General features: G+C 71.3%; 53 protein-coding genes (1 of these 53 only partly in view). 39 read left to right on the top strand and 14 right to left on the bottom strand.

The window, feature by feature from the left end:
• Window positions 1–184 precede the first annotated feature (184 nt).
• The 7 genes from OVA30_RS05230 to OVA30_RS05200 form a co-directional block, all read right to left on the bottom strand.
• Window positions 185–1,177: a DUF808 domain-containing protein gene (locus OVA30_RS05230; protein WP_056506747.1), complete on the bottom strand. Its 993-nt coding sequence runs from the start codon at window positions 1,175–1,177 to the stop codon at window positions 185–187.
• Window positions 1,178–1,657: 480 nt separating this feature from the next.
• The gene (locus OVA30_RS05225; protein WP_147016838.1) at window positions 1,658–2,494 is read right to left on the bottom strand and encodes an aromatic ring-hydroxylating oxygenase subunit alpha; all 837 of its coding nucleotides are present in this window, start codon (window positions 2,492–2,494) and stop codon (window positions 1,658–1,660) included.
• Between the two features lie 44 nt (window positions 2,495–2,538).
• Window positions 2,539–3,933: an 8-oxoguanine deaminase gene (locus OVA30_RS05220; RefSeq protein ID WP_268174816.1), complete on the bottom strand. Its 1,395-nt coding sequence runs from the start codon at window positions 3,931–3,933 to the stop codon at window positions 2,539–2,541.
• A gap of 14 nt (window positions 3,934–3,947) precedes the next feature.
• Window positions 3,948–4,883, bottom strand: coding sequence for an ABC transporter permease (locus OVA30_RS05215; RefSeq protein ID WP_182569142.1), 936 nt, complete (start codon window positions 4,881–4,883; stop codon window positions 3,948–3,950).
• A gap of 26 nt (window positions 4,884–4,909) precedes the next feature.
• The gene (locus OVA30_RS05210) at window positions 4,910–5,962 is read right to left on the bottom strand and encodes an ABC transporter permease (protein ID WP_268174815.1); all 1,053 of its coding nucleotides are present in this window, start codon (window positions 5,960–5,962) and stop codon (window positions 4,910–4,912) included.
• Complete coding sequence (locus tag OVA30_RS05205; RefSeq protein ID WP_268174814.1) at window positions 5,959–7,548, bottom strand: ABC transporter ATP-binding protein; 1,590 nt, start codon at window positions 7,546–7,548, stop codon at window positions 5,959–5,961. The genes OVA30_RS05210 and OVA30_RS05205 overlap by 4 nt, the downstream gene beginning before the upstream one ends.
• Window positions 7,548–8,663: a BMP family ABC transporter substrate-binding protein gene (locus OVA30_RS05200; protein ID WP_268177457.1), complete on the bottom strand. Its 1,116-nt coding sequence runs from the start codon at window positions 8,661–8,663 to the stop codon at window positions 7,548–7,550. The genes OVA30_RS05205 and OVA30_RS05200 overlap by 1 nt, the downstream gene beginning before the upstream one ends.
• 378 nt (window positions 8,664–9,041) lie before the next feature.
• Between OVA30_RS05200 and OVA30_RS05195 the strand changes: the two genes are divergently transcribed.
• The 11 genes from OVA30_RS05195 (at window position 9,042) to OVA30_RS05145 (ending at window position 20,386) form a co-directional block, all read left to right on the top strand.
• On the top strand, window positions 9,042–9,323 hold the full coding sequence (locus OVA30_RS05195; RefSeq protein ID WP_268174813.1) for a hypothetical protein: 282 nt from the start codon (window positions 9,042–9,044) through the stop codon (window positions 9,321–9,323).
• Window positions 9,316–9,969, top strand: a complete 654-nt coding sequence (locus OVA30_RS05190) for a Rieske (2Fe-2S) protein (RefSeq protein WP_268174812.1) — start codon at window positions 9,316–9,318, stop codon at window positions 9,967–9,969. The genes OVA30_RS05195 and OVA30_RS05190 overlap by 8 nt, the downstream gene beginning before the upstream one ends.
• Window positions 9,970–9,977: 8 nt before the next feature.
• On the top strand, window positions 9,978–10,619 hold the full coding sequence (locus tag OVA30_RS05185; protein WP_268177456.1) for a glutathione S-transferase family protein: 642 nt from the start codon (window positions 9,978–9,980) through the stop codon (window positions 10,617–10,619).
• An 18-nt stretch (window positions 10,620–10,637) separates the two neighbouring features.
• Window positions 10,638–11,561 carry a LysR family transcriptional regulator gene (locus tag OVA30_RS05180; RefSeq protein WP_268174811.1) on the top strand — a complete coding sequence of 308 codons (924 nt, stop codon included), beginning with the start codon at window positions 10,638–10,640 and terminating at the stop codon, window positions 11,559–11,561.
• Window positions 11,562–11,675: 114 nt separating this feature from the next.
• Window positions 11,676–12,176, top strand: a complete 501-nt coding sequence (locus OVA30_RS05175; protein WP_017484969.1) for a thiamine pyrophosphate-binding protein — start codon at window positions 11,676–11,678, stop codon at window positions 12,174–12,176.
• The gene (locus OVA30_RS05170) at window positions 12,173–12,814 is read left to right on the top strand and encodes a thiamine pyrophosphate-dependent enzyme (RefSeq protein ID WP_268174810.1); all 642 of its coding nucleotides are present in this window, start codon (window positions 12,173–12,175) and stop codon (window positions 12,812–12,814) included. The genes OVA30_RS05175 and OVA30_RS05170 overlap by 4 nt, the downstream gene beginning before the upstream one ends.
• A 1-nt stretch (window position 12,815) precedes the next feature.
• Window positions 12,816–14,372 carry a GMC family oxidoreductase gene (locus tag OVA30_RS05165; RefSeq protein ID WP_268174809.1) on the top strand — a complete coding sequence of 519 codons (1,557 nt, stop codon included), beginning with the start codon at window positions 12,816–12,818 and terminating at the stop codon, window positions 14,370–14,372.
• Window positions 14,373–14,379: 7 nt separating this feature from the next.
• Window positions 14,380–15,762, top strand: a complete 1,383-nt coding sequence (locus OVA30_RS05160) for an amidohydrolase family protein (RefSeq protein WP_268174808.1) — start codon at window positions 14,380–14,382, stop codon at window positions 15,760–15,762.
• Between the two features lie 13 nt (window positions 15,763–15,775).
• Entirely contained in the window at window positions 15,776–16,636 is an 861-nt protein-coding gene (locus OVA30_RS05155) for an aromatic ring-hydroxylating dioxygenase subunit alpha (RefSeq protein WP_268174807.1), read from the top strand.
• 52 nt (window positions 16,637–16,688) lie between these two features.
• Complete coding sequence (locus tag OVA30_RS05150; RefSeq protein WP_268174806.1) at window positions 16,689–19,877, top strand: molybdopterin cofactor-binding domain-containing protein; 3,189 nt, start codon at window positions 16,689–16,691, stop codon at window positions 19,875–19,877.
• Window positions 19,874–20,386 (top strand): (2Fe-2S)-binding protein, encoded by a 513-nt coding sequence (locus tag OVA30_RS05145; protein ID WP_268174805.1) that lies wholly within the window; start codon window positions 19,874–19,876, stop codon window positions 20,384–20,386. Before OVA30_RS05150 ends, OVA30_RS05145 begins: the two co-directional genes overlap by 4 nt.
• On the opposite strand, the gene uraH is transcribed toward OVA30_RS05145, so the two are convergent.
• Complete coding sequence (gene uraH, locus OVA30_RS05140; protein WP_268174804.1) at window positions 20,371–20,766, bottom strand: hydroxyisourate hydrolase; 396 nt, start codon at window positions 20,764–20,766, stop codon at window positions 20,371–20,373. The two genes, OVA30_RS05145 and uraH, sit on opposite strands and share 16 nt — an antisense overlap.
• Window positions 20,767–21,002: 236 nt before the next feature.
• Between uraH and puuE the strand changes: the two genes are divergently transcribed.
• Entirely contained in the window at window positions 21,003–22,415 is a 1,413-nt protein-coding gene (puuE, locus tag OVA30_RS05135) for an allantoinase PuuE (protein ID WP_015950630.1), read from the top strand.
• Window positions 22,416–22,447: 32 nt separating this feature from the next.
• On the opposite strand, the gene OVA30_RS05130 is transcribed toward puuE, so the two are convergent.
• Window positions 22,448–23,380, bottom strand: coding sequence for a LysR family transcriptional regulator (locus tag OVA30_RS05130; protein ID WP_268174803.1), 933 nt, complete (start codon window positions 23,378–23,380; stop codon window positions 22,448–22,450).
• 134 nt (window positions 23,381–23,514) lie between these two features.
• On the opposite strand from OVA30_RS05130, the gene OVA30_RS05125 reads away from it, so the two are divergent.
• The 16 genes from OVA30_RS05125 to guaD all read left to right on the top strand — a co-directional run bounded on the left by OVA30_RS05125 (window position 23,515) and on the right by guaD (window position 40,117).
• Window positions 23,515–24,765, top strand: coding sequence for a urate hydroxylase PuuD (locus tag OVA30_RS05125; protein WP_268174802.1), 1,251 nt, complete (start codon window positions 23,515–23,517; stop codon window positions 24,763–24,765).
• Between the two features lie 40 nt (window positions 24,766–24,805).
• On the top strand, window positions 24,806–25,645 hold the full coding sequence (locus tag OVA30_RS05120) for a bifunctional allantoicase/(S)-ureidoglycine aminohydrolase (protein WP_268174801.1): 840 nt from the start codon (window positions 24,806–24,808) through the stop codon (window positions 25,643–25,645).
• A complete protein-coding gene (locus tag OVA30_RS05115) occupies window positions 25,642–26,139 on the top strand; it encodes an ureidoglycolate lyase (protein WP_268174800.1) in 498 nt (165 codons plus the stop codon). Before OVA30_RS05120 ends, OVA30_RS05115 begins: the two co-directional genes overlap by 4 nt.
• Before the next feature lie 133 nt (window positions 26,140–26,272).
• Complete coding sequence (gene rutR / locus OVA30_RS05110) at window positions 26,273–26,914, top strand: HTH-type transcriptional regulator RutR (protein WP_268174799.1); 642 nt, start codon at window positions 26,273–26,275, stop codon at window positions 26,912–26,914.
• 250 nt (window positions 26,915–27,164) lie between these two features.
• Window positions 27,165–28,259, top strand: a complete 1,095-nt coding sequence (gene rutA, locus OVA30_RS05105) for a pyrimidine utilization protein A (RefSeq protein ID WP_056464939.1) — start codon at window positions 27,165–27,167, stop codon at window positions 28,257–28,259.
• Window positions 28,259–29,005: a pyrimidine utilization protein B gene (gene rutB / locus OVA30_RS05100; RefSeq protein WP_268174798.1), complete on the top strand. Its 747-nt coding sequence runs from the start codon at window positions 28,259–28,261 to the stop codon at window positions 29,003–29,005. The genes rutA and rutB overlap by 1 nt, the downstream gene beginning before the upstream one ends.
• Before the next feature lie 12 nt (window positions 29,006–29,017).
• Entirely contained in the window at window positions 29,018–29,410 is a 393-nt protein-coding gene (gene rutC, locus OVA30_RS05095; protein WP_265222501.1) for a pyrimidine utilization protein C, read from the top strand.
• Window positions 29,411–29,414: 4 nt separating this feature from the next.
• Window positions 29,415–30,197, top strand: coding sequence for a pyrimidine utilization protein D (gene rutD / locus OVA30_RS05090; protein WP_268174797.1), 783 nt, complete (start codon window positions 29,415–29,417; stop codon window positions 30,195–30,197).
• Window positions 30,198–30,227: 30 nt separating this feature from the next.
• Complete coding sequence (rutF, locus tag OVA30_RS05085) at window positions 30,228–30,833, top strand: NADH-dependent FMN reductase RutF (RefSeq protein WP_268174796.1); 606 nt, start codon at window positions 30,228–30,230, stop codon at window positions 30,831–30,833.
• 198 nt (window positions 30,834–31,031) lie between these two features.
• Complete coding sequence (locus tag OVA30_RS05080; protein ID WP_268174795.1) at window positions 31,032–31,886, top strand: ABC transporter ATP-binding protein; 855 nt, start codon at window positions 31,032–31,034, stop codon at window positions 31,884–31,886.
• Window positions 31,876–32,781 carry an ABC transporter permease gene (locus OVA30_RS05075; protein ID WP_268174794.1) on the top strand — a complete coding sequence of 302 codons (906 nt, stop codon included), beginning with the start codon at window positions 31,876–31,878 and terminating at the stop codon, window positions 32,779–32,781. Before OVA30_RS05080 ends, OVA30_RS05075 begins: the two co-directional genes overlap by 11 nt.
• The gene (locus OVA30_RS05070; protein ID WP_268174793.1) at window positions 32,778–33,743 is read left to right on the top strand and encodes an ABC transporter permease; all 966 of its coding nucleotides are present in this window, start codon (window positions 32,778–32,780) and stop codon (window positions 33,741–33,743) included. The genes OVA30_RS05075 and OVA30_RS05070 overlap by 4 nt, the downstream gene beginning before the upstream one ends.
• Before the next feature lie 116 nt (window positions 33,744–33,859).
• Entirely contained in the window at window positions 33,860–34,849 is a 990-nt protein-coding gene (locus tag OVA30_RS05065; protein ID WP_253395277.1) for an ABC transporter substrate-binding protein, read from the top strand.
• 311 nt (window positions 34,850–35,160) lie between these two features.
• Complete coding sequence (locus tag OVA30_RS05060) at window positions 35,161–35,976, top strand: FAD binding domain-containing protein (RefSeq protein WP_268174792.1); 816 nt, start codon at window positions 35,161–35,163, stop codon at window positions 35,974–35,976.
• Window positions 35,973–38,747 (top strand): molybdopterin-dependent oxidoreductase, encoded by a 2,775-nt coding sequence (locus OVA30_RS05055; protein WP_268174791.1) that lies wholly within the window; start codon window positions 35,973–35,975, stop codon window positions 38,745–38,747. The genes OVA30_RS05060 and OVA30_RS05055 overlap by 4 nt, the downstream gene beginning before the upstream one ends.
• The gene (gene guaD, locus OVA30_RS05050; RefSeq protein WP_268174790.1) at window positions 38,744–40,117 is read left to right on the top strand and encodes a guanine deaminase; all 1,374 of its coding nucleotides are present in this window, start codon (window positions 38,744–38,746) and stop codon (window positions 40,115–40,117) included. Before OVA30_RS05055 ends, guaD begins: the two co-directional genes overlap by 4 nt.
• 13 nt (window positions 40,118–40,130) lie before the next feature.
• Here guaD and OVA30_RS05045 read toward each other — a convergent pair whose 3' ends face one another.
• The 5 genes from OVA30_RS05045 to OVA30_RS05025 all read right to left on the bottom strand — a co-directional run bounded on the left by OVA30_RS05045 (window position 40,131) and on the right by OVA30_RS05025 (window position 44,634).
• Window positions 40,131–41,054 (bottom strand): LysR family transcriptional regulator, encoded by a 924-nt coding sequence (locus OVA30_RS05045; protein WP_268174789.1) that lies wholly within the window; start codon window positions 41,052–41,054, stop codon window positions 40,131–40,133.
• Between the two features lie 180 nt (window positions 41,055–41,234).
• Window positions 41,235–41,465 (bottom strand): hypothetical protein, encoded by a 231-nt coding sequence (locus OVA30_RS05040; RefSeq protein ID WP_268174788.1) that lies wholly within the window; start codon window positions 41,463–41,465, stop codon window positions 41,235–41,237.
• Between the two features lie 262 nt (window positions 41,466–41,727).
• Complete coding sequence (locus OVA30_RS05035) at window positions 41,728–41,976, bottom strand: hypothetical protein (protein ID WP_003603474.1); 249 nt, start codon at window positions 41,974–41,976, stop codon at window positions 41,728–41,730.
• 294 nt (window positions 41,977–42,270) lie between these two features.
• The gene (locus tag OVA30_RS05030) at window positions 42,271–43,650 is read right to left on the bottom strand and encodes a cytosine deaminase (protein ID WP_268174787.1); all 1,380 of its coding nucleotides are present in this window, start codon (window positions 43,648–43,650) and stop codon (window positions 42,271–42,273) included.
• Window positions 43,651–43,728: 78 nt separating this feature from the next.
• Entirely contained in the window at window positions 43,729–44,634 is a 906-nt protein-coding gene (locus OVA30_RS05025) for a LysR family transcriptional regulator (RefSeq protein ID WP_003603478.1), read from the bottom strand.
• Between the two features lie 326 nt (window positions 44,635–44,960).
• On the opposite strand from OVA30_RS05025, the gene OVA30_RS05020 reads away from it, so the two are divergent.
• The 11 genes from OVA30_RS05020 to OVA30_RS04970 form a co-directional block, all read left to right on the top strand.
• Window positions 44,961–45,947 carry an ABC transporter substrate-binding protein gene (locus OVA30_RS05020; RefSeq protein WP_268174786.1) on the top strand — a complete coding sequence of 329 codons (987 nt, stop codon included), beginning with the start codon at window positions 44,961–44,963 and terminating at the stop codon, window positions 45,945–45,947.
• An 8-nt stretch (window positions 45,948–45,955) separates the two neighbouring features.
• Window positions 45,956–46,876: an ABC transporter ATP-binding protein gene (locus OVA30_RS05015; RefSeq protein ID WP_268174785.1), complete on the top strand. Its 921-nt coding sequence runs from the start codon at window positions 45,956–45,958 to the stop codon at window positions 46,874–46,876.
• The gene (locus tag OVA30_RS05010) at window positions 46,873–47,667 is read left to right on the top strand and encodes an ABC transporter permease (RefSeq protein ID WP_268174784.1); all 795 of its coding nucleotides are present in this window, start codon (window positions 46,873–46,875) and stop codon (window positions 47,665–47,667) included. The genes OVA30_RS05015 and OVA30_RS05010 overlap by 4 nt, the downstream gene beginning before the upstream one ends.
• A 66-nt stretch (window positions 47,668–47,733) precedes the next feature.
• Entirely contained in the window at window positions 47,734–48,807 is a 1,074-nt protein-coding gene (locus OVA30_RS05005) for an aromatic ring-hydroxylating dioxygenase subunit alpha (protein WP_268174783.1), read from the top strand.
• A complete protein-coding gene (locus OVA30_RS05000) occupies window positions 48,807–49,775 on the top strand; it encodes an ABC transporter substrate-binding protein (RefSeq protein ID WP_268174782.1) in 969 nt (322 codons plus the stop codon). Before OVA30_RS05005 ends, OVA30_RS05000 begins: the two co-directional genes overlap by 1 nt.
• 12 nt (window positions 49,776–49,787) lie before the next feature.
• Window positions 49,788–50,759: an isopenicillin N synthase family dioxygenase gene (locus tag OVA30_RS04995; RefSeq protein ID WP_268174781.1), complete on the top strand. Its 972-nt coding sequence runs from the start codon at window positions 49,788–49,790 to the stop codon at window positions 50,757–50,759.
• 1 nt (window position 50,760) lies between these two features.
• A complete protein-coding gene (locus tag OVA30_RS04990) occupies window positions 50,761–52,149 on the top strand; it encodes an FAD-binding oxidoreductase (protein WP_268174780.1) in 1,389 nt (462 codons plus the stop codon).
• Window positions 52,146–52,733, top strand: a complete 588-nt coding sequence (locus OVA30_RS04985) for an NAD(P)H-dependent oxidoreductase (RefSeq protein ID WP_268174779.1) — start codon at window positions 52,146–52,148, stop codon at window positions 52,731–52,733. Before OVA30_RS04990 ends, OVA30_RS04985 begins: the two co-directional genes overlap by 4 nt.
• Before the next feature lie 51 nt (window positions 52,734–52,784).
• Window positions 52,785–54,332, top strand: a complete 1,548-nt coding sequence (locus tag OVA30_RS04980) for a class I adenylate-forming enzyme family protein (RefSeq protein WP_268174778.1) — start codon at window positions 52,785–52,787, stop codon at window positions 54,330–54,332.
• Window positions 54,332–55,150, top strand: a complete 819-nt coding sequence (locus OVA30_RS04975) for a creatininase family protein (protein ID WP_268174777.1) — start codon at window positions 54,332–54,334, stop codon at window positions 55,148–55,150. The genes OVA30_RS04980 and OVA30_RS04975 overlap by 1 nt, the downstream gene beginning before the upstream one ends.
• Window positions 55,140–56,100 carry the 5' portion of a CocE/NonD family hydrolase gene (locus OVA30_RS04970; protein WP_268174776.1) on the top strand. The gene runs 686 nt beyond the window's last position, so the window shows 961 of its 1,647 coding nt (coding positions 1–961); its start codon is at window positions 55,140–55,142; the stop codon falls past the right edge of the window. The genes OVA30_RS04975 and OVA30_RS04970 overlap by 11 nt, the downstream gene beginning before the upstream one ends.

Raw genomic sequence — 56,100 nt, 5'->3', positions numbered from 1 at the left:
ATCATCGGCTATCGGACGTTCAAGCCAACAAAAGATAAGACGCAGAGCCTAAGGAAAAGTTATCGTATGTTTATGGAATTTTCCTCCCGAGTGACCCCTAACAAATCCTAAAGCACCGCAAGGTGCTGGAGATGTTTGTTCCGACGTTATGTAGGCACGGCGCTGGATTCTCCTCTCAGTTTCATCAGGCTTCTTTTCTCCTCGTCGGGAAGAGTTGTTTGACCGCTGTCCAGGCCGGCGCCAGGATTTTGCCGGCTATCGGGATCAGCGCGAAGCCTGCGAGCAGTCCGATCACGCCCGCGCCGGCCGCCGTCACCAGCCACGCGATGACGCCGCCGAGTGCCGGCACGGCCCCGCTTGCGGCGACAGCCGCCTCGTGAATCACGTGCTCAGGGCCGGCGAAGCCGTAGCCCGCGAGGCTGTGGACGATGATGCCGCCGCCGACCCAGACCATGGCCGCCGTGCCGACGAGGGCCAGCACCTTCAGGAAGACGGGCATGCCGCGCACCAGCCCGCGGCCGATCGCGGCCAGCACGCCGCTGCCCCGGCGGGCGAGCGCCAGACCGATGTCGTCGGCCTTCACGATCAAGGCGACAGCGCCGTAGACCGCGAGCGTGATGCCGATCGCGACGACCGCCATCACCACGGCGCGCGACCAGACCGTGCCATCGCCCAAGCCCGCCAGGGTGATGGCCATGATCTCGGCCGAGAGGATGAAATCCGTCTTGATCGCGCCGGAGACCCGCTGGTCTTCCAGAACCTGCGCATCCGGTGCGGCCGCCCTCGCCTTCGCTTCGGCCGTGCGATCGTGGGCCGCGTGCGGCACGATCATCTCGTAGATTTTCTCGGCACCCTCATAGGCGAGGTACAGGCCGCCGAGCAGCAGGAGCGGCGTGATCGCCCAGGGCGCAAAGGCGCTGAGCAACAGTGCGGCCGGCAGCAGGAACACCAGCTTGTTGATGAGCGAGCCGCGGGCGATGCGCCAGACGATCGGCAATTCGCGGTCCGGCGAGAAGCCGACCACGTAGCGCGGCGTGACCGCGGCATCATCGATCACGACGCCGGCCGCCTTGGTCCCGGCCTTGGCGGCCTGGGCCGCCACGTCGTCCAGCGAGGCGGCCGCGACCTTCGTCAGGGCAACCACGTCATCCAAGAGGGCTAACAGTCCAACGCTCACAGTCGCTTCATCCCGTTCTCTACTCGGCGAGCATATGGCGCAGCGTAGCGGTTAAGCGAGGAGGCGGCCCGCGCGGCAGGGCGTGGGGCGCGGGTGTGGGGCCATCGGACCGACCGGAAACCCGCCGGGCCGGGCACGATCCTCGCGGCCCGACAAAGGGAACTTGCGAGAGGCAGGCGGTGGCCGGCAGGATCGCCCCCGCAAAAGAGTCGCCAGCGCGCAACACTTCGACTTTTCCTGCAAAACAGGGCGCCGGCCTCTCCAAATCCGTCAAGGTTTGGCTATCAGCCTGATCCGGTCACCTCGTGATTGATCGCCGCCATGCTGTCCGTCTCCCGCGCCGTCGTTTCGAAGCACCGTGAGATTTCCGCGCTGCTCGCAACCTATGCCATGTTCCTCAGCGGCGTATTGATTTTAGCCTGGGCGGCATAAGCCCCCGATCGAGCGCAGGCGCCGGTCTTTGCGGTCTGACAGCCTTCGTCACGCGATCGACGTGCCGTAGCGGACGCCTTTCTCCTTGAGCCAGCGCCGGTAGGCCACCGAGGACGAGTCGGCGCGAGTCGGGATCTCGGCGCGAGGTTCGAGAGGCAACAGAACCGGCCGCTGGTTCTCCAGGATGATGCGGTCCTGCAGGAAGATCACCTGCTGAAACGCCACGAGATCGGTGAGGCGGGAGGCGTCGTCGATCAGGAACATCACCGGATGGGCCCGGCAGCGGTCGGGATCGAGGGGCTGAACGAACAGGCAGATCACGTCCCACCGGTTCGCCGCATTGGGGCAGGTCTTGTAAAGCATGGTCACGTGGGGCGTGGCGACGCGGTACTGGTATTGCGTCTCGATCCCGCCCTTGGCCGAGAGCGCCGCCTGAGGCTGGAAGAAGCGGCAATTGGTGGCCCAGACCTCATCGACGTCGCGGCGGATCTCGGTGGTGTAATGCAGCACCTCGGTGTGCGGCTCGGCGCCGAGGATGTCGGTGTGGACGAAGGGGAAGTGGGCCATGTCGAGAAAGTTCTCGACGATCCGCAGCCCGGAGGCGCGCAGGCCGACGACGCCGCAGAGCACGTGGCGCCGGTCGTCCTCGTCGGCCTCGGGGATCGCGGGCGGCTCGGTCTCCGGCGCGCCCAGGCTGACCCAGACGCAGCCGTAGCGCGTGCGCACGGGCAGGTCCCGCCCGCACGCCGTCCGCGCCGAGACCGGATCGCTCCCGGAGACGACGATGTCGGTCCCGAGGAGGCGTGTCCGCACGGGGGCCTCGCGGCAGGCCGCCATCGCTCCGACGACGTACCATTCGTCCCGGATCGCAGGTTCGAGATCCATCGCAAGGCTCCTCTCACGGCCGCGCCGCGCGGGGCGCGGCCGGCTCATTGCCAGATCCGCGCCATCGTGGCGGCGTGCTCGGCGAGCAGCGCATCGAGGTCGAGATCGCAGAAGGCGCCGTCCGCGATGATCGGCCGTCCGTGGATGAAGCTGTGCGAGACCCGGAACGGCCCGCACATCACCATCGCGGCGAGAGGATCGCGCTGCGTGCCGGAGAGGCCGAGCTGATCGAGTTTCACCGCGATGACGTCCGCGCTCATGCCGGGAGCGAGATGGCCGATGTCGTCCCGGCCCAGCAGCTTCGCGCCGCCGCGGGTGGCCATGACGAGGGCCTCCCGCGCCGACAGGGCGCCCGGTGTACCGCCGAAGCCGCCGCGGCCGCCCGGGGCTTCGGAGCCGTAGCGCGCCGGCGCCACGCGCTGGAGGAGCTGCGCCAGCCGCGCTTCGAGGAAGAGGTTCGAGGTGTCGTTCGAGGCGGAGCCGTCGACCCCGAGCCCACAGGTCATGCCGGCATCGAGCATCTCGCGGATCTTGGCGATGCCCTGGCCGCAGCGCATGTTGGCGGAGGGGCAATGCGTCATCCCGGTCCCGGTCTCGGCGAACCGGCGAATTTCGCCGGAATCGAGGAAGATCGCGTGGGCGAACCACACGTCCGGGCCGGTCCAGCCCACCGACTCGGCGAAGGCGGCCGGCCGCATTCCATAGGCCTCGCGGCACCAGACCTCCTCGTCGAGATCCTCGGCGAGATGGGTGTGGAGATGGACGCCGTGGGCGCGGGCGAGCGCCGCCGCCTCGCGCATCAAGCCGGGGGTCACCGAGAAGGGCGAGCAGGGGGCGAGCACGATGCGGGTCATCGCGTGCCGGGCCGGATCGTGATGGGCGTGGATCAGCCGCTCGGCGTCCTTGAGGATATCCGCCTCGCGCTCGACGCAGGAATCGGGGGGCAGGCCGCCCTGGCTCTGCCCGCGCGACATCGCCCCGCGCGCCGCGTGGAAGCGTAGGCCGATCCCGCGCGCCGCCGCGATCGTGGAATCGAGCGTGACGTCGTTGGGCCGGATGTAGAGGTGGTCCGAACTCGTGGTGCAGCCAGAGGCGATCAACTCGGCCATCGCCACCCGGGCGGAGACGCTGATCGCCGCGTCGTCGAGGCGCGCCCAGATCGGATAGAGCGTGGACAGCCACGTGAAGAGCGGCTCGTCCTGGACCATCACCCGAGTCAGGTTCTGGTACATGTGATGGTGCGTGTTGACCATGCCGGGCATCACGAGATGGCCGGACAGGTCGATCACCCGGTCGGCCGGAAGCGTGCCGAGTTCGGCATCGGTGCCGACGGCCTCAATCACGTGGTCGCGCAGGTAGAGGGCGCTGTCGGTGATCTCGCGCCCGCTGTCGTCGAAGGTGGCGAGGTGGGCGATATGGCGCAGGAGCAGCGTCGGCATGGTCTTCACGCTCCTCAGCGCACGTCGCGATGGTAGGGCAGGCCGAGCGCGGCGGGTGCCGCAAACCAGCCACGCAGGCGCCGCCACGCCACCACCGGCAGGATGATGAACGCGACGGTGCCGAGATAAGGCAGCATCGAGAGGATCGCGGGCGCCACCGGCCAGCCGCGGGCCTGGCCGACGAAGCCGAGCGCCGTAATGACGCCGAAGAGCAGCGCGGCGGCCACCGCCGTCAGCGGTCTGAAGCCGGCGAAGATGACGAGGGCCACGGCGATCCAGCCGCGGCCGGCGACCACGCCCTCCGACCAGGACGGCACGAAGGCCAGCGTCAGGTAGGCCCCGGCGCCGCCGGCGAGGCTCGACCCGAGGGCGACGTACCAGAACCGGATCGCCGCGACCGGGATGCCCGCGGCATCCGCCGCGGCCGGGTTCTCGCCGACCGCGCGCAGGTTCAACCCGTGCCGCGTCCGGAACAGCAGGAGATGCAGCCCGACCGGCAGGACGATGTAGATCGCGTAGATCAGCACGTTCTGCGAGAACAGGGCCGGCCCGAGCACCGGGATCTCGCTGAGTACCGGCACGCTCACCCGCGGGAACGCCGCGGCGGCCGGGGCGCCGGCATAGGAGCGGCCGAGCGTCGCCGCGAGCCCGGAGCCGAGCAGCGTGAGGGCGAGTCCGCACAGCACTTGGTTGGCCCGCAGCAGAACGGTGGCGGCGGCAAAGACGCAGCCGAAGGCGAACCCGACGCCCAGCGCCGCGGCGAAACCGAGGGCCGGGCTCGGCACCGCCGCCACGGTGGCGATCCCCGTGAGCGCGCCCAGGGACATCAGCCCCTCGACCCCGAGATTGACCACGCCGACACGCTCGGCGAGCACCTCGCCCAGCGCCGCGAGGGCGAGGACCCCGCCCGCCAGGAGCGCCGTGGACAGGATGCCGGTGATCAGCTCCAAGTGACGCACTCCACGCGGTCTGTCCCTCAGCCCAGGATGGGGGTCCGGCGCACGGGCCGGTAATGCACGATCTCGTCGCCGATCGCGGTGAACAGCAGGATCAGGCCGGTGATGGCGAGCACCGTGTTGGTGTTCACGCCCTGGGTCTGCAGCACGATGCCGGCGTTGAGCAGGGCCGCCATCAGCACCGCGCCCGCAATCACGCCGAGGCAGGAGCCCCGGGCGAGCACCGCGACCATGATGCCGAGATAGCCGTAATTGTTCGAGATGCCGCCCTGCAGCCGATGCACGGTCCCGGCGAGTTCGATGGTCCCGGCGAGGCCTGCGACGGCGCCCGAGAGCAGCATCACGGCGACGATGCGGGCCCGGACCGGGATGCCGGCATAGAGCGCCGCCCCAGGGTTGGCGCCGGCAATCCGCACCTCGTAGCCGAAGCGCGTAAAGGCCAGCAGTCCGGCCGCGAGGATTGCCACCGCGACCGCGGCGGGAAAGCCCCAGTGCAGGGTATCGCCGAGGGGCGGCAGTTCGGCAGGGATGCGTGCCGTGGTCGCCAGCGCGCGGCCCGACGGATCGCGCCAGGGGCCGGTGCAGAGCCACGCGACGAGAAGGGCCGCGACGAAGTTCAGCAGGAGCGTGGTGATGAGTTCGCTCACCCCCGCGAAGGCCCGGGCGAGCGTCGGCACCAGGATCCAGGCCGCGCCCCCGGCCGCTCCGGCGAGCGCCATCAGCGGCAGAACCCAGGCGTCGTCGCCGCCGACATGGAGGCCGATGGCGGTCGCGGCCAGCGCGCCAGCGTTGAACTGGCCCTCGCCGCCGATGTTCCAAAGGCCGATGCGCTGGGTCAGCGCCACCGCGATCCCCGTGAGGATCAGCGGCGTGACAAGGAGCCCGAGATCCTCCAGTCCCTCGACGGAGCCGAAGGCGGAGCCGATCACCTCGGCGCCGAGGCGTCCCGGCGCGAGGCCGGCGAGCGTCAGGACCACCCAAACGCAGGCGAGCGCCGCCACGATTGCCCCGACACGTCCGGCCAGGGCGGCGCCGGCCGGGACGCTCGGAACCCTCTGGAACCGCCAGCTCATGCGCGCGCCCCCCGACCGCCCATCATCAGTCCCAGCGTCTCCACATCCGCCTCGGCAGCGGGCATCACCCCCATGATCCGCCCCTCAAACAGCACCGCCACCCGGTCGGCGAGTTCGAGGATCTCCTCCAGCTCCTCGGAAAAGAGCAGCACCGCCCTGCCCCGGTCGCGCAGTTCCGCGAGGTAGGAGAGCAGGGTGTCGATCGCTCCGACATCGAGCCCGCGGCTGGGATAGGCGGCGACCAGGACCCGCCCGGCGACGCGGATTTCACGGCGGGCAACGAGGCGCTGCTGGTTCCCGCCCGACAGGTTGCGGACCGGCATGCCGAAATCCGGCACCGCGACGGCGGCGTCGGCGGCGATGGTCCGGGCAAGGCGCGAAGCCGCCCAGGGTCGGAACAGGCCGCCGCCGCCGACGGGCGGGCCCGCATATTCCCGCAGCACCGCGTTGTCGGCCACGCTGAGGTCGGGGGCGAGGCCGCTGCGCAGGCGATCCTCGGGGATATGGCCGATGCCGGCTGCCGCGAAAGCGGCCGCATCCGTCCGGGCCACGGGCCGGCCGTCGATCCGGACCGTGCCACCCGCGACCCGGCGCATGCCGGTGACGACCTGGCTCAACTCGCGCTGGCCGTTGCCGGCCACCCCCGCGATGCCCAGGATCTCGCCGCCGTGCAGGGCGAGGGTGACGTCGCGCAGGGCCATGAGGCCGCGCTCGTCGCGCGCGCAGACGCGGTCGAGTTCGAGCACCGGGGCCGCCGAGACCGGCGTGCCGACCGCCCGCGGCCGCGCCTTACGCAGGGTGATGTCGTGGCCGACCATCAGGGCCGCGAGGCCGCGCTCGTCCGAGCCCGCGGCGGGGCGCGTCGCGACCTTCCGCCCCCCGCGCAGCACGCTGATCCGGTCGGCGATGGCGACGACCTCGTCGAGCTTGTGGCTGATGAAGATCACGGCGTTGCCGGAGGCGCGGAACGCCCGCAGGGCTGTAAACAGCTCCCGCGCCTCCGCCGGCGTCAGCACGGCGGTCGGCTCGTCGAGGATCAGGAGGCGGGCGTCGCGCGCCAGAACCCGGAGGATCTCGACCCTCTGCTGCTCACCGGCCGAGAGGTCGCCGACGACCGCGTCCGGCCGGACCGCGAGGTTGAAGCGCTCGGCGAGCGCCCGCGTGCGCGCTTCGAGCGCCCCCGCCGAGGCGCGCCAGGGCGTCCGCGACCAGCCGAGATGGATGTTCTCGGCCACCGTGAAGGCCGGCACCAGCTTGAAGTGCTGGTGCACCATGCCGATCCCGGCGCGGATCGCCGCCTGCGGCGAGGGCAGCGCGCGGGCGTAGCCATCGAGGATGATCGTGCCGGCATCGGGCTGGTAGATGCCGGTGAGGATGTTCATCAGGGTCGACTTGCCGGCCCCGTTCTCACCGAGCAGCGCGTGGATCTCCCCCGGCATCACCGCGAGATCGACCGCGTCGTTGGCGAGCACGCCCGGAAACGTCTTGGTGATCCCCTGCAATTCGACGAGGGCGGGGGTGCCGGGCGGAATGCTAGGCGTGATGTCCGCGGCCGTGCCGGGCGGGAACGCGAGCGGCACCCCCATCAGGCACCGAGGCCCGTCACGCCCTCGATCGACCAGTCCCAGTTGTAGAGGTCGAGGTCGCTCATGGTCTTGCCGGCCGCGACCCGGACCTTGCCCTTGCTGTCCCTGATCTCGCCGACGAAGGGCGAGGTGCCGCCGAGGATCTTTTCGCGCACGGCGTCGGCCTGTTTTGCGACGGCCTCCGGCACGGTCCGGCCCCAGGCGTCGCGATCGACGCCGCCGCCCATCGGCAGGAGCGTGGTGCCCGGCGTCCACGTGCCGGCGATGCGCTTGCCGACCTGATCGACGTAGTACTTGCGCGAATCGACCACGATCGAGCTGACATAGGCGTCGGGGCCGAAGCGGCGCATGTCGGTGTTCCACATCGCGGCCTTGAGGCCGCGCTGCTGCGCCACCTGAAGGTAGCCGGCCTCGTCCATGATGCCGAAGAGGAAGTCGCAGCCGTTGTTGGCCAGCGCCACGCCGGCCTGCGTCGCGGCCTGCGGATCGAACCAGGAATTGATCGAGATGACCTGCACGGTCGCCTCGGGCTTCACCGTGCGGGCGCCCATCAGGAAGGCGTTGGTCGAGGAGAAGCACGAGGGCACCGGGAAGGAGGCGACGTAGCCGAGCTTGCCCGTCTTGCTCATCAGGCCGGCGGCGACGCCGAGCACGTAGGTCGGGTACCAATGCGCGAAGTAGTACCAGCCGAGATTGTCGCCCGTGGTCCGGCCGTCGCATTCGAGGAAGCCGACCTTCTTCGCGCGCTTGGCGACGTCGGAGAAGAAGTCGCCGTAATTCGAGGTGGCGAAGACGAGGCTCGCGCCGTTCGAGACGAAGTTCCGGAAGGTGCGCGCGGCGTCGGCGGAATAGGGGATCGATTCGACGAACAGGGTCTTGGCCTGCGGGAAGGCGGCCTGCACGGCCTTCATTCCCTGGTCGTGGCTCCAGGTCCAGCCTTCGTCGGTCACCGGGCCGACATGCCCGAAGGCGATCACCGCATCCTTCTCGGGAACCGCGGACAGCGGCGCCTGGGCGCGGGCCGGGCTCAGTCCGGGTGGCAGGATGAGGCCGGCACCGAGGCCGGCGCCGAGGCTGAGCAGATGGCGGCGGCTCGGCAGGGCGGCGTCGCTCATGGGATCGCTCACGGCACTGGCTCCCTCTCGGATCGCCGCCCGAGGCCGGGGCGGCAGGGGTGATCGACGTTCCTCGGCGAGGACGGCCTGCGGAGCGTATCGGCAAGGACGCGAGCAGAACGCGGCAAGAGTCCGGAAAGAGTCCGGCAAGAACCGTGCCTTGACCGTGCCTGGGTCGGGCCGCCGCATCGAGCCAGCGTGTCCGGATCGAATTGTCCCGGATAGCCGGCAAATCTCGACCACCCCGATGCGCTCCACGCAACAACGCCGGGACGCGCGACCATCGGTTTGCGCGGACTTGCGCGGAGGAATGATGAAGCCTTAAGCAGGGGTTCGGGATGGCGCGAAACGAGGCATCGCGCGCCGGAGGGCACGGCCATGGGTGGTGCGACTGTCATGACCTTTACCGGCCGGTTCCGGGCCGCGAGCTTCCGGGCCTTCGCGGAGGACCGCGCCCGCCTCCTCGCCCTGGACTCGGCCTGGGCCGAGGCGACACCCGACCGAATGATCGTCGCCATCGCGGGCCAGCGCGATTTCATCGATGCCTTCGAGATGGCCTGCAGCCTCGGGCCCATGGATTGCCTCGTCCACGAGATCGAGCGGCGCGACACGGATTGGGCCGGGATCGCCACCTTCGAGCGGGAGCATGACGATGGATGAACCGGACGGTTGGTACGCGGTCGCGCTGGGCGCCGACATCGAGCCCTCGACCTCGGCGGGCACGCGCCTGTTCGGCCACGAACTCGTGGTCTGGCGCGACGCCGCGGGCGCCGTGCATGTCTGGGAGGATCGCTGCCCGCATCGCGGCATGCGCCTGAGCTTCGGCTTCGTGCGCGGCGATCACATCGCCTGTCTCTATCACGGCTGGCGCTACGACGCGGCTGGCCAGTGCCGCTACATCCCAGCCCATCCGGATCTCGAGGTGAGCCCGATGATCCGGACGCGGACCTATCCGTGCCGCGAGCGGGCCGGGCTGATCTGGGTCCGCTGGGGAAGGCCGGCCGACGCCCCGGAGACCGCGCCCGACGAGGCCGAGGCCGTCCCCGTCTCGCCCCTGCGCAGCCTCTACCTCGACGCGCCGGCCGCGCGCCTCGCGGCGGCGCTCGGCGGTGCCGGGTCCGACGGGCTCGCCCGCATCGATCTCGGCGGGTCGCCCGTCCTCGTCGCGGTGCAGCCGCTCGCCGCGGAGGCGAGCGCGGCCCACATCGTGGTGCCGGCCGCGCCCGATGCGCCGACGGCCGATCTCGCCCGCCTCGCCGCCGCCTGCGTCGCCCTGCGCCGGACCATCGAGGGAGCCGCGCCGTGAGCCTTGCCGTGAGCCCTGCCGTGAGCCTTCGCCTCTACGACTACGAACTCGACGAGAACGGCTACAAGGTCCGGCTCGCGCTCGGGGCGCTCGGGCTCGGCTGCGAGACCGTGGCGGTCGACATGGTCCCCGGCGCCGAGCAGACGCGCGCCCCCTTGATCGACCTGAACCCCCTCGGCACGCTCCCGATCCTCGTCGATGGCAGCACGGTGCTGCGGGAGGCCGAGGCGATCCTCGCCTATCTCGCGCGGCGCTACGATCCCGCCGGCACATGGCTGCCGCAGGAGCCGGCGGCCTTCGGCGAGACCCTGATGTGGCTCGCCTTCGCCACGCGCGAGCTGCACGCGGCCAGCCTCGCGCGGCGCGCGGCCCTGTTCGACCATCCGGGCGACGGGCCGGACCTTGAGAACCGGGCGCGGGCGGCCTTCCGGGTGATGGAGGACCATATCGTCCTGCGCGGGTTCTCGGGCGCGAGCTGGTTCGCAGGCACGGGCCCGACGATCGCCGATCTCGCCCTGTTCCCCGCCTTCGCCCTCAGCCGGGATTTCGGGATCGACCACGAGGCCTATCCCGGCCTGCGCCGCTGGAGCCGCCGCGTCCGCGGCCTACCCGGTTTCCGCACCATGCCGGGCATTCCCGACTATCATTGACCGCTGGACAGGGCGCCCGTGGACCCGCACCGCCTCGGCCTCGTCTCGACGCGGCTGCACTACTTCCAGCTCGTCGCCCGCGCGGGCTCGATCCGGCAAGTCGCCCGCGCGCTCAACGTGGCGCCCTCCTCGATCAGCCGCGTGATCGTCCAGCTCGAGGAGGATATCGGCACCAAGCTGTTCGAGCGCGCCAAGCAGCGCCTGCGCCTCACCAGCGCGGGCGAACTCCTGCTCTACCGGGCGCGGCTGAGCCTGGGCGAACTGAGCCGGGCCTGCACCGAGGTCGGCGAATTACAGGGCCTGCACCGCGGCACTGTCACCGTCGCCCTCGTTGAGAGCGTTGCCCGCGGCCTGTTCCCGGCGGTGATGGGCGCGTTCTGGGAGCGGCATCCGGGGGTCGCGGTCGATGTCCAGGTGGTGCGCTCGACGGAGGCCGCCGCGGCGATCGCGGATGGCGAGTGCGAGATCGCCCTCGGCTTCGACCTGCGCGCGCCGCGGGGGGCCCAGCGCCTCGCGGCCGCCTTGGTCCCGGTCGGGGCGCTGATGCGTCCGGAGCACCCGCTCGCGGGCCGCGAGTCCCTGCGGATGTTCGATCTGGCGCAGGAGGCGGTCATCCTCTCGGACACCAGTCTGACCCTCGGCGCGGCGATCGAGGAGGCTTTGGCCGACGCCTCCGCCCATGTCGGGCGGCGCGTCACCACCAACTCCATCGGGACGATGGCGGCGCTGGCGAGCGCGGGTGCCGGGATCTCGCTCCAGGCCCGGCTCGGCGTCGAGGCCGAGATCGCCGAAGGGCGCCTCGTCTTCGTGCCCCTGCGCGATCCGAAGCTGCGCCCGCGCCGGCTCGTGCTCGTGGCGCGCAATCGCGACCGGCTCTCGGAGGCGGGCGCGGCGCTCGCGGCGATGCTGGCCCGTGCCGTCGAGGCCCAGAGCCAAGCCTGAGTTATGCCTGAGCCGAGCTGTTGCGCCCTGCGCACCAGAGTGGACGAAAAACGGCGGCTATTCAGGACAGCGTCGGGCGTCGATCCTGCGGCCCATGATGGAGCCCGAGACCCCATGACGCCTGGAGCCGTCGACGCCGTAATCCGCGGCCTGAAGCGGGCGGGCGTCTCGATCGTCTGCTACCTGCCGGATTCCCTGTTCAAGGAACTCTACCCGGCCCTCGACGCGGATCCGGACCTGCGCACCATCCCGGTCACCAACGAGGGCGAGGGCGCGGCGATCTGCGGCGGCGTCTTCCTCTCCGGCAAGCGCGCCGTGCTGGTGATGGAGAATTCGGGCCTGCGCGCCTCGGTCGAGCCGCTCGCCCGCATGGGCCTCGGCGCAGGCATCCCGGTGGTGATGCTGATGAGCTACCGGGGCGATCTGGGCGAGAACAACTGGTGGGCGATCCCGCACGGCATCACCATGGAGCCGGTGCTGCAGGCCCTGCGCATCCCCTACCGGGTGGTGCGCGAGGAAGCCGCCATCGAGACGGCCATCGCGGACGCCTACGCCTCGGCCTACGCCTCCTACTACCACGCGGCGGTGGCGCTGGGCGGGAGCATCGTGCGATGAGCGTCGAACCCGAAGCATCCGGCCGGCCGATGAAGCGCTACGCCTGTATGCAGCGCCTCGCGGCGCGCCTGCGGGACGAACTCGTGATCCTGTCCCTCGGGGGCAGCGTGGACGAGTGGTACAATGCGGCGCCGCATATGCGCGCCGCCAGCCTGTTCCAGCAGCAGCTCGGCTGCGTCACGCCCCAGGCCTTCGGCCTCGCCGCCGGGCTGCCGCACCGGCGCATCGTCTCGCTCGACACCGACGGGGGGCTGCTGTTCAACCTCGGCATTCTCGCCACTTTGGGCAACGAGCGGCCGAAGAACCTGTTTGTCGTCGTCTGGGACAACCAGTGCTACCAGTCGATCGGCGGGCCGCCGACCCACACCGCCAAGGGCCGCGTCGATCTCGCGGCGATCGCCCGCGGCGCCGGCGTCGAGCACGCCTACACAGTGCACGACCTCGATGGTTTCGAGCGGCACTGCGCCGAGGGGCTCGCGGCCGAGGTTCCTTATCTCGTCGTCGCGAAGGTGGCCGGCACCGTCCAGCCCGGCATCCGGCGGAAGCACAGCGACGGGCGCGAGGACAAGTACATCTTCGTGCGCCACGTCGAGGCGAGCGAGGGCGTCACCATCATGGGCCCGAGCGAGCACAACTAAGATGCTGCGCGACGCTGCCGACGCGCTGGAGGCCGCCTACGACGTGATCGTGGCCGGGGCGGGCACCGGCGGATGCGTCGTCGCGGGTCGGCTTGCGGCGGCGGGATTCTCCGTGCTGCTGGTGGAAGCCGGTCCGCCGGACAGCGCCGAGCCCGCCATCGCCGATGCCGGGGCCTGGGTCGGGCTCCTCGGCGGTCCCTGCGACTGGGGCTACGCCTACGCGCCCACCCCCGAGGTGGCCGGCCGCGCCATCGCGATCCCGCGCGGGCGGGTGCTCGGCGGATCGAGCAGCATCAACGCCATGCTGTGGAACCGGGGCCACCCCTCCGATTACGACGGCTGGGCCGCCGCCGGGGCGACGGGCTGGGACTTCGCCACGGTGCTCCCGTATTTCAAGCGGGCGGAGGACTGGGAGGGCGGGGAGACACCCCTGCGCGGGGCGGGCGGGCCGCTGCGCATCGAGACGTCGCGCGATCCTCACCCCGTTGCCAGCGCCCTGATCGCGGCCGCGGCCGAACGCGGCATGCCGGTGCTGGCCGACGCCAACGGGCCGGACAATGCCGGGACGGCGCTCGCCAACCTGAACCAGCGCGGGGCCCGCCGCTGGAGCGTGGTCGACGGCTACATCCGGCCGCTCGCGGACCATCCGAACCTCCGGGTTCTCACCGGGGCGACGGTCATCGACCTCCTGGTCTCGGGCGCTGTCTGCTCCGGCCTGCGCCTCGGCCTCGAGAGCGGGATCGTCGCGGTGCGCGCCCGCCACGAGGTGGTGCTGACCCTCGGCGCGATCGGCACGCCCGCGCTGCTGATGCGCTCCGGCATCGGCGATCCGGCCGACCTTGCCCGGCTCGGGATCGCCGCGCGCCACGCCCTGCCGGGCGTCGGGCAGAACCTTCAGGACCATCCCCTGCTGATGGGGATCAATTTCTCCGCCCGCGCCCCCCTCGGGCCGGTGCGCGACAACGGCGGCGGGGCGCAGCTCAACTGGCGCAGCCGGCCGGGCCTGCGCGCGCCCGACCTCCACGCCTTCGTGGTCCAGGGCCCTCATGCCGGTCCCGAGATCGCCGCCACCGCCGACCTCTCCGGCCCGGTCTTCGCCGTCTCGCCGGGGCTGATGGGTTCGACCAGCGTCGGCAGCCTGCGCCTGCAGAGCGCCGAACCGGACGGCCCGATCACGCTGCGGCCGAATTTTCTGGCCGAGCCCGCCGACCGCGCGGCTCTGGCGGGCGCCATCGACACGATTCTCGACCTCGCGGACACGGCCGCGTTCCGCGATCTCGGCGCCGTGCCGCTGACCCCGGCCCGAAGGCTCAACCGATCCGAGGCCGACGCCTTCGTGGCGCGGGCCTGCTCCACCTTCTTCCACAGCTGCGGCACCTGCGCGATGGGCACCGGCCCGGCCGCCGTGGTCGATCCGGCCCTGAACCTGCATGGCGTGGCCGGCCTGCGCCTCGCCGACGCCTCGGTGATCCCGACGATCCCGACCGGCAACACGCAGGCCGCCGTGGTGATGATCGCCGAGCGCGCCGCCGACCTGATCCGGAATGCCGCAGGATGAGCCCGACATGAGCGCCGACCGTATCCTTGCCGCCGACCTCGTCCTGACGATGGACCCGGACAATCGCGTCCTCACAGACGGCGCCGTCCTGATCCAAGGAAGCCGGATCGGTGCGGTCGGCCCCCGCGAGGCGATCATCGCCGCGAACCCAGGCGCAGCGGTCGTGCGCCTGCCCGACCGGCTGCTCATGCCGGGCCTCGTCAATGCGCACATGCATTCCGGCTTCTTGCGCGGCACCGCTGAGCATCTCCCGGTCTGGGACTGGCTGCGGCTGCACATCAACCCGATGCACCGGCTGCTGCGCCCCGAGGAGGCGGAGGCCGCCTCCTGGCTCTGCTACGCTGAGGGCCTCCTGTCCGGCAGCACGACGATGCTCGACATGTGGCGCTTCATGGAGGGCAGCGCGCGGGCCGCCGAGACCCTGGGCAACCGCCTCGTCTGCGTGCCCTATGTCGGCGCGCATCCCGACTACGACTATTTCGACCACCTCGACGACAACGAAAGGCTGATCGAGAGCCGGCACGGCAGCGCGAACGGGCGCATCAACGTTTGGGTCGGGCTGGAGCACCTGTTCTACGCCGACGAGGCCGGGCAGCGGCGCGCCATCGAGATGGCCCAGCGCCACCGCACCGGGTTTCACACCCATTGCAGCGAGGCCGAGGTCGAAATCGCCGAGTTCGAGCAGCGCTACGGCTGCCGGGCGATGGTCGCCCTCGACCGGCTCGGCTTCTTCGAGACGCCGCACGCGCTCATCGCCCACGCGGTCTGGCTCGACGCCGCTGAGATCGAGCTGATCGCCGCGCGCGGCGTGGCGGTGGCGCACAACCCTGTCAGCAACATGAAACTCGCGAGCGGCATCGCGCCGGTCGACGCGATGCTGCGGGCTGGCGTCGCGGTCGGCCTCGGCACCGACGGCGAGAAGGAGAACAACAACCTCGACATGTTCGAGGAGATGAAGACCGCCTCGCTGCTCGGAAAGCTCAAGAACCTCGACGCGGCGGCCCTCGATTCCTGGGAGGCCCTGCGCATGGGAACGATTCTGGGCGCGAAGGCGCTCGGGCTCGACCGTGAGATCGGCTCCCTCGAACCCGGCAAGCGCGCCGACCTGATCGCCATCCGCACCGACACGCCGCGGATGACGCCGCTCTTCGGCGATGGCCCCTGGTTCAACCTCCAGCACAACCTCGTCCACGCGGTGCGGGGCTCGGACGTCGATCTGACCATGGTCGACGGCGTGGTCGTGGTCGAGGACGGCCGCCTCAAGACCGCAGACCTGCGCGCGCTGATCGACCATGTCCGCGGCCTCGCGCCGGGCCTGTTCGCGCGCCGCGCGGCCTGGCTCGCCGAGAACGAGACCGGCAGCGTCCAGTGGACGGAGGCCGGCCGATGACGGGGGCCTCCCGATGAAGACCGACGACCGGGTGGCCCTCGATGAATGGTACGCCGTCGAGACCGCGGCGGCCGTGACCGCGGCGCCCGTCGTGACCCACCTCCTCGGCCAGGACATCGTCTGCGACCGGTTGCCGGACGGCGCGCCGCGGGTGCGCGAATGCTTGGCCGACGGGTTCGGCCCGGCTCTGCCGGTGCGCGAGCGCTACGGCTGCCTCTGGACCACCCTCGGGCACCCGAACCGCGACGTGATCGCGATCACGGAAGCCGACGAGCCGGACCGCCGCCACGTCCCCTGCGGCTGGGTGAAGATGCGCACCTCCGGCCCGCGCGTGGTCGAGAACTTCCTCGACATGGCCCATTTCCCCTTCGTCCATACCGACATCCTCGGCGCCGAGCCGAACACCGAGGTGCCGGCCTACGCCTCCGAGATCCGCCGCGACGTCGATGAGGTCTGGGCGACGAATTGCAGCTTCTTCCAGCCCCGCATCGCCGCGACCGAGACGCAGGGCGATTTCGTCCGCCTCACCTACCGGGTGCCCTCGCCCTTCGTGGTGATGCTCTACCGGGTCTGCCCGAGCGCCCCGGACCGCCTCGACGCCATCGCCCTGTTCATCCAGCCGATGGAGGAGGAGCTGTGCCGGGCCCAGCCCGTGATGTACCTCGTGGATTCCTGCTCGACGCACACGGCGCTGCTGAATTTCGAGCAGGTGATCTTCCTGCAGGACCGCATCATCGTCGAGAACCAGCGCCCCCTGAGGCTGCCGCTAGAGCCCCGCCACGAGATCCCGACGCGGGCCGACAAGTCCTCCGTGGTCTACCGGCGCTGGCTCAAGGAGAAGGGACTTCGCTTCGGTACGGTGGGGCACGGATGACGGGCGCGCCCGAAGCCCGGCCCCAGCGCGCAGGGCATGCCGGGAAATGTGGATGCCGGTTGGCCGGGACGGCTCGGGCATGAGCGGGCAGGCCCTGCGCGTCCTGAGACCGCGCGATGCCGGCGAGGCGCTCGCCGCCCTGTCGCGGCACGGCGGGGAGGCCCGGCTCGCCGCCGGCGCCACCGCGCTCCAGCTCGACTGGGCGGCGGGCGCGGAGCGGCCCGGCCTCCTCGTGGACCTCTCCGGCTTGCCGGAGCTGCGCGGCATCGAGGCATGGGGCGGCGGTCTCCGGATCGGCGCCGCGACGCCACTCGCTGAGATCGAGGCCGACGCAGACGTCGCGCGGCGCGCTCCCCTTCTGAGCCGGGCGGTGCGGACCGTCGCCGCCCCGGCCGTGCGCAGCCTGGCGAGCCTCGGCGGCAACGTGGCGGGGCGGACCGGCTGCTGCCTGCCCGCTCTGGTCGCCCTCGACGCGGCCCTCGACATCCTGACAGCGGCGGGCCGGGAGCGCGTGGCGCTCGCCGACTGGCTCGGGCAGGCAGCCCGCCCCGCGAGCCTCATCCTCGCCGTCACGGTCCCCGAGCAGCCGGAGGGATCGCCCGCGACATTGCGCAAGGTGGGCCTGCGGGCCGCCTTCAGCCCGAGCGTCATCGGCGTGGCGGGCCTGCTCCCCCTCGACGGAGGCGTCATCGGCGCGGCCCGCCTCGCGGCCGGGGGCGGCCCGGTGCGCCCGCAGCGTCTTCCCCGTTCCGAGGCCCTTCTCGCGGGCCGGTCCCTGGCCGCCATCGACTGGGCGGGCCTCCACGCCGAACTCCTGGCCGAGATCGACGCGCCGGGCGATGACCTGCGCAGCGCCCGCTACCGGCGCTGGGCGGCGGCCAACGCCCTCGTCGCCAGCCTCGGCGGGGCCGACAGGCTTTCGGGCGCGCGAGCCACCCCACGGCACCGGCCCGTCGGCGCAGGCGCGCCCGCGGGCGAGCGCGTGGTCTCGCGCGCGGCCGGTCCGGCGGGATGGCACCAGCGCCCGGACATCGCCGACAAGGTTCACGGCCGGCTCGCCTATCACACCGACGCGCGGGTGCCGGGCATGCTCGTCGGCCGCATCCTGCGGGCCGGCCGGCCTCACGCCCGCATCCTGGCGATCGACACCGCGGAGGCGGAAGCCTTGCCGGGGGTGGCCGCCGTGTTGACCCACCGCGACGTGCCGGGGCTCAACGCCTACGGGATCGTGGTGCAGGACCAGCCCGCCCTCTGCGGCGAGCGCGTGCGCTATGTCGGCGACGCGGTGGCGGCGGTGGCCGCCGTGGACGAGGCCACGGCCGAGGCCGCCCTCGCCCTGATCCGCGTCGCCTACGCGCCGCTGCCCGTCCTCGACACCCCGGAGGCGGCGCTGGCCCCCGGCGCACCCCCGCTCCATCCGGAGGGCAACCTGCGCCGCGAGGTCCGCGTCGCCCGCGGCGACACCGAGGCGGCCTTCGCGGCCTGTGCCCACGTGGTCGAGGGCACCTACGTGACGCCGCGGCAGATGCACGGCTTCCTCGAGACCGAGGGCGGCTGGGCGATGGTCGAGGCCGACGGCAGCCTCACGATCCGCGTCGGCGGGCAGCACGGGGCCCGCGACCGGCTCCAGATCGCCCGCATCCTTGGCTGGCCGGAAGCGCGGGTACGGGTCGTCACCAGCCCGACGGGCGGCGCCTTCGGCGGCAAGGACGAGCTGACCGTGCAGCCGGCCCTGGCGCTGCTCGCGGTGAAGACCGGGCGGCCGGTGCGCCTTCATCTCGGCCGGGCGGAATCGGTGGCGGCGGGCGTGAAGCGCAACCCGATGCGAATCCGCATGCGCACCGGCTGCGACGCGCAGGGCCGCCTGCTCGCCGTCGCCGTCGAGCTGATTGCGGATGGCGGCGCCTACGCATCCTTGAGCCCAGCAGTGATCGAGACCGCGCTGGAGCATTGCTGCGGCCCCTACCTCGTCCCGAACGTCGCGGGGGTCGCGCGGCTCGTGGCGACCAACAACGGCACCTGCGGCGCCTTCCGGGGCTTTGGCGCCAACGAGATGACCTTCGCGATCGAGTGCCAGATCGGGCGCCTCGCGGAGGCCGTCGGCTGCGATCCCATCGCTTTGCGCCGCCGCAACCTGCGGGCGCCGGGCAGCCCCGGCTTCTTCGGCCAGACGGTGGGGCCGAGCGAGCGCCTCGCCGAGATGCTCGACGCCGCCGCAGCGAGCCCGCTCTGGTCCGCCGGTCCGGAAGGCGCGGGAGCGGCGATCGGCGTCGGCCTCGCGCTCAACTATCAGGGCAACGGCCTCGGCTCGCTGCCGGAGGATCGCGCTGCCGTGGAACTGCGGCTCGCGGCCGACGGCGCGATCGAGGCGCTCTACGGCCTCGACGAGATCGGCCAGGGTCTCCAGGCGGCGATCTGCAGCGCTGTGGCTGCGCGCCTCGGGGTGGACCGCGCCGAGATCCGTCCCGTGATCGGCGATACCGGGCACACCCCAGATTCTGGCTCCACCACAGCGTCGCGCGGCACCTTCGTGGTCTGGGAGGGGGCCCGGAGCGCCGCGCCCGCCTTCGCCCATGCCCTCCTCGACGCGGCGGCGCGCCGCCTCGGCCTTTCGGCGGCGGATCTGGCGCTCGGTCCCGGCGGCATCCGCGAGGCGCGCTCGAACAGCGGGCGCCCCCTCCTCGGCTTCGCCGAACTCGCCGCCGGGCTTCCGCCCGAGGCCCTACCCCAATCCCGCGCCGCCTTCGAGTTTCCCAAGGCCGACTACGTGGCGGGCAATGCTCGCTACCTCTTCGCCTTCGGCGCGACTCTGGCCCGCGTTGCCGTGGACCGTGTCACCGGCGAGGTCCGCGTGCTCGACCTCCACCAGCACACCGCCGCCGGGCCGGTACTCGATGCTGCCGCCTATCTCGGCCAGATCGAGGGCGGCGGCGTGCAGGGGCTCGGCTTCACCCTGACCGAGGACGCGCGGATGGAAGCGGGACGCTACGCGGCCGCGAATCTCGACGGCTACCTGATGCCCACCATCGCCGACGCGCCCGAGCGGAGCCGGGTCCTCGCCCTGGAGGATCTCGATTCCGGCGACCCCTACGGCCCGCGCGGCATCGGCGAACTCGGCATCGGCGCGGTGACTCCGGCGATCGCCGCGGCGGTGGCCGACGCCATCGGCCACTGGCCCTGCGCCGCACCCTTCTCGCCCGAGACGCTCCTGTGCGCGCTCGGCGACGGAGCGGCGGCGTGAGCGCGCCGCGCTTCCGCCTGAACGGGTGCGACCGCGTCCTCCCGGACGATCCCGCCCGCAGCCTCCTCGACATCCTGCGCGAGGATCACGGGCTCACGGCGGCGAAGCCCGGCTGCCGGATCGGGCGCTGCGGCGCCTGCACTGTCCTGATGGATGGGCGGCCCGTCAACGCCTGCCTCGTCATGGCCTATCGCCTGGAGGGGGCCGAGATCCTGACCGCGGACCACCCCGAGGCGGGCCCGGAGGTCGCGATCGTGCGCGCCGCCCTCATCGACGAGAATGCGTTCCAGTGCGGCTACTGCGCACCGGGCTTCGTCCTGGCCCTCGCCGCCCTGTTCGGCCGCGTGCCGGAGGCCGGCGAGGCGGAGATCCGGGCCGCGCTGACCGGCAATCTCTGCCGCTGCACGGGATACGCCTCGATCCTGCGCGGGGCGCTGACCGCGCGGGACCGACTCCGCGCCGCGCGCGACGCCGAGGGTGCGGAGCCGTCCGCTCAGCTTCCGCGATAGGTGCTGTAGCCGTAGGGGGAGATCAGGAGCGGCACGTGAAGATGCGCGGGACCGTCCGAGCCCTGCGGCGCGATCCGGAAGCGCACGGGCACGATGTCGAGGAAGGACGGCGGTTCGCCGCCGGCGGCGCGGGCGAAATAGGCGCCGACCTCGAACGCGATCTCGTAGGTGCCGGGCGCCATCGCCTCGCCCGAGAGGAGGGGCGCGTCGCAGCGGCCGTCGGCATTGGTGGCGGCCGTCTTGAGGAGCGTGCGGGATTCGCCCTCGATGCGCAGAAGCTGGAGGGTCAGCCCCGCCGCCGGGTGTCCGGTGGACGTGTCGAGCACGTGGGTCGTGAGCCGCCGGGCATCCGGTGGTGCGGCGGGGCTTGCGACGGCCATGGGATGCGGTTCCTCCTCCGGACGCGCCGGGCGATCCGCGGCGGCCCGAGGGCCGCACCTTGCCGGCACCGCAACCCTTGCAGATCGGCTCCCGCGCACCAACCCGGATTTTCGGGAGCAGCTTTCAAAAAGTTCGACAGATCAGCACTCCGCGCGGCGCTATCGTTGCATCTTCACAACCGTCCGAAGCGAGTCGGAACGATCCGCGCGCCTGCGCGGCAGACCCGGGGTCATCGATGCACACCTCCCGCGACCTGATCGGATACGGCCGCACCATTCCGCAGGCGGACTGGCCCGGCGGCGCCCGGATCGCCGTGCAGATCGTGCTGAACTACGAGGAGGGGGGCGAGAACTGCATCCTGCACGGGGATGCGGCCTCCGAGGCGTTCCTGTCCGAGATCGTCGGCGCGGCGCCCTGGCCCGGCATGCGCCACATGAACATGGAATCGCTCTACGAGTACGGCGCCCGCGCCGGCTTCTGGCGGCTGTGGCGGCTGTTCACCGAGCGGGGCGTGCCGGTGACCGTGTTCGGCGTCGCCACCGCGCTGGCGCGCAACCCGGAGGTCGTGGCCGCGATGCGGGAGGCGGATTGGGAGATCGCCAGCCACGGCCTGAAATGGATCGATTACCGCGATATGCCGCGCGCGGAGGAGGCCGCGCAGATGGATGCGGCGATCCGCCTGCACGAGGAGGTGACGGGCGAGCGCCCCCTTGGCTGGTACACCGGCCGCTCCTCCGTCAACACGCTCGAACTCGGCCTGGAACGGGGCTTTGCCTATCTCGCCGATTCCTACGCCGACGACCTGCCCTACTGGCTGTACGGGCGGGCCGGCACCGGCCTCGTGGTGCCCTACACCCTCGACGCGAACGACATGCGCTTCGCCACGGCGCAGGGCTTCAACACCGGCGAGCACTTCTTCACCTACCTGCGCGACAGCTTCGATGCGCTCTACGCGGAGGGCGCCGCCGCGCCGAAGATGATGTCAGTGGGCCTGCACTGCCGTCTGGTCGGCCGGCCCGGCCGCATCGCCGCCCTCGCGCGCTTCCTCGACCACGTTGCCGCCCATGACGGCGTCTGGCTGGCGCGCCGCATCGACATCGCCCGGCACTGGACGGCGCGGCACCCGGCCGAAACCTTGCGCCCGAGCACCATGAGCGCGGCGCAGTTCCTCACCCGGTTCGGCGACATCTTCGAGGACACGCCGGAGATCGCGCTCCGGGCGTGGCAGGCCGGCCTCACCGCGCGCGAGGACAGCGCGGAGGGGCTCCATGCCGCGCTTGTCGGCGCCCTGCGCGGCCTGCCCGCCGAGCAGCAGCGCGCCCTCATCCGCGCCCATCCCGAACTCGCCGGACGGCTCGCCCAGGCGGGACAGTTGACGCAAGCCTCCACCACCGAGCAGGGCAGCGCCGGCCTCGGCGCGCTCTCGGCCGAGGAGTTGGCGCGGTTCGAGCGGCTGAACGCGGCCTACCGCGCGCGCTTCGACCTGCCCTTCATCATGGCCATCAAGGGCAGCAGCCGCGAGGCAATCCTGGCGGCGTTCGAGGCGCGGCTGCGCAACGATCCCGAGCAGGAGTTTCAGGAGGCTTTGCGCCAAATCGAGCGGATCGCGTGGCTGCGCCTGAAGGACCGGCTGCCCTCGGAGAGTTGATCCGCGCCCAGGCGGCCTCCCGCCGCCGGACCCTACCGCGCTAAGCGCCGGCCGATCAGGTCGAGCCCGGCGCCGACATGGGCGCGCAGGGCCTCGGTCGTCATCTCGACGAAGGTCTTGGCGCGGGCCGGCAGCATCTTTCGCGATGGATAGACTACGCCGAGGGTCACCGGTGTCGGCGGCGCGCCCGGCAGGACCGGCACGAGGCGGCCGTCGGCGAGGTAGGGCGCCACCTCGAAGACGGGTTTGAGGACGATGCCCTGCCCCTGGAGCGCCCATTCGGTCAGCACGTCGCCGTCATCCGCGTCGATGGGCCCGGCGACCGGCAGCGTCACGACCTCGTCGCCGTCGCGCAGGCTCCAGCGGAACTGCTCGGAGCCGGGAAACCGCAGCAGCAGACAGGCATGATCGATGAGGTCCGCCGGGCTCTCGGGGGCGGGATGCTCGGCGAGATAGCCCGGTGACGCGCACAGGATCCGCTCGATATCGGCGACCTTGCGCAGGGTGAAGCTCGAGTCGCGCATCTGCGCGAGCCGGACCGCCACGTCGACCGCCTCCTGCACGAGGTCGAGCAGATGATCGGACAGCCGAAGGTGGACGTCCGCCTCCGGATGGCGCTCGCGGAAGGCGGGGATCAGCGGCGCCACGACGCGCCGGCCCAGGGTCAGCGGGGCGGTGACCTTCAGCGTCCCGCGCGGCGCGGCGCCCTGGGTCTCGACGCTCTTCTCTGCCCGCTCCACGGAGGCGGCGATGTCGAGGCAGCGGTCGTAGAAGACGCGGCCGGCTTCCGTCAGGTTCATCCGCCGCGTTGTGCGGGTGAGCAGAAGGCAGCCGAGATGCTCCTCCAGCGTCTGGATGCGGTAGCTGATCACCGAGGGCGACAGGCGCAGCGAGCGGCCGGCCGCCGAGAAGCTGCCGGTCTCCGCCGCGCGCATGAAGATGCGAACACTCTCCAGGGACAGCATCCGCCCTCCGCGCCCTGCGGCCTCCCGACACGGCCTCGATTTCGTGAAAATTTCGAAAACTGGCAAGGAATTTGATGGGCATACAAGCCCGCCCGCAGCGGTAGGATCGCAGCCGGACACCGAGGGGAGAGGCCGTGGAGAGCTTCGTCTGGGAATGGGGGAGCCTGCTGCTGCGCTGGCTCCACGTCGTCGCGGCGATGGCCTGGATCGGCTCGTCGTTCTTCTTCATCCATCTCGACGCGTCGCTGAAGCGGACGCCGGACATCCCGGCCGGCGAAGGCGCCGCGGCCTGGCAGGTGCATGGCGGCGGCTTCTACGAGATGCGCAAGTATTTCGTCGCGCCGGAGCATCTCTCCCCGGACCTCACCTGGCACAAGTGGCAGGCCTATACCACGTGGCTGTCGGGCTTCGTGCTACTGGCCTGGATCTACTACGCGCAGTCGCGGCTCTACCTCGTCGATCCGGCGGTGATGGACCTGTCGGCCCCGGTCGCGGCGGCGCTCGGCATCGGCGCGTTGGCGCTCGGCTGGCTGGTCTATGACCGCATCTGCCGCTCGAAGCTCGGCGAGAGCGAGACCGGCCTCGCGGCGGTCGGCCTGCTGGCTGTCACGCTCGCCGCCTTCGGCTTCTCGCAGGTGTTCAGCGGCCGCGGCGCCCTGATCCATACCGGCGCCCTGATGGCGACCTGGATGGCCGGCAACGTCTTCTTCATCATCATCCCGAACCAGCGCAAGGTCATCGCCGCGTTGCTGAAGGGGGACCGGCCGGACCCGAGCCTCGGCAAGCAGGCCAAGCAGCGCTCGGCGCAGAACAACTACCTGACCCTGCCGGTCGTCCTCATGATGATCGCCAACCACTATCCGATGCTGTTCGAATCGAAGGCGACGATCCCGCTCATCGTCGCGCTGGTCACCGCCTCGGGCGCGGTGGTCCGCTTCTTCTACAACAGGCGCCATGCCGACCACGCCCGCTCGCCCTGGTGGGCCTGGGCCGCGGCGTCGGTGGGTCTGGCCTCCGCCTTCGTCCTCGCCGTCGCCGGAAGCGCTGGGGGCCGTGCGGTGCTGGGCCTGCCGCCGCAGGCCGAAGGCCCGTCGGCCACCGCCCTGGCCTCGGCCGGCCACGGGGAGGCTGCGCCGCCGGACCACGTCGTCGAACTCGTCGCGGGGCGCTGCGCCATGTGCCACGCGGCCGAGCCGATCTGGGACGGGATCGGCGTCGCGCCGAAGGGCGTTCGGCTCGATACCGCCGAGGCCATCGGCCGTCAGGCCGAAGCGATCCGGCGGCAGGTCGTGCTGACGCACAACATGCCGCCCAACAACGTGACCGAGATGACCGACGAGGAGCGCGGCGTGATCGCAGCCTGGCTGACGGACACCGCGCGCTGAGAGCCCCGCCCCGACTTCGCGACAACGGAATGCCTCGGAAATGACCGTTTCCCCCTACAATCCGCCTTGCGGCGGCCTGCCTCCCCAGACGGCGCTGATGACGGGCCGGGCCGTGTTCACCGAGGCCTACGCCCTCATCCCGAAGGGGGTGATGCGCGACATCGTCACGAGCGTGCTGCCGTTCTGGGAGGGCACGCGGGCCTGGATGCTGTCGCGGCCCCTGTCGGGTTTCTCCGAGACCTTCGCGCAGTACCTGATGGAGGTGGCGCCCGGCGGCGGCAGCGAACAGCCGGAGCCCGACCCACGCGCCGAGGGCGTGCTGTTCGTGGTGGGCGGCCGCCTCCGCCTCGTCCTCGACGGACAGGTGCATGCCCTGCGCCCCGGCAGCTACGCCTACCTGCCCCCAGGGGCAGCCTGGAGCCTGCACGGCGAAGGGTCCGAGCCGGCGCGCTTCCACTGGATTCGCAAGGCCTATGAGCGCGTCGAGGGCCTCGCGTGCCCGCCGGCCTTCGTCACCCACGAATCCGAGACCGCCCCGGTGGCGATGCCGGGCACCGACGGCGCCTGGGCCACCACCCGCTTCGTCTCGCCCGAGGACGTGCGCCACGACATGCACGTCAACATCGTCACCCTGCGGCCCGGCGCCTCGATTCCGTTCGAGGAGACGCATGTGATGGAGCACGGCCTGTTCGTGCTGGAGGGCAAGGCGGTCTACCGGCTCAACCGCGACTGGGTCGAGGTCGAGGCCGGCGACTTCATGTGGCTGCGCGCCTTCTGCCCGCAGGCCTGCTACGCGGGCGGCCCCGGCCCGTTCCGCTACCTGCTCTACAAGGACGTGAACCGGCACGCTTCGCTCGCGCCGTTCGGAGCCGCCCGGTGAGCGGACGGCAGATCCCGGTCGAGCCGCTGACGCAGGCAGCCTTCGCGCCGTTCGGCACGGTGATCGACAAGGCGGCCGTCGCCCCGCGGCCGATGAATGCCGGCCGGGCCCGCCGCTTCCACGACCTCGCGCAGGTGGCCGTCGCGGGCGCGGACGGGCAGGTGGTGATCGGCTTCGTCGAGGCCGAGCCCTACACCCTGCCGCTCCGCCTGAGCCTCGTCGAGCGCCACCCGCTCGGAGCCCAGGCTTTCATCCCCGTGAACGCCGCGCCGTTCCTCGTCGTCGTCTGCCCGGACGAGGGCGGCAGGCCCGGTCGTCCGCGGGCCTTCCTCACCGCCCCCGGCCAGGGCGTCTGCTACGCGCTCGGCACCTGGCACGGCGTTCTCACACCGCTCGACCACCCCCAGGATTTCTGGGTGATCGACCGGGGCGGCCCAGGGGTGAATCTGGAAGAGCATCCCTTCGACGAGCCCTGGATCATCGCGCAGGCGTGACGGTCTTCGACCGCGCGGGAGGGCAGGCCCGGTCGCGGCACGCCTCGCGGTGCCGGCGATTGGTCGCGCGCGCCGGATCGGATACGTGATCCGAGAGCCGCGCGGGGGCGGTGACGGATCGGGAGGCTCGGGCGTGGTCGGAAGCGAGATCGGGGCCCCGGCGCGCCGACAACGACGCGACGGTGCCCTGCGCCGGGAAGCCGTGCTCGATGCCGGACTGGAGGTCTTCTCGACCGTCGGCCTGCACGGCGCCAGCCTCGACCAGATCGCCCTGCGCGCCGGGCTCTCGAAGACGAACCTGCTCTACTACTTCCGCACCAAGGAAGACCTCTACGTCGCCGTGCTGCGGCGCGTGCTCGATGTCTGGCTCGATCCGCTCCATGCGCTCGACGCGAAATCCGAACCGGCCGAGGCGCTCAAGCGCTACATCCGCTCGAAGATCACGCTGTCGCGGGACGCGCCGCGGGCCTCGCGGCTGTTCTGCCTGGAGATCGTGCAGGGCGCGCCGCTCCTGCGGGCCGAACTCGAAGGTCCCCTGCGGGACTTGGTCGAGGCCAAGGCCGCGGTGCTGCGCGGCTGGATCGCCGACGGGCGCATCGCCCCGCACGATCCCCGCCACCTCGTCTTCGCGATCTGGGCCGTCACCCAGCACTTTGCCGACTTCGCGGTGCAGGTGGAGGCCATCACCGGGCGCGATCTCAGCGACGAGGCCTTCTTCGAGCAGACGGTGGAGAGCACCCAGAGACTGATCCTGGCGAGCCTCGGACTGACCTGATTCGCCTTTCTTCCGTTTCGATACCAGACGACGTCGGCGAGAATCGCACCAAGCGTAAGCAGAAACGGCCCGCCGCGCGGGCATCGCGCGGAGAGTTTGTGCAAACGGTCAAATATCGGCTCTCAGAGTTTGACCAAATGGTCTGATTCGCTACCGTCCAGACCTGTCGCCGGCCCCTCGAAGCGCCGGCCGGACGAGTGAGCGAGGGTTTGTCATGACCCAGGCCAAAGATCACGCCAAAGATCACACGATGAATATCGGCGTCTTCATCCCGATCGGAAACAACGGCTGGCTCCTGTCGGAGAATGCGCCGCAGTACATGCCGAGTTTCGAGCTCAACAAGCAGATCACGCTCAAGGCGGAACAGCACGGTCTCGACTTCGTGCTCTCGATGATCAAGCTGCGCGGCTTCGGCGGCAAGACTGAGTTCTGGGATCACAACCTCGAATCCTTCACGCTGATGGCCGGGCTTGCCGCGGTCACGAGCCGGATCAAGCTCTACGCCACGGCCCCGACCCTGTGCCTGCCGCCGGCGATCGTCGCGCGCATGGCCTCCACCATCGACTCGATCTCGAACGGCCGCTTCGGCCTCAATCTCGTCACCGGCTGGCAGCGGCCGGAATACGCGCAGATGGGCCTGTGGCCCGGCGACGAGTATTTCGGCCGTCGCTACGAGTATCTCTCCGAATACGCGCAGGTTCTGCGCGAGCTGTGGGAGACCGGCCGCAGCGATCTCAAGGGTGAATTCTTCCAGATGGAGGATTGCCGCCTGAGCCCGCGCCCGCAGGCGGAGATGAAGATCATCTGCGCCGGGCAGAGCGCCGCCGGCATGGCCTTCACCGCGACCTATGCCGACTACAATTTCTGCTTCGGCAAGGGGGTCAACACGCCGACCGCCTTCGCCCCGACCGTGGAGCGGCTGGAGGAGGCCAAGGCGAAGACCGGCCGCGATGTGTCCTCCTACGTCCTGTTCATGGTCATCAGCGACGAGACCGACGAGGCGGCCCGCGCCAAGTGGGAGCACTACAAGGCCGGCGCCGACGCCGAGGCGATCGCGTGGCTCGGCCTCCAGGGCGCGGCCGACACCAAGTCCGGCGCCGACACCAACATCCGCCAGATGGCCGATCCGACCTCGGCGGTGAACATCAACATGGGCACCCTGGTCGGCTCCCACGCCACCGTCGCCGCCCTGCTCGACGAGGTGGTGACGGTGCCGGGCACCGGCGGCGTGCTGCTGGTCTTCGACGACTTCCTGAAGGGCCTCGACGATTTCGGCACGAAGATCCAGCCGCTGATGCGCTCGCGCCGACACGTTACGGGCGAGATGCTGGCGGAGGTGGCGTGATGGAGGCCGATGCCCCCGCGGGCTACCGCGATCCGTCCGGCCGCCACGGCGCGGTCACGCTGCCGGCGCGGCCCGAGCCGATCGCCTTCGACGCGGACGCCACCGTGCTCATCGTCGTCGACATGCAGAACGCCTACGCGACCAAGGGCGGCTATCTCGATCTCGCCGGCTTCGACGTCTCGGCGACCGGGCCGGTGATCGAGCGGATCGCCCGGGCCGTGGCGGCGGCCCGCGCGGCCGGCATCCGCGTGGTCTGGTTCCAGAACGGCTGGGACCCGGACTACGTCGAGGCCGGGGGGCCGGGCTCGCCGAACTGGCACAAGTCGAACGCGCTCAAGACCATGCGCCGCCGGCCGGAGATGAACCAGCGGCTCCTGGCCAAGGGCACGTGGGACTACGCCCTCGTCGATGCGCTGAGCCCTGAGCCCGGCGATATCGTCCTGCCCAAGCCCCGCTACAGCGGCTTCTACAACACGCCGCTGGACAGCATGCTGCGGGCGCGCGGCATCCGCACGCTCGTCTTCACCGGCATCGCCACGAATGTCTGCGTGGAATCGACCCTGCGCGACGGCTACCACCGCGAATATTTCGGGATCGTACTCGCCGACGCCACCCATCAGGCCGGCCCGCCCGCCCTGCAGGAAGGCGCGCTGCGCAACATCGAGACCTTCTTCGGCTGGGTGTCGGATGTCGCCGCCTTCGAGGCTGCGCTCAGCTCCGACGAAGCCCGCCGCATCCCCGCCTGACCGGAGACCCCTATGCCCAAGACCGTCGTGATCCCGCCGGGCACCGGCAAGCCGCTCGCGCCCTACGTGCCCGGCACGCTTGCCGACGGCGTGCTCTACGTCTCCGGGACCCTGCCGCTCGATGCGGAGGCGAACGTCGTCCACGAGGGTGATGCCGGCGCGCAGACCCGGCACGTGCTGGAAACGATCAAGGGCGTCGTCGAGGCCGCGGGCGGCTCGATGGACGACGTCACCTTCAACCACATCTTCCTCAAGGATTGGGCCGATTACGGCGCCATCAACGCCGTCTACGCCACGTACTTCCCCGGCGAGAAGCCGGCGCGCTACTGCATCCAGTGCGGGCTGGTGAAGCCGGCCGCACTCGTCGAGATCGCCTCGGTCGCCCATATCGGCAAGCCGGCCTGAGCCGATGGCCGCGCCCGTCCATCACGAAGTGCACGGGCCGGAGGGCGGGCGCAAAGTGCTGCTCTCGCCCGGGCTCGGCGGCTCGGCCCATTACTTCGCGCCGCAAGTGCCGGTGCTGGCCGAGCGCTTCCGGGTCGTCACCTACGATCACCGCGGCACCGGGCGCTCGCCGGGTCCGCTCGAACCGGGCCACGACATCGCGGCCATGGCCCGCGACGTCCTCGACCTGCTCGATCATCTCGGTATCGGCACGGCCGACATCGTCGGTCATGCGCTCGGCGGCCTCATCGCCCTGCAACTCGCCCTCACCCATCCCGAACGGGTCGGGCGGATCGTGGTGATCAACGGCTGGGCGGTGATGGACCCGGCGACGCGCCGCTGCTTTGCCGCTCGCAAGGCGCTGCTCCGGCACGCCGGCCCCGAGGCATTCGTGCGCGCGCAGGCGATCTTCCTCTACCCGGCGCCCTGGCTCTCCAAGAACGCCGCGCGGCTCGCGGACGACGAGGCGCAGGCGCTGGCGCATTTCCCGGGCACGCGGACGGTGCTGGCCCGCATCGGCGCCCTGGAAACCTTCGACGCGACGGCCGCGCTCGGGCGCATCCCGCACGAGACCCTGCTCATGGCCGCGCGCGACGACGTGCTCGTGCCCTTCACCGCCTCGGACGTGCTCGCGGCCGGGCTCCCCAACGCCCGCCTCGATCTCGCGCCCGAGGGCGGCCACGCCCACAGCGTCACCCGCTCCGCATCCTTCAACCGCACGCTCCTCGACTTTCTCGCAAGTCCCTGAAGCGCCCCGACCTCACGAAAGGCCGCCGCCATGACCGAGTCTGAGAGCGCCGCCGTCCCCGTCGATGCGGCCGCCTACCGAGAAGCGATGTCCCGGCTCGCGAGCGCGGTGCATCTGATCACCACCGACGGTCCGGGCGGGCGGGCCGGCTTCACTGCCTCGGCCGTGTGCAGCGTCAGCGACGCGCCGCCGACGCTGCTCGTCTGCATCAACCGCGCCTCCTCCGCCTACGCCGCCCTCACCCAGAACGGGACGCTGTGCGTGAACACCCTCGGCGAGGGCCACGAGACGGTGGCGGGCCTGTTCGGAGGGCGCACGCCCGTGGACGAGCGCTTCGCGGCGGGCACGTGGCGGCGCCTGCGCAGCGGGGCGCCCGCGCTGGCCGACGCCCTCGTCAGCTTCGATTGCCGCATCGTCGGGCGCCACGCCGTCGGCAGCCACGACGTGCTCTACTGCGCGGTCGAGGCCGTCGCCGCTTCGGGGCAGGCCGACGCGCTGCTCTACAGCGAGCGCCGCTACCGCACGCTGCCCCGCGCGCCGCGGAACGGATCCGCCCCGGCCGAGCCGGCGCGCGCCGCCCGCGCCGTCGGAGCCCGGCCCGCCGAAGGGCCGGCTTTGGCCCTCAGAAGCGCCTGAGCCGGCATCGGCGCATCGCATCTCGGACTTCGCGCCGCTCGGCGCGGACGGCACGGAAAATGCTCGATCCGGCGCTGCGACGATGTCCGGCGGCGGGCCCGCCTTCCCCTCCCCTCTTCCCCTGCCCCCTCGGCCTGCCCCCGGCTCCCGGACGCCCGATCGAGAGCCGACCCGAAACCCACGGAACGAAAGCCTGCCATGTCGCGTGCCGGCGCCCTCGCCCTCAAACAGCCGCCCGAGTTCGAGCCACCGGCGCCCCGCGCGGTGCCGGTGGCCCCCGTCATCGCCGCGCGCGGACTGTCGCTGACCTACACCACCGCCGACGGGCCGGTTCACGCGCTTGCCGATGTCGATCTCGCGGTGGCGCCGGGCGAATTCGTCTCCTTCATCGGCCCGTCCGGCTGCGGCAAGACCACGCTGCTGCGCTGCGTCGCCGATCTCGAACAGCCGACCGGCGGCGAACTCACCGTCAACGGCGTCGGCGCCGAGGCGGCGCGGCTGCGGCGCGACTACGGCTTCGTGTTCCAGGCGCCGGCGCTCTATCCCTGGCGGACCATCGCCCGCAACGTCGCCCTGCCGCTCGAGATCTTCGGCGTGCCGCGCGCCGAGCGGCGGGAGCGCGTGGCGCACTTCCTCGACCTCGTCCAGCTCACCGGCTTTGCCAACAAGTTCCCCTGGCAGCTCTCCGGCGGCATGCAGCAGCGGGCCTCGATCGCCCGCGCCCTCTGCTTCGATCCGAAGTTGCTCTTGATGGACGAGCCCTTCGGGGCGCTGGACGAGATCGTGCGCGACCACCTCAACGCGCAGCTCCTCGCGCTGTGGCGCAAGACCGCCAAGACGGTCCTGTTCGTCACCCACTCGATCCCCGAGGCGGTCTACCTCTCGACCCGCGTCGTGGTGATGTCGCCGCGCCCGGGGCGGATCATCGACATCGTCGATTGCACCGCGCTCGGGCGGGAGCGTCCGCTGGAAATCCGCGAGACGCCCGAGTTCCTGCGCCTCGGCCAGCGGGTGCGCGAGGGTCTGCGCGCCGGTCACGCCTATGACGCGTAAGGCGGCGTCCTTTCCCCGCGGCCGGGCGCTGCCGGTGGCCGGCGTCGTGCTGGCGCTTCTCGCTGGCTGGTACCTCGCCGCCCTGCTCGGCAACTGGAACGGCGCCGCGGACGCGCTGGTGCGGGCCGGCGCGGCGCCGGACGCTGCGGGCATCGCTGCGGCGACGATGGCGCAGGAACGGCCAGTCGTGCCGGCACCGCATCAGGTGGTCTCAGAACTGTCGCGCAGCGTCCTCGGCGTGCCGCTGAGTTCGAAGCGCAGCCTCGTCTATCACGCCTGGGTCACCCTCTCGGCGACGCTCACCGGCTTCGCCCTCGGCTCGCTGCTCGGCATCGCGCTCGCGATCGCGATCGTGCACCTGCGCAGCGTCGAGGCGAGCCTGATGCCCTGGATCGTCGCCTCGCAGACCGTGCCGATCCTGGCCGTGGCGCCGATCATCATCGTGGCGCTCGGCGCGGCCGGCCTGACCGGCCTTCTGCCGAAGGCGGTGATCGCGGCCTATCTCTGCTTCTTCCCCGTCACGGTCGGCATGGTGAAGGGGCTGAACGCCCCCGACCGGATCCAGCGCGACTTGATGCGGACCTACTCGGCCTCGCGCGGGCAGATCCTGGCGCGGCTGCGCTGGCCGGCCGCCCTGCCCTACCTGTTCGCGAGCCTGAAGATCGCGGTGGCGGCGAGCCTCGTCGGCACCATCGTCGCCGAATTGCCGACCGGGGCGCAGGCCGGGCTCGGGGCGCGGCTGCTCGCCGGCTCCTATTACGGCCAGACGATCCAGATCTGGGCGGCCCTGTTCGCGGCGGCGGCGCTCTCGGCGCTCCTCGTCCAGGGGATCGGCCTTGCGGAACGTGCGAGCGCCCGCGCCCTCGGCGCCCGGCCCGCGGGGAGTGCCCGATGACGCGTCGCGCCACACGGATCGGCCTGCTCACGCCCGCCGCGCTGATCGGCGGGGCAGCACTCGCCATCGCCGCCCACCGGCCCGGCCTAGCCGGCGCGGCGGGGCCGGGCTTCTGGCTCGCCGCCTTCCTGATCTGGCTCGCCGCCACGCTGGCCGCGCGCGACCTCGCCGCCCTGGAGCCGGGCCATGCGGCGGGCCGCCGCCTCGTGCGGCTGGCCGTGCCGCTGCTGTTCGGCGTCCTCGTGCTGGTGCTGTGGGAAGTCGTCGTGGTGGGTGCGGGGGTGCCCGCCGTGCTGATGCCACCGCCCTCCGCCGTCGCCGAGCGCTTCGCCACGGCGCTGCCCGTCCTCGGGGCGGATCTCGTCCAGACCTGCCTGAAATCGGCCCTGCCGGGCTACGCCATCGGCTGCCTGTCGGGCCTCGGCGTTGCGATCCTGGCCGACCGGCTGCCCGTGCTCGGGCGCGGCCTCCTGCCGGTGGCGAACGTCGCCTCCGCGCTCCCCATCGTCGGCATCGCCCCGATCATGGTGATGTGGTTCGGCTTCGACTGGCCGTCGAAGGCGGCGGTGGTCGCCGTGATGACCTTCTTCCCGATGCTGGTGCAGGCCGGCGCCGGCCTCGCCGCCACGGGTTCGATCGAGCGCGACCTGATGCGCACCTACGCGGCGGGCTATGCGCGCACGCTCCTGAGCCTGCGCCTGCCCATGGCCCTGCCCTTCCTGTTCACCGCCCTGAAGGTCAACGCGACGCTGGCGCTGATCGGGGCGATCGTGGCCGAGTTCTTCGGCACGCCCATCGTCGGCATGGGCTTCCGCATCTCGATCGAGGCGGCGCGGCTCTCCCTCGACATGGTCTGGGCCGAGATCGTGCTGGCGGCCCTGGCGGGCTCGGCCTTCTACGGCCTCATCGCCCTGGCCGAGCGCGCCGCGACCGGCTGGCACCCATCGGTGCGCGCCGGCTGAGGGCGGGGTCCGCCCGCATCCGTTCGAAAAAACCACGGCCGAAGGTCGCAGGGGAAAGTCCCGAAGGGGACAGCTTGAAGGAGGCTGAGATGGCGGGGAAAACGGCGGGGAAAACGATGAGAGCGCTCCTCTGCGCCGGGGCGGCGCTGCTCGGGCTCGCCGCGGGCGGCGCGCGGGCGGCGGAGAAGGTGACGCTCCAGCTCAAATGGGTGCCCCAGGCACAGTTTGCCGGCTACTACGTCGCGCAGGCCAAGGGCTTCTACAAGGAGGCCGGCCTCGACGTGACGATCAAGCCGGGCGGGCCCGACGTGGCCCCGCCCCAGGTCATCGCGGGCGGTGGCGCCGACGTCGTCGTCGATTGGATGCCCTCGGCGCTCGCCTCGCGCGAGAAGGGCGTGCCGCTCGTCAACATCGCGCAGCCGTTCAAGAAATCGGGCCTGATGCTGACCTGCCGGGCGGATACTGGCATCAAGTCGCCCGCCGACCTGAAGGGTCGCACGCTCGGCGTCTGGTATGCCGGCAACGAGTACCCGTTCCTGGCCTGGATGGCCAAGCTCGGCCTCAAGACCGACGGCTCGCCCGGCGGCGTGACGGTGCTGAAGCAGGGCTTCAACGTTGATCCGTTGATCCAACGCCAAGCCGACTGCGTCTCGACCATGAGCTACAACGAGTATTGGCAGGTGATCGATGCCGGCTTCAAGCCGGAGCAGCTCGTCGTCTTCCGCTACGAGGACCAGGGCGTCGCCGCGCTCGAAGACGGGCTCTACGCCCTCGAATCGAAGCTGAAGGACAAGGCCTTCGTCGCCCGGCTGGCGAAGTTCGTGGCGGCCTCCGAGAAGGGCTGGGCCTATGCCGCCGCGCATCCGGACGAGGCGGCCGAGATCGTGCTGGAGAACGACGCCAGCGGCGCCCAGACCGAGACGCACCAGAAGCGGATGATGCGCGAGATCGCCAAGCTGCTCGACACCTCCGGCGGCCGGCTCGACCCCGCCGATTACGAGCGCACCGTCGCGATCCTGCTCGCCGGCGGCACCGACCAGCCCGTCATCACCCGCAAGCCCGAGGGGGCCTGGACGCATGCGGTGACCGCAACCCTGGGGCAGTAGGCGCAAAGCTGTGGTTGCCAATGGGCCTCCTCTCCCCGCTTGCGGGGAGAGGGCCACGTCTCCCCCTTGTCGGGGAGCGTGGCGAGCCGGCAGGCGATGGTGAGGGGGCGATTCAGGCAAAGCCTCATCCTGACCCGCCCCCTCACCGCCGCTTCGGCTGCGCCTCCGCTTCCTGTCTGCACGACGGGGTGCAGACAGGCCTCTCCCCGCTTGCGGGAAGAGGGGAATCCCGCGGACCCGGAAATGACCATCCGGAAACCGTGTAAGCTCCGGCTTCCGCCGTTGGATAGGAACTTACGAGCCGGCTTCCGATGGATCTCGACACGATCACCGCCGTCCTGAGACCGGCGCGCCTCGACGAGTTGCCCCCCTGGCGCGAGGGCGATGCCTGGCTCGCGGGCGGGACATGGCTGTTCTCCGAGCCGCAGCCCGCCCTGGCCCGGCTGATCGACCTGTCCGCCCTCGGATGGCCGGCGGCCGAGCTGTCCGAGGCCGGCCTTCGCCTGTCGGCGACCGGCACCATCGCCGAACTCGACCGGCTCGCCCTGCCGCGGGACTGGATCGCGGCTCCGCTCGTCGGGCAATGCTGCCGGGCGCTGCTCGGCTCGTTCAAGATCTGGAACCGGGCGAGCGTCGGCGGCAACCTCTGCATGGCCCTGCCCGCCGGCCCGATGATTGCGCTGACCGCGGCGCTCGACGGCACCTGCCTGCTGCGCCGGCCCGATGGCGGCGAGCGGCGCCTGCCCGTCACAGCGTTCATCCTCGGGCCGCAGCGCACGGCGCTGGCCCCCGGCGAGATCCTGCGCGGCATCGATATTCCGGCTTCCGCGCTGCGGCGGCGCACGGCCTTCCGGCGCATCGCCCTCTCCCGCGAGGGCCGCTCCGGCGCGCTGGTGATCGGGACGCGCGACCGGACCGGCGCCTTCGCGCTGACCGTGACCGCCTCGACGCCGCGCCCGGTCCAGCTCCCTTTCGAAAACCTGCCCACGGCGGCGGCCCTGCAGCAGGCGATCGCGGCGGCGATCCCCGAGGACGGCTGGTACGACGACGTCCATGGCGCGCCGGATTGGCGCCGGCACGTCACCGGGCGGCTCGCCGAAGAGATCCGGGAGGAACTCGCCCAATGAGGCTCACCGTCAACGGCCAGGTCCAGGAGGCCGCAGCCCGGCCCGGCCAGTGCCTGCGCACGCTGCTGCGGGATCTCGGCTGGTTCGGGGTGAAGAAGGGCTGCGACGCGGGCGATTGCGGCGCCTGCACCGTCCATCTCGACGGCGAGCCGGTCCATTCCTGCCTCATGCCCGCCTTCCAGGCGGAGGGGCGCGGCGTCACCACGATCGAAGGGCTCGCGGGCCCTTGCGCGCCCGGTGACGCGGCGCCCGAAGATCTCCACCCGATGCAGGACGCGTTCTGCGCCGCGCAGGGCTTCCAGTGCGGCTTCTGCACGCCGGGCATGATCATGACGGCGGCCGCCCTCGACCAGGGCCAGCGGCAGGATCTCGGCACGGCGCTCAAGGGCAATCTCTGCCGCTGCACCGGCTACCGGGCGATCCGCGACGCGGTGGCCGGCCTCGTGCATGTCGATGCGGGCGGCGATGGCAACCCGGTCGGCCGCAGCCTGCCGGCTCCGGCGAGCCGCGCGCTCGTCTCCGGCCGGGCTGCCTACACCTTCGACACCGCCGTGCCGGGTCTGCTGCATCTGAAGGTGCTGCGCGCGCCCCACGCCCATGCCCGCATCTGCAGCATCGACCGGGCGGCGGCGCTGGCGGTGCCCGGCGTGGTCGCGGTGCTCACCCACGAGGACGCGCCGCGCCACCGCTTCTCGACCGGGCGGCACGAGAACCCTTTCGATGACGCCGCCGACACCGGCGTGCTCGATTCCGTGATCCGCTTCCACGGCCAGCGCGTCGCGGCGGTGGTCGCCGAGAGCGCCGCGGCGGCGGCCATGGGCGTGCGGGCGCTGCGGGTGGATTACGACGTGCGGCCCGCCGTGTTCGATCCGGAGGCGGCCCTGCACCCGGACGCGCCCCTCGTCCACGATCCCGCCGACCGCGACCCGCCGCGGCCCGGCGACGATGCGCCACCGCTCCTCGCCCACCCGAACCTCGCTGCCGAGGCGCACGGGGCGATCGGCGATGTCGAGGCGGGCTTCGGCCAAGCCGACCATATCCACGAGGCGGAATACGTCTCGCAGCGGGTGCAGCACGTGCATCTCGAAACGCATGGCGCGCTCGGCTGGCTCGATGCGGACGGGCGGCTGACCCTGCGCTCCTCGACGCAGGTGCCCTTCCTGACCCGCGACGCCCTGTGCCGCCTGTTCGATCTCGACCGGGATCGGGTGCGCGTGCTCTGCGGCCGGGTCGGCGGCGGCTTCGGCGGCAAGCAGGAGATGCTGACCGAGGATCTCGTGGCGCTCGCCGTGCTGCGGACCGGCCGCCCGGTCTCCTACGAGATGACCCGCGAGGAGAACTTTTGCGCGGCGACGACGCGCCATCCGATGCGGGTGCGGGTTAAGGTCGGCGCGCGGGCCGACGGGCGCCTCACCGCGCTTTCGCTGAAAGTGCTCTCGAACACCGGCGCCTACGGCAACCATGCCGGCGGCGTGCTGCACCACGGCTGCAACGAGAGCATCGCCGCCTATGCCTGCCCGAACAAGCGGGTGGAGGGCTACGCCGTCTACACTCATACCCTGCCGGCCGGGGCCTTTCGCGGCTACGGCCTGAGCCAGACGATCTTCGCCGTGGAATCGGCGCTGGACGAACTCGCCCGCGATCTCGGGATCGACCCGTTCGCGATGCGCCGCCTCAACGCGGTGCGGCCCGGCGACCCGATGGTGTCGACGAGCCTGGAGCCGCACGACGTGATCTACGGCTCCTACGGGCTCGACCAGTGTCTCGACCGCGCCCAGGCCGCCCTGGCGGATGGCAGCGGCGAGGCGGCGCCGGGGCCGGACTGGCGCGTCGGCGAGGGTATGGCGATGGCGATGATCGATACGATCCCGCCGCGCGGCCACGTCGCCCATGCCCGCATCCGCCTCGAACCGGACGGGAGCTACGCCCTCGCGGTCGGCACCGCCGAGTTCGGCAACGGGACCAGCACCGTGCACGGGCAGATCGCCGCCGAGGTGCTCGGCACCACGCCCGAGCGCATCCGCCTGATCCAGGCCGACACCGATGCTGTCCGGCACGATACCGGCGCCTACGGCAGCACGGGCACCGTGGTCGCCGGACAGGCGAATTTCCGCGCGGCCACGGCACTCGCCGATCAGCTTCGCGCGGCCGCCGCCGAGCGGTCCGGCGTTGGTGCGGACGCGTGCCGCCTGACCCGCGACGGCGTCGCGACGCCCACCGGCCTCGTCTCCCTGACCACCCTCGCGCAAGGGGCCATCTTCGAAGCCGAGGGCGAGGCCGACGGGACGCCGCGCTCGGTCGCCTTCAACGTTCAGGCCTTTCGCGTCGCCGTCCATCCGCAGACCGGCGAGATCCGCATCCTCAAGAGCATTCAGGCGGCGGATGCCGGCCGGGTCATCAACCCGATGCAGTGCCGCGGGCAGATCGAGGGCGGGGTGGCGCAGGCGCTCGGCGCGGCCCTGCATGAGGATTATCGCTTCGACGAAACGGGCGCGGTCGTCACGCGGACCTTGCGCAACTACCACATCCCGGCGATGGCCGACGTGCCGGTCACCGAGGTTCTGTTCGCCGACACCCACGACACGGTCGGTCCACTGGGCGCGAAATCGATGAGCGAGGCGCCCTACAACCCCGTCGCCGCCGCCTTGGGCAACGCGATCCGCGACGCCACCGGCGTGCGGCTGACCGCGACGCCGTTCGCCCCCGACCGGATCTTTCGACAGGTCATGGCGGCGCAAGAGAACGAGGAACAGGAGACGGCGGAGGCATGACGGCGGCACCGGCCCGGATGCGGGCGATCCGCGGACAGGCGGTGAGCCTGACCGGCAACCCCTTCCTGAGCGAGGGCTGCCTCCAGCACGTGGCCGACGCGCTGATCCTGATCGAGGACGGGCGCATCACCGCCTTCGGCGACTTCTCCGACCTGTCGGATCAGATCCCGGCGGGCGTGGCGGTGACCGTCTACGAGAACGCCTTGATCCTGCCCGGCCTGATCGACACCCACGTCCATTATCCGCAATTGCAGATGATCGCCTCCTACGGCGAGCAGCTGCTGGCCTGGCTCGAGAAGTACACCTTCCCCGCCGAGTTGCAGTTCGCGGATCAGGCCCATGCCGAGCGGGTGGCCAAACTGTTCTTCCGCGAGATCCTGGGGGCGGGCACCACCACGGCGGTGGTCTATTGCACGGTCCATCCCGGCTCGGTCGATGCGTTCTTCGCCGAGTCGGCCCGCTTCAACACCCGGATGATCGCCGGCAAGGTCCTGATGGACCGCAACGCCCCCGCCGGGCTCCTCGACACGGCCCAGCGCGGCTACGACGAGAGCAAGGCCCTGATCGACCGCTGGCACGGGCGCGGGCGCCAGCATTACTGCGTCACCCCGCGCTTTGCCCCCTCCTGCACGCAGGCCCAGCTCGACGCCGCCGGCGCGCTGATGCGGGAGCACGACGACCTCTTCCTCCAGACGCATCTGTGCGAGAACACCGACGAGATCGCCTGGGTGCGCGAGCTGTTCCCCGACCGGGCGAGCTACCTCGACGTCTACGTGCAGTCCGGCCTCGTCGGCCCGCGCACGGTGCTGGGCCACGCGATCCACCTGTCGGAGGAGGATTTCTGCACCTGCCACGCCAGCGGGGCGGCGATCGCCCATTGCCCGACCTCGAACGGCTTTCTCGGCAGCGGCCTGTTCCGGCTGTTCGACGCCCTCGATCCGCGCCGACCGGTGCGGGTCGGGCTCGGCACCGACGTCGGCGCCGGCACGACCCTGTCGCTGCTCAAGACGCTCGGCGAATCCTACAAGGTCGCGGCTTTGCGCGGCACCCGGCTCGACGCGGTCCGGGCGTTCTGGCTCGCGACGCTGGGCGGCGCCGAGGCGCTGCGGCTGGACGACCGGATCGGGCGGATCGCGCCGGGACACGACGCGGATCTCTGCGTGCTCGACCTCGCCGCGACGCCGCTCCTGGGCTTCCGCACCGGCACCTGCTCCAGCATCGAGGAGTTGCTGTTCGTGCTGTTGACGCTCGGCGACCACCGCACGGTGCGCGCGACCTGGGTGGCGGGCGAGCCGGTCTACGACAACCGGCGCGCAGGCGACCCGCTGGTCTATCCGGAGACGGAAGGGGCCACAGGTCTCAGCGCCTGAACCTCTTCGCCGGTCAGGCCGCCCGCGCCGCCGCCTCGCGCTCCGCCTGCTCGACCAAGCGGCGGATCAGCCAGCGCCCGGCCGGTCCCGGGGGATGGTCGGTGCGGTAGATCACGGTGAGCGGCAGCCGACGGCGCCGGACCTCCGGCAGGCTCAGCTCGACGAGGCGGCCGGCGGCGATGTCCGCCTCGACCATGTGCGCGGGCATGCTGCCCCAGCCGATCCCGGCGAGCAGCAGGGTGTGCTTGGTGCTCAGATCCGACAGCCGCCACGTGCGGCTGGCGACCACGCCGAATTCCTGGTCCTGTGACAGCGGCGAGCGGTCGGTGATGACGAGCTGGACATGCTCGCGCGCCGCCCCCGGTACTCGTCCGTCCGCCCCGGCGAGGGGATGGTTCGGCGCGGCCACGGGCAGCATCTCGACCTCGCCCACGGAGATCAGTTCGAGCGGATCGCTGTCGCGGGTCCACAATTCCACGGTGATCCCGAGATCGGCCCGGCCATCGGTGACGAATTGCTGCGCCGCCCCGAGCGCCTCGACATTGAGGCGCAGGGACACGGCCGGGAAGGCGGCCTGGAACGCGGTGAGCGCATCGACGAGCCGGGCGCCGGGCATCAGCACGCTCGACACGAAGCCGAGTTCAGCTTCCAAGCCGCCGAGCAGGCCGCTCACCTTGGCCCGCAGCGCGTCGATGCCGTGGGCGACGGTGCGGGCCTCCGCCAGCACGGCCCGGCCGCCTTCGGTGAGCTGAGGCCGGCGCGTCGCCTCGCGGTCGAACAGGGACAGGCCGAGCTGAAGCTCCAGATTGGCGATCGTGTAGCTGACCACCGAGGTCGCGCGGTTCAGCTGGCGCCCGGCCGCGGCGAAGCTGCCGGTCTCCACCACGGTGAGGAAGACCCGGAGCTGGTCGAGTGTTGGCGTCCCCGGTCCCTGCATGCGCTCTGCCCCCAGCCCGGCGTCCCGCCGCGGCGAGACCCCCGACAAGCAAGCGCGAAGCCGCGGCCGAAAACGACCGAAGCCGGCCCTTGAAACAGGACCGGCTTCGGGAGGCGCGGATTCGGGACCGGTCTTCCGCCAGGGTCTCCCGGCGGGCGGGCGCTTCGCTCGGGGCGCTCCTTAGCGCGCGTGATGCGTCCGCCGCACCGAGCCGGTGGTCAGGTCGGCGCCCGCCGGCAGGGTTCCGAAGCGGGTGTCGTGGGCCGTGGGGCGCTGCACGGCGCTGACGTCATCGGCGAGGCCGCCCGGGGCGGTGACGGCGGGGATGCCGGCCGGGGCATTGTAGCTCTGGGCCGAGGCGGCGGTGGTGAGGGCGAGGGCGAGAACGGAAGCGGTGAGGATGCGGGTCATGGGATACTCCATCGGTGGGTGGCGGGCGGTTCGTCCGTCATCTGATGGAGTGAAGATGGACCTGCGCAAGCTTTCCGAAAACTGGAATAAGATCGAACGAAACGTTCGAGAAAGTTGAAAAGCTGAAGCTGAGTCTCCGACCCTGGCGAGGCTGACCCCGTTCGAAACCGAGCGAAGGGGCCAAGGAAAAGGGCCGGCCGCGTCGATGCGCGGCCGGCCCTTGGGACCGTCGAAACGGAGGTCGTCAGACCGTCCGGATGGGTCAGCGCCCGTGGACGGTGCGAGCGCCCCGCACGGTGGAGCCGGTGGTGTAGACGCCATCGACGGACACAGTGCCGTGGCGGCCGTCACGATCCAGGTAGCGCTCGACATTGCCCGGACCGGCGATGCCGACGAGGCCGCCCGGGGCGGTGACGGCGGGGATGCCGGCCGGGGCGTTGTAGCTCTGGGCCGAAGCGGCGGTGGTGAGGGCGAGGCCGAGGATCGCGCCTGCTGCAATGCGTGAGATCATGTCGTCAATCTCCGAGACTGGATTCGGCGTCGCGATCAAACCAACCGACGCCGCATGTCCCAGAAACTGAGCATCTATGCCTCGCAAAACAACATGATCTGCTTTGGTCCTGTGCACATAGATACGGCACAGCCAAGACGAGGGCTCGGAGTGCTTCGGCGCCCAAAGCTGAAAACACCAACTATCACTTGGTGTTAGCGCAAAATTGCAGATTTTTTTGACAGGGTCGGGGTTCTGGCACGCCTCTTTCGCGGCGCGTGCTGTTGCGCACCCATCCCCCCGTACCGCGCCCGGCTACCAGGGGGCGGCCTCACCGGTCAGGGCTTCGTAGGGCGGCAGCCGCGCCGCGACGGGCCGGCCCGCGACCACGATGATTCGGTCCGCATGCGGCCGCGCGACGACCTCGTTGAGGCTGCGTGCGGGCAGCAGCATCAGGTCGGCGGGGGCGCCCTCGCGGATCGTGCCGGCATGGGGAAGTCCCATCATCGCCCCCGGCACCGGCCCGGCGAGCGCGGGCGCGCCGGCCAGCGGATGATCGAGATGGAGGATGCGCACCGACGCCCGGAATGTGTCGAGCATGTCGTGGTCGCCGTAGGCGTAGAAGGCGTCGCGGCAATTGTCGCCCGCGACCATCACGGGCACGCCGGCTGCCATCAGTTCCTGGACCGGGGCGACGCCGCGCCAGCGCGGGGTGCGCCCCCGCTGCCGGTCCTGAAGGTACATGTTGACGGTCGGCAGCGTGACGATGCGGATTCCCGCCTGTGCGACCCGCGCGATCGTGGCCGAAGCCTGCGCCTCGGGCTGGAGCGCGAGGCTGCCGCAATGCCCGCAGGTGACGCGGCCCTCGTAGCCGTGGCGCAGGGTCGCCCGCGCGACCGCGTCGAGGGAGGCCGCCGCGGGATCGCCGGTCTCGTCGACATGGAGGTCCACATCGAGGTTGCGCGCGCGGGCGAGGCCGAACAGGCGGTCGAGCAGGGCGTCGATCTCGGCCAGCGCCCCGCCATGCAGGCCGCCGGTCGGCCGGGTCACGCCGCCGATCAGCCCGTCCGAATCGGCGATCAGGTCGGCGAGGCGGCGCCCGTAATCGGTGGCGTAGGCGTCGATCGGGGTCAGGCCGACGCCCTGGAGCGCGATCCGCCCGGCCCAGGCCGCCCGCATCTCCCGGAACACCGCCCAGGTCGTCGCGGCCTGGTCGCGCAGCGCGCCCTCCCCGCTCTCCTGACTGTCGAGATGCGTGCGGATCGCGCCCGTGCCGTGCGCGAAGGCGCAGGCGAGGCCGAAGGTCATGCGGCAGCGCAGATCCTCCGCGTCCCAGTGGCGGGTGCGGTCGGCCGTGGTGGCGTCGCGGGCGCCGGGAAAGTCGCCGGCCGGATTGGGCGTGCGGGCGACGGTGTGGCCCTTGTCGAGATGGGTGTGCGCATCGACGAGGCGCGGCCAGACCTGCCGCCCGGCGAGATCGGCGGCGGGCAGCGTATCCGGCGAGGCGTCCGGCGTCCCCCCGGCCGGCAGGAGACGGGCGACGACGCCGTCCGCGACGACGATGTCGAGGAGCGCGCAGCCGTCCCCGTCGAGTGTCGCGCCGGCCGGCACGCCGCCCGTCAGGAAGGCTCCGGGCACGCGCGCGTTGCGCAGGCGGTAGGCGCGGGCCTCGGGCAGGAATGGCGGCTCGGACATGGTTCAACCCTTCGCGGAAAGCGCGGTCGGCAAGGGGGAAAGGGATGGCGGGAAAGGGACGGCTTGCGCCGGATGGGATCAGTCCGGAACGCTCTGGCGCTCGAACTCGGCCTGGATCCGGGCCGCCAGGAGGTGGGCGGGCCCGTCGAGCGCGGAGCGGGCGCGCTGCATCAGCGACGCCCGCTGGATGATCGCGCTGGCATCCGAGATCGGCGTGAAGGCCAGCACGCCGCGGCGGATCTCCTCGCCGACATCCGAGAGGTTGACGAAGGTGATGTGCGGGGCCGTCTGGGCGAGGCGCTTCATCAGCTCGATGGAGTTCGTCTCGACCACGGGCGTGAAGCTCGTGCCCTCGGGCACGAGGAGTTCGAGCACGTCGCGCAGGGTCATCGAGCGGTCGGCGACGACGAGGGGATATTCGAGACAATCGGCCATGCGCACCTGATAGCGGCCGTTGAGGGGATGGTCGGGCGCCATCACCGCACCGAGACGGTGCTCGAACTCGGCGATGCAGCGCATGCGCGGATCGGGTGGGAGCCGGTAGGCCAAGGCGAGGTCGGCCTCGCCCGCGAGCAGGGCGGCGGCGATCTGATCGACCGGCAGGACCAGAACCTTGACGACGATGCGGGGATGGGTCTCGCGGAAGGTGCGGATCACCCCCGGCAGCACCCCGGCGGCGATGCTCGCCATCGTCGCCACCGTCACCTCGCCGCGGGTCAGGCCCTTGAGTGAGGCGACCTGCGCCAGCATGCGCTCGTGGCCGTTCAGCGTGTCGCGCACGTGCCGCACCAGCACCTCGCCTGCCGCGGTGAGGCGTAGGCCCCGCGGCAGCCGCTCGAACAGCGGCGTGCCCATCTCCTCCTCCAGCGAGAGGATCTGACGGTTGACGGCACTCGACGCGACGTTGAGGCGCGTCGCCGCCCGGCGGATCGAGCCGCTGCGGGCCACCTCGTCGAGGTAGCCCAGCAGGCGATGATGCAGCATGGGGTGCGGCCTCCGCCCGCGTCCCGTCGCGCACCCTCGGCGCAACGCGTCGGCGGCGTTCTGCAGGGAGCTTGCCAACTCCCCTTGCCCAGGCGAGCGCGGACCGTGCCTCGGGCAGGCCGGGATGCGGCGGCGCCGAACGCTTCACCAAGCGCACAGCCATGCGGCAGCGTGCGAATTCTGCGAGCGCTGCGCGCGGAAAACGATGCTTTTCCTGCAGCACTGCTTCCGCTTCCCTGGTGTCGGGCAGCCTGGGCAGGTCCGACGCGGCACGGTCCATGCGTCGAGAGACCGATCCCGGGCAACGCGGCGGGGGACCATCACCGATGCGGTCGATCCGATTCGATACGGGGGCCTCCGCCCTCCTGGCGGTCACCTTAGGGCTGGCGATGGCCGGGCCCGCCCAGGCAGCGGACAAGGTAGTCTTCCTGACGAGCTGGTACGCCCAGGCCGAGCACGGCGGCTTCTATCAGGCCAAGGCCACCGGCCTCTACGAGAAGGCCGGGCTCGACGTCGAGATCCGCATGGGGGGGCCGCAGGTCAACGGGCTGCAGCTCCTGCTCGCGGGCGAGGCCGACGCGATCATGGGCTACGACATCCAGGTGCTCCAGGCGGTCGAGAAGGGCCTGCCCGTGGTCACCGTGGCGGCCTCGTTCCAGTACGACCTCCAGGGGATGATGACCCACGACGACGTCACCTCGCTGGCGGGTATCAAGGACAGGGCGATCCTCGTCTCCTCCGCCGGCATGACGGCGTGGTGGCCCTGGCTGAAGAAGAAATACACGCTCTCGGACGCCCAGGTGCGGGCCTATACCTTCAACCTGCAGCCCTTCTTCGCCGACAAGAACGTCGTGCAGCAGGCCTATCCTTCCTCGGAGCCGTTCCAGGCGCAGGAGAAGGGCGTTCCGGTCAACTTCCATCTCTTCGCCAAGGACGGTTATCCGCCCTACGGCACCACGATCGTGACGACGCGCAAGCTCGCCGAGGGCAAGCCGGAGGCGATGCGCCGGTTCGTGGCCGCCTCCATGGAAGGCTGGAAGAGCTACATGGAGAACCCGGCTCCCGCCAACGTGCTGATCAAGGCGGCCAACCCGAAGATGAGCGACGGCCAGATCGCCTTCGGCATCACCCGGCTGAAGGCGCTCAAGGTGCTGGGCGGCGAGGAGAACGTCCCCATCGGCACCATGACGGAGGCTCGCTGGAAGGCATCCTACGACTACCTCGTCGAGGCGGGGCTGCTCAAAGCCTCCACGGACTGGAAGCGGGCCTTCAGCCTCGATTTCATGCCCGTCCTCTCGGCAAAAGCCGAGTGAGCCGCGCGATGGCGGCGTTCGCTCAAGCCAACCCACTGGCCAGCCCAATGGCCAGCCCGCTTCCGGCCTATCCGCGGCCGGCCGAGGCGGCCGCGCCGGCCTCGGAGCGGCTGACACGGCCCGCCGCGAACGCGGCGCCGGCCATCGAGATCCTCTCGGCCGAGAAGGTGTTCGCCGACGGCACCCGCGGGCTCGCCCCGGTCGACCTGACGGTGCGCGAGGGCGAGTTCCTGTCGCTGATCGGCCCGTCTGGCTGCGGCAAGAGCACCCTGCTCTCGCTCGTGGCCAATCTCAGCGAGCCCAGCGACGGGCGCCTGCTGTGGTGGCGCGGCGGCTTCAACGGTGTCGGCGCGGAGGGGCGGCGGATGTCGGTGGTGTTCCAGGACGCCACGCTGATGCCGTGGCTACGCATCGCCGCCAATGTGCGCCTGCCGCTCGACCTCGCGGGCGTGAAGAAAACGGAGGCTGCCCCCCGGGTCCAGGCCGCGCTCGATCTGGTCGGCCTCGGCGAGAAGGGTCGGAGCTATCCGCGCCAGCTCTCCGGCGGCATGCGCATGCGCGCGGCCATCGCCCGCGGTCTCGTCACCGAGCCGAACCTCCTGCTGATGGACGAGCCGTTCGGCGCGTTGGACGAGTTCACCCGCAACAAGCTCGACGCCGACCTCGTGGACCTCTGGTGGCGGCGCTCGCTCACCGTGCTGTTCGTGACCCACTCGATCTATGAGGCGGTGTTTCTGTCCACCCGCATCGTCGTGATGGCGGCGCGTCCGGGGCGGATCTTCTCCGAGCTGACCATCGACGAGCCACATCCCCGCGGCGACGCTTTCCGGCGCTCCCCGCGCTTCGCCGAATATTGCCAGCGTCTCTCGGCGCTGCTGACCGAGGCGTCGCTGGCGAGCGATCCGGCCAGCGCGGAGGCGCGGGCATGAGAGGTCCGCTGATCCAAGACCCCCGCGTCCAGGCGGCGCTGCCGCCCCTCCTCGTCGGGATTGCGGTGCTGAGCCTGTGGGAGGCCGCCTGCCGCGGCTTCGCGGTTCCCGAGTACCTGTTCCCGGCCCCTTCCGTGATCGCCGCCTCCCTCCTCCAGAACGGTCCGGACCTGCTGCGGGCCCTGTGGAGCACGATGCGGGTGACGCTGATCGCCTTCGCGCTCTCGACCGTGCTCGGCACGCTCGTCGCCTTCCTGTTCGTGCAGAGCCGCTTCATCGAGCGCGGCTTCTTCCCCTACGCGGTGATGCTTCAGGTGACGCCCGTGGTGGCGGTGGCCCCGCTCATCATCATCCTCGTGCGCGACACGCAGGTCGCGCTGGTGATCTGCGCCACCATCATCGCGATCTTCCCCATGATCTCGAACACCACGGTCGGCCTGCGCAGCGTCGATCCGGGCCTCGTCAACCTGATGCGGGTCTACCGCGCGAGCCGCCTTCAGACGCTGCTGCGCCTGCGCATCCCGAGCGCGCTCGGCTACTTCTTCGCGGGCCTGCGCATCTCCTCCGGCCTCGCCCTGATCGGCGCGGTGGTGGCGGAGTTCGTGGCCGGAACCGGGGGCCGCAGCGCCGGCCTCGCCTACGAGATCCTTCAGGCCGGCTTCCAGCTCGACATCCCGCGGATGTTCGCCGCGCTCTCGCTGATCACCGCCGCCGGCATCCTGCTGTTCCTCGCCATGAGCGGCCTGAGCCGCCTCGCGCTCGGTTCCTGGGGCGATCCCGAGCGCCCCTGAACCACCGCACGTCCCTCGACACCATGCCGGAGGGCTTCACGCCGGGCATCACCACGGAGAGCGTCCATGCTGACGACCCGCCAGAAGCTGTGGCGCCATTACTGGTACGCGACCTTGCGCCTGTCCGACCTCGCCGACGGCCCCAAGCCCTTCACCCTGATGGGCGAGCGGATCGTGCTGTTCCTCGACGGCGAGGGCGAGCCCGCCGCGATGATGGACCGCTGCTGCCACCGCACCGCCCGGCTCTCCAAGGGCTGGTGCGAGGACGGCCTGATCGTGTGCGGCTATCACGGCTGGGCCTATGACCGGCACGGCGCGCTCGCCCGCATCCCGCAATTCAGCCCGGAGCAGGTCGTGCCGCGGCTCGCGGTGAAGAGCTACCACTGCACCGCGAAGTACGGCTACGCCTGGGTCTGCCTGGAGGAGCCCTACGCGGCGATCCCCGAGATCCCCGAGGACACGATGCCTGGCTACCGGCGCATCCAGCAATTCCACGACGTGTGGAAGACCTCGCCCCTGCGGCTGATGGAAAATTCCTTCGACAACGCGCACTTCGCCTTCGTGCACCAGAACACGTTCGGGCAGATCAGCCAGCCGATCCCGGAAAAGTACGAGATCACCGAAACCGAGTACGGCTTCGAGGCGGAGACGATCATCACCATCGCCAACCCGCCGATGGCTCACCGCATCAGCGGCACCACCGAGCCGACCACCAAGCGCCACATGCGCAACAAGTGGTTCATGCCGTTCTGCCGCCGGCTCGACATCGAATACCCGTCGGGCTTGCGGCACATCATCTTCAACTCGGCGACGCCGATCGACGACGGCACGATCCGGCTCGCGCAGATCCTCTACCGCAACGATCGCGAGGAGGATTGCTCGACGGAAGCGCTGATCGCCTGGGATGCGGTGATCGTCGAGGAGGACCGCGACATCCTCGAATCGACCGACCCGGACGCCACGGTCGATATGGGCCGCAAGGTCGAGAGCCACATGCCCTCCGACCGTCCCGGCATGATCATGCGCCGCCGCCTGCTGGCCGCCCTGCACGCCCATGGCGAGGAGGAGGTGTCCGAGGCAACGCCGGCGGTCTCCGTGCCGGTGGCGCCGACGCTGATGCCGCACGAGAGGGTCGCGTGATGGTCCGTTTGTCCGCTCTCCTCGCGACGCTGGCCGCCCTCGTGGCGTCGCCGGCGCTCGCCCTCGACAAGGTCTCGTTCGGCCTCAACTGGGTGCCGGAGGCCGAGCATTGCGGGTTCTTCCAGGCCAAGGCGACGGGCCTCTACGAGCGGGCCGGGCTCGATGTCGAGCTGAGACCCGGCAATCCCAACGTCAACATGCCGCTGCTCGTCGCCTCGGGCGAACTCGACATGGGCATGGGGTCGAGCTTCACCACGCTCAACCTCGTCGCCAAGGGCATCAAGACGCGCACCGTGGCGGCCTTCTTCCAGAAGGATCCGCAGACGCTGGTGGCCCATGCCGGCCAAGGCGTCGCCCGGCTGGAGGACCTGAGGGGCCGGCCGATCATGGTCGGCGGCTTCTCGCGCAACGAGTTCTGGCAGTTCCTCAAGGCGCGCTACGGCTTCACCGACGATCAGCTCAGGCCGTTCGCCTATTCCGCGGCCCCCTTCCTCGCCGACAAGCGGGCGGTGCAGCAGGGCTACATCACCGAGGACGCGGCCCTGCTCGGCAAGGCGCTGCCCGAACCGCCGGTCTCGATCCTGCTGGCCGATTATGGCTACGACAACTACGCCACCTCGATCTTCGCCACCGAGGCCTTCATCGCCGCCAAGCCGAAGCTCGTCCGCGCCTTCGTCGAGGCGAGCCGGAAGGGCTGGGAGGCCTGCATGGCCGGCGATTACGAGCCCGCCATGCGGGCGGTGCTCGCCCTGGTTCCGACCGGCGGCGAAGACCTGTTCCGCTTCAAGATGGATCAGATGAAGCGGCGCGGCCTCGTCGAGGGCGGCGACGCGGCCCGGCTCGGCCTCGGCGCGATGACGGATGCGCGCTGGCGCTCGTTCTTCGACGTCATGACCCAGGCCGGCCTCTACCCGGCCTCGCTCGACGTCCGCCAAGCCTACACGCTCGACTTCCTCGCCCAACCCTGACGGAGCGCATCCATGCGGCAGGCGGATCTCCCGATCGTCGATATCGCCCCGTTCATCGACGGCGACGCCGCCGCGCGGGCGGGGGTCGGGCGCGCCTTCGGACATGCCTTCGAGACGACGGGTTTCGCCGTCGTCGTCGGCCACGGCATTCCCGAGCGTCTGGCGAACGACGTCTACGACGCGATGAAGCGCTACTTCGCGCAGCCGCTCGCGGTGAAGAGCCGCGACGCTGCGCCGGAGAAGACCAAGGGCCGGGGCTACCTGCCGGTCGGCATCGAGAGCGTCGCGCGGACGCTTCAGGGCGAGACGCCGCCCGACCTGTGCGAGGCGCTGGTCTTCAACGCGCCTCATCGCGAGGGGCCCTCGGCGCGCCCCAACATCTGGCCCGCCGAGCCGCCGGAATTGCGCGGCCTCGTCGAGGCGTGGCGCGACGCGATCCTGCGGCTCACCGGGCAGCTCACCGAATTGTCGGCGCTCGCGCTCGACCTGCCGCAAGACTACTTCGCGCCCTGGTTCGCGGATCCGGCGCTGACGCTGCGCTTCGTCCACTATCCCGACCAGGCCGAGCCGCCGATGCCGGGGCAACTCCGCTACGGCGCCCACCACGATTACGGCGGCCTGACGATCCTGCGGCAGGACACGGCGCCGGGCGGGCTCCAGCTCGCCGACCGCGACGGCAACTGGTTCGAGGCCGGGGTGGTGCCGGATTCCTTCGTCATCAATGTCGGCGACCTTCTGGCCCGCTGGACCAACGAGCGCTGGCGCTCGACCCTGCATCGGGTGTCGAACCCCGACCGTGCGCTGACCGGCTCCTCCGCCCGCCTGTCGATGGTCGCCTTCACCGCGCCGAACGAACAGTCTGAAGTCGCCTGCCTGCCGAGCTGCTGCGACGCGGCCAACCCGCCGCGCTACGAGCCGGTGAAGGCCGGCGCCTACATCCTGTCGAAGCTCCAGGCTTCGATGGACCTGACGGCCCGGGCCTGACATGCCGAGCCGCCCCTCCCCCGACGCCCTCGCGGCGCTCAAGGCCGATCTCTCCGGCCGCGTCGCCCTGGTCGAGGAGCCGGCGCGGGTGCGCAAGCGCTCGCGCGACTTCTTCTGGTACTCCCCCGTCCTCGACGCCGAACTGAAGGGCTTGTCCGGCGACCTCGTCGCCGAGCCCGCGAGCGAGGCCGAGGTGATCGCGGTCGCCGCCTCCTGCGCCCGACACGGGGTGCCGCTCACCGTGCGCGGCGGCGGCACCGGCAATTACGGGCAGGCGGTGCCGCTGCATGGCGGCGTGGTGCTCGACGTCTCCGGCCTCGACCGGATCGAGTGGCAGCGCGACGGCGCGGTGCGCACCGGCCCCGGCCTCCGCATGAACCGCCTCGACGGCCTCCTCGCGGAAGGCGGAGAGGAGATCCGGATGCATCCCTCGACCAAGCGCACGGCGAGCATCGGCGGCTTCATAGCCGGCGGCTCGGGCGGGATCGGCTCGGTGAATTACGGCCAGTTGCGCGAGCGCGGCAACATTCGCGCCGCCCGCGTGGTGACGCTGGAGCCGGAGCCGCGGGTGCTGGAACTGACCGGCGACGCGGTCAACGGCGTGGCGCATGCCTACGGCACCACCGGCATCGTCACGGCGCTGGAGATGCCGGTGGCGCCGGTCCATCCCTGGATCGACGTCATCGTCGCCTTCGACGACTTCCTGACAGCCGCCGAGGTCGGGCTAGCGGTCGGCCGCGACCCCGCGATCACCAAGAAGCTCATCACGCCGATCGCCTGGCCGCTGCCGCAATGGTTCACGCCGCTGCGGGCGCAGTGCCCGCCGGGGCAGGCGATCCTGATCGCGATGGTGTCGGAGACGACCCTGCCCGCCTTCCGGGCGACGATGGCGCGGGAGGGCGGCACGATCACCCTGGAGACGCCGCTCGACGATTCACCGGGCCACACGCCGCTCTACGAATACAGCTGGAACCACACCACGCTGCAGGTGCTCAAGACCGACCGGAGCTGGACCTATCTCCAGAGCCTTCACCCCGCCGACGGGCTGATGGAGAGCATCGCCGAGATGGCGGCGCTGTTTCCCGACGAGATCGTGCCGCATCTCGAACTGATCGAGTTCGCCGGCCGGCTCACCTATGCCGGCATTCCGCTGCTGAAGTTCACCGACGCGGAGAGGCTGAACCACATCATCGCGGCGCACGAGGCGCGCGGCGTCTGGATCGCCAATCCGCATGTCTACACGCTGGAGGACGGCACCCGGCACAAGCGGGCGGAAACCGACCAGCTCGGCTTCAAGCGGCTGACCGACCCGATGGGCCTGATGAACCCGGGCAAGATGCGGAGCTTCACGCCCGCCGGCGTGGCGACCGGGGCGGTTTGTTTCACGTGAAACGCATTCTTTACCTTTACTGCCACCCGCTGCCGGAGAGCTTTCACGGGTCGATCCGCACGGCCGCCCTCGACGGGTTGGCGCGGGCCGGGCACGCGGTCGATCTGCTCGACCTCTACGCCGAGGGCTTCGATCCGGTCCTGACCGCGGAGGGGCGGCGCCACTACCACGACGTGACGGTGAACCAGCGGGGGCTGGAGGATTACGTCGCGCGGCTGCGGGCGGCGCAGGTTCTGGTGGTGCAGTTTCCGACCTGGTGCTTCGGCCCGCCGGCCATGCTCAAGGGCTTCATCGACCGGCTGATGATGCCGGGCGTCGCCTTCGACCTCTCCGATCCGCGGCATGTCCGGCCGACCCTCGACTCGCTGGAGCGAATCGTCGGCGTCGTCACCTACGGCCGCCCGCGCTGGATGGCACTGGCGATGCAGGACCCGCCCCGCCGGATGGTGACGCGCTACCTCCGCTGGTTCGCCGCGCGCCGGGCCCGCGCCGAGTACCTCGCGCTCTACCACCTGAACGTCGCGTCCGATGACCGCCGCCACGCCTTCATCGAGCGCGTGCGTACGCGGATGGAGCGGCTTTGAGGCCAACGATCACCCGCTTCCCCAAGGCATCCCACCAATAGGAGCCCCGCCATGCTGATGCATCGTCTCCTCACGCTCGGCGCCGAGCGCCATCCCGACCGGCCCGCCTTCCACTGGGTCGATCGCGACCGGGGCCTGACCTATGCCGGCGCGGTCGATGCCATGGAGCGCATGGCGGGTGCCCTGCACGATGCGGGCGTGGGCAAGGGGGATCGGGTCACGATCTTCGCCCATAACGGGCTCGACTACATCGTGGCGATGCTGGGCGCCTGGCGGATCGGCGCCATTGCCGCCCTGGTGAACGTGAAGTTCGCCGACGAACTGACCGACTATTTCGCCGACCACACGCCGAGCGCGGTGGTCTACACCCACGACATGGAAGGGCAGGTCGCCGCCGCCTGCACCGCCATCGGCACGGTCCGCGCCCGCCTGTGCATGGACGGCGCGCAGGACGGCGCCCTCTCCCTGCCGGAGATGCTGGCGGCCGGCCTGCCGGCGCCGCCCGATCCCGGCGACGAGACCGCCATCGCCCACCTCTCCTACACCTCGGGCACGACGGGTAAGCCGAAGGGCGCCTGCCTGCGCCATGAGCCGACCGTGCGGGCCTCCCGCTGCATCGGCGAGCGGCTGCGGCTGCGGCCGGGCGACGTCTCGTTCGGGCCCTCGGCGCTCTCCAGCTCCTACCAGCTCGTCGCCAACCTGCTGCCGCCGCTCGCCGTCGGGGCCGCGATCAACGTGATGCGCTTCTGGACGCGGGAGGGCGGCTACGACGCGCTCACCGCCCGCGGGGCAACCAGCCTCGTCGCCAACCCGCCGATCCTCGACGACGTGCTGCAGGAGGCCCGCCGCCGCGGTGGTCCCCCGCCGTCGCTGCGCCTCGGCATCTCCGGCGGCGGGCCGGTGCCGCCGACGCTCAAGGCGGCGTGGCGCGACGAACTCGGCCTGCCGCTCGTGGAGAGCTACGGCCAGAGCGAACTCGGCGGCTTCGTCGGCCTCGGCTACCCGGAACTGGAGCCGGACGATGCCAAACTCGGGCGGGTTGGGCCGCCGCTGCCCGACAAGGAGGTCTTCATCCTCGGGCCCGACGACCGGGTGCTGCCGCCGGGCGAGATCGGCGAGATCGCGCTCACCGGCGGCTTCATGGCCGGCTATTGGGGCAAGCCGGACAAGACGGAAGCCGCGACCCGCGGCGGCTACCTGCGCACCGGCGATCTCGGGCTCCTCGATGCCGAGGGCTGCGTCACGCTGCGCAGCCGCCGAGCGGAACTCGTCGAGGTGGCCGGGCGCCTGTGGTATCCTCGCGATGTCGAGGAGGCGCTCTCGGCGCAGCCCGGCGTGGCGCAGGCGGCCCTGGTCGGCGTTGCCGACCCGGCACTCGGCCAGCGGCCGGTCGCCTTCGCCCAGGCCCAGCCCGGCGTCGCGCTCGATGCCGCGGCGCTGAAAGCCGCGATCACTGGCCGGGTCGCCTACGACCTCAACCCGCTCGTCCTCGTCGTCGTGCCCGAGATGCCGATGACCCCGACCGGCAAGATCGCCAAGGCCGATCTCGCCCACTCCGATCTCGCCCGGAACGCTGCAAAGAACATGGCGGCGGCGTGATGCGCCCCGCCTCGCGCTGGTGGTGGGATCTGACCACGGAGGACTTTTCGCGCCTCGACTGGGGGCCGCTCGTCGCGATCCTGCCCGTGGCGGCGGTCGAGCAGCACGGGCCGCATCTGCCGGTGCGGGTCGATGCGGCGATCAACGCCGGCATCCTCGCCCGTGCCGTGGCCCTGATGCCCGACGACCTGCCGGCCCTGGTCCTGCCGATGCTGCCCATCGGCAAGTCGAACGAGCACCACGCCTTCCCCGGCACGCTCAGCCTCTCCCACGAGACCCTGGCGCGCCTGTGGATCGAGACCGCCGAGAGCGTGCACCGCGCCGGCTGCCGCCGCCTCCTGATCCTCAACAGCCATGGCGGGCAGCCGCAGGTGATGGAGATCGTCACCCGCGAGTTGCGGGTGCGGCTCGGCATGCTCGCGGTCGGCTGTGGCTGGGGCGGGGTGACGCCGATGGACGACCTGTTCTCGCAGGCCGAGCGGCGCCACGGCATCCATGGCGGCGAGATCGAGACCAGCGCGATGTTGGCGCTCCACCCCGACCTCGTGCGGATGGAGCGGGCGGACGACTTCGTGCCGCTCTCGGTCGCGATGGAGCGGGCCGGCGGCCTGCTGACGCCGGAAGGCCGGGTCGGCTTCGGCTGGATGGCGCAGGATCTCCACCCGTCCGGCGTCAGCGGCAACGCGGCGGCGGCGGATGCCCGGCGCGGGGCCGAACTGGTGGAGCGCGCCGCCGCGGGCGTGGTGCGGCTGGTGCGCGAGATCGCGGATTTCCCGCTCGAACGGCTGAGTTCTGGAACGGCCTTCGATGCCCGCTAACCCGCTCCTACCGGTCGCCGAGCCCGCCACGGCGACGCTGACCCTTCCCGACGGGGTGAGCCTTGCCGCCGATGTCTGGCGCCCGGCCGGACCCGGCCGCCATCCCGTCCTGCTCATGCGCCAGCCCTACGGCCGCGCCATCGCCTCGACCCTGACCCTGGCCCATCCCGCCTGGTACGCCGCCCGAGGCTACATCGTCGTGGTTCAGGATGTGCGGGGGCGCGGCGGCAGCGGTGGCGCCTTCCGCCTGTTCGAGCACGAGGCCGAGGATGGCGCGGCGACCCTCGCCTGGGCGGCGGATCTGCCGGGATCGGACGGCCGGGTCGCGACCTACGGCTTCAGCTATCAGGCGGTGACGCAGTTCCTCGCGCTGGCGGGCGCCCTGCGCGCGGGCACCAAGCGGCCCGACGCGAGCGTGCCGGCAATGGGCGCATGGAGCATCCGCGACGACTGGGCCTATACCGGCGGCGCCTTTGGCCTTGCCGGCAATATTGGCTGGGCCAGCCAGATGGGCGCCGAGGCTGCCCGGCTCCGGGGCGACGCCGCCGCCTTCGCGGCGCTCGGCGCGGCGGCGCGCGGCACGCCCTGGAGCGGACCGGTCGCGGCCTATCCCGAGGCGCTCGCGGCCCACGCCGCCGACCACCACTATTTCGATTGGCTTGGCGACGATCCAGCCCTCTGGGACCGGATCGCACCGGCCCGCCGCCTCGCCGGGAGCGACCTCGCCTTGCCCAGCCTGCATGTCGGCGGCTGGCAGGATTTTTTGCTCGACGGCACGCTCGGCGCCTACGACGCCTTCCGCGCCGGGCCGGCGCCGCAGCGTCTGCTGATCGGGCCCTGGACGCATTCCCCCTGGGGTCGCCGGGTCGGCAGCCTGGATCTCGGGCCAGAGGCGGTCACGCCGGTCGATGCCGCGACGGTCGCCTTCCTCGATCACGTGCTGCGCGGGC

It is taken from the genome of Methylorubrum sp. SL192 (assembly GCF_026672325.1).
Lineage (GTDB): Bacteria > Pseudomonadota > Alphaproteobacteria > Rhizobiales > Beijerinckiaceae > Methylobacterium > Methylobacterium extorquens.
This window is presented reverse-complemented; position numbering and strand designations above follow the sequence as displayed.

What these genes read in the sequence shown, in the direction of transcription:
- OVA30_RS05225 (WP_147016838.1), bottom strand. Translation starts at nt 2,494, where the DNA reads ATGGATCTCGAACCTGCGATCCGGGACGAATGGTACGTCGTCGGAGCG.
- OVA30_RS05220 (WP_268174816.1), bottom strand. Translation starts at nt 3,933, where the DNA reads ATGCCGACGCTGCTCCTGCGCCATATCGCCCACCTCGCCACCTTCGAC.
- OVA30_RS05210 (WP_268174815.1), bottom strand. Translation starts at nt 5,962, where the DNA reads ATGAGCTGGCGGTTCCAGAGGGTTCCGAGCGTCCCGGCCGGCGCCGCC.
- OVA30_RS05205 (WP_268174814.1), bottom strand. Translation starts at nt 7,548, where the DNA reads ATGGGGGTGCCGCTCGCGTTCCCGCCCGGCACGGCCGCGGACATCACG.
- OVA30_RS05200 (WP_268177457.1), bottom strand. Translation starts at nt 8,663, where the DNA reads ATGAGCGACGCCGCCCTGCCGAGCCGCCGCCATCTGCTCAGCCTCGGC.
- OVA30_RS05195 (WP_268174813.1), top strand. Translation starts at nt 9,042, where the DNA reads ATGGGTGGTGCGACTGTCATGACCTTTACCGGCCGGTTCCGGGCCGCG.
- OVA30_RS05190 (WP_268174812.1), top strand. Translation starts at nt 9,316, where the DNA reads ATGGATGAACCGGACGGTTGGTACGCGGTCGCGCTGGGCGCCGACATC.
- OVA30_RS05175 (WP_017484969.1), top strand. Translation starts at nt 11,676, where the DNA reads ATGACGCCTGGAGCCGTCGACGCCGTAATCCGCGGCCTGAAGCGGGCG.
- OVA30_RS05170 (WP_268174810.1), top strand. Translation starts at nt 12,173, where the DNA reads ATGAGCGTCGAACCCGAAGCATCCGGCCGGCCGATGAAGCGCTACGCC.
- OVA30_RS05165 (WP_268174809.1), top strand. Translation starts at nt 12,816, where the DNA reads ATGCTGCGCGACGCTGCCGACGCGCTGGAGGCCGCCTACGACGTGATC.
- OVA30_RS05160 (WP_268174808.1), top strand. Translation starts at nt 14,380, where the DNA reads ATGAGCGCCGACCGTATCCTTGCCGCCGACCTCGTCCTGACGATGGAC.
- OVA30_RS05155 (WP_268174807.1), top strand. Translation starts at nt 15,776, where the DNA reads ATGAAGACCGACGACCGGGTGGCCCTCGATGAATGGTACGCCGTCGAG.
- OVA30_RS05150 (WP_268174806.1), top strand. Translation starts at nt 16,689, where the DNA reads ATGCCGGTTGGCCGGGACGGCTCGGGCATGAGCGGGCAGGCCCTGCGC.
- uraH (WP_268174804.1), bottom strand. Translation starts at nt 20,766, where the DNA reads ATGGCCGTCGCAAGCCCCGCCGCACCACCGGATGCCCGGCGGCTCACG.
- puuE (WP_015950630.1), top strand. Translation starts at nt 21,003, where the DNA reads ATGCACACCTCCCGCGACCTGATCGGATACGGCCGCACCATTCCGCAG.
- OVA30_RS05130 (WP_268174803.1), bottom strand. Translation starts at nt 23,380, where the DNA reads ATGCTGTCCCTGGAGAGTGTTCGCATCTTCATGCGCGCGGCGGAGACC.
- OVA30_RS05120 (WP_268174801.1), top strand. Translation starts at nt 24,806, where the DNA reads ATGACCGTTTCCCCCTACAATCCGCCTTGCGGCGGCCTGCCTCCCCAG.
- rutA (WP_056464939.1), top strand. Translation starts at nt 27,165, where the DNA reads ATGAATATCGGCGTCTTCATCCCGATCGGAAACAACGGCTGGCTCCTG.
- rutB (WP_268174798.1), top strand. Translation starts at nt 28,259, where the DNA reads ATGGAGGCCGATGCCCCCGCGGGCTACCGCGATCCGTCCGGCCGCCAC.
- rutC (WP_265222501.1), top strand. Translation starts at nt 29,018, where the DNA reads ATGCCCAAGACCGTCGTGATCCCGCCGGGCACCGGCAAGCCGCTCGCG.
- rutD (WP_268174797.1), top strand. Translation starts at nt 29,415, where the DNA reads ATGGCCGCGCCCGTCCATCACGAAGTGCACGGGCCGGAGGGCGGGCGC.
- rutF (WP_268174796.1), top strand. Translation starts at nt 30,228, where the DNA reads ATGACCGAGTCTGAGAGCGCCGCCGTCCCCGTCGATGCGGCCGCCTAC.
- OVA30_RS05080 (WP_268174795.1), top strand. Translation starts at nt 31,032, where the DNA reads ATGTCGCGTGCCGGCGCCCTCGCCCTCAAACAGCCGCCCGAGTTCGAG.
- OVA30_RS05075 (WP_268174794.1), top strand. Translation starts at nt 31,876, where the DNA reads ATGACGCGTAAGGCGGCGTCCTTTCCCCGCGGCCGGGCGCTGCCGGTG.
- OVA30_RS05070 (WP_268174793.1), top strand. Translation starts at nt 32,778, where the DNA reads ATGACGCGTCGCGCCACACGGATCGGCCTGCTCACGCCCGCCGCGCTG.
- OVA30_RS05065 (WP_253395277.1), top strand. Translation starts at nt 33,860, where the DNA reads ATGAGAGCGCTCCTCTGCGCCGGGGCGGCGCTGCTCGGGCTCGCCGCG.
- OVA30_RS05060 (WP_268174792.1), top strand. Translation starts at nt 35,161, where the DNA reads ATGGATCTCGACACGATCACCGCCGTCCTGAGACCGGCGCGCCTCGAC.
- OVA30_RS05055 (WP_268174791.1), top strand. Translation starts at nt 35,973, where the DNA reads ATGAGGCTCACCGTCAACGGCCAGGTCCAGGAGGCCGCAGCCCGGCCC.
- guaD (WP_268174790.1), top strand. Translation starts at nt 38,744, where the DNA reads ATGACGGCGGCACCGGCCCGGATGCGGGCGATCCGCGGACAGGCGGTG.
- OVA30_RS05045 (WP_268174789.1), bottom strand. Translation starts at nt 41,054, where the DNA reads ATGCAGGGACCGGGGACGCCAACACTCGACCAGCTCCGGGTCTTCCTC.
- OVA30_RS05040 (WP_268174788.1), bottom strand. Translation starts at nt 41,465, where the DNA reads ATGACCCGCATCCTCACCGCTTCCGTTCTCGCCCTCGCCCTCACCACC.
- OVA30_RS05035 (WP_003603474.1), bottom strand. Translation starts at nt 41,976, where the DNA reads ATGATCTCACGCATTGCAGCAGGCGCGATCCTCGGCCTCGCCCTCACC.
- OVA30_RS05030 (WP_268174787.1), bottom strand. Translation starts at nt 43,650, where the DNA reads ATGTCCGAGCCGCCATTCCTGCCCGAGGCCCGCGCCTACCGCCTGCGC.
- OVA30_RS05025 (WP_003603478.1), bottom strand. Translation starts at nt 44,634, where the DNA reads ATGCTGCATCATCGCCTGCTGGGCTACCTCGACGAGGTGGCCCGCAGC.
- OVA30_RS05020 (WP_268174786.1), top strand. Translation starts at nt 44,961, where the DNA reads ATGCGGTCGATCCGATTCGATACGGGGGCCTCCGCCCTCCTGGCGGTC.
- OVA30_RS05015 (WP_268174785.1), top strand. Translation starts at nt 45,956, where the DNA reads ATGGCGGCGTTCGCTCAAGCCAACCCACTGGCCAGCCCAATGGCCAGC.
- OVA30_RS05010 (WP_268174784.1), top strand. Translation starts at nt 46,873, where the DNA reads ATGAGAGGTCCGCTGATCCAAGACCCCCGCGTCCAGGCGGCGCTGCCG.
- OVA30_RS05005 (WP_268174783.1), top strand. Translation starts at nt 47,734, where the DNA reads ATGCTGACGACCCGCCAGAAGCTGTGGCGCCATTACTGGTACGCGACC.
- OVA30_RS05000 (WP_268174782.1), top strand. Translation starts at nt 48,807, where the DNA reads ATGGTCCGTTTGTCCGCTCTCCTCGCGACGCTGGCCGCCCTCGTGGCG.
- OVA30_RS04995 (WP_268174781.1), top strand. Translation starts at nt 49,788, where the DNA reads ATGCGGCAGGCGGATCTCCCGATCGTCGATATCGCCCCGTTCATCGAC.
- OVA30_RS04990 (WP_268174780.1), top strand. Translation starts at nt 50,761, where the DNA reads ATGCCGAGCCGCCCCTCCCCCGACGCCCTCGCGGCGCTCAAGGCCGAT.
- OVA30_RS04980 (WP_268174778.1), top strand. Translation starts at nt 52,785, where the DNA reads ATGCTGATGCATCGTCTCCTCACGCTCGGCGCCGAGCGCCATCCCGAC.
- OVA30_RS04975 (WP_268174777.1), top strand. Translation starts at nt 54,332, where the DNA reads ATGCGCCCCGCCTCGCGCTGGTGGTGGGATCTGACCACGGAGGACTTT.